This window comes from Deltaproteobacteria bacterium, from assembly GCA_003194485.1.
Taxonomy (GTDB): domain Bacteria; phylum Desulfobacterota; class Dissulfuribacteria; order Dissulfuribacterales; family UBA3076; genus UBA3076.
Window position 1 is genome coordinate 235,252 of sequence record PQXD01000001.1, and the last position, 54,985, is coordinate 290,236.

Here is a 54,985-nt window from a genome sequence, read left to right on the forward strand (position 1 = left end):
CCTGGCTATGGTGGTATTTTTACCCATAGCTTGAGAAAAGACGATCACAGCTTGCCTCTGAAGGCTCAAAAGAGCCTCCTGTGCTGCGTCACAAAATTCGCCTGCGCTTATATGAAATATCCAGATCTATAAGTAACGTTGTATGGCTACGAGATGGGCCAAGACAGACTGTTTGGATCTACGGTCGTTGGTGCGTATATTGATCCGCTATTGTGGAGGAGAACGCACTTGATTATATTCCTGATGAAAAGATCGTAAAAGCTATGGAGAAGAAGATAAAGACGTGGTTCGATTATACCTTTCAATTTAAGTTAATTATGGCTGGATTAGAAAAATTCACCTTACGCATTGCTCCTTCATCAGTATATTTTTTTCGTTTCATCCTTGAAGGATATGATAACATGTTCATGCTCAGCACTCTTGACCAACGTGCAGGACTGGTCGAGGTGCAGGCAGCAAGGGGCTCTGTAAAGGATCTTTTGCTTATCCTCAGATCTCTGAGATCTGTCATAGGCCTTGATCGTATGGACTCAAGATGTAATGCCTGGATAATGGATCAATTGAGGGATTGAACGTGTCTTATTGCCTTTAATTCCTAAATTTATAGAAAAATGAAGCTATTAGGTTTCAACAATGTACATGCCGCCAGTTCCTGGAACAGGGGGCGCAAAAAGCTCTACCTCGCCACCTTTGGCTGTCAGATGAACGAGTATGATTCCCAAAGGATGGCGCAGATCCTCCATGAGAAATACGCACTGACATCAGAGCCTGATAATGCGGACCTGATCCTTGTAAACACTTGCTCAATCAGGGAAAAGGCCGAAAACAAGCTCTACAGTCTTATTGGCCGTTTAAAAAAGTTCAAGAAACGAAAGCCTGATTTGATTATTGGTATAGCAGGTTGTGTTGCCCAACAGGAAGGTGATCGTCTTTTAAAACGTCTGCCATTTATTGATCTGGTATTTGGACCACAGTGCATTTACGGTCTGCCCGAAATGTTGAGGGACTTGGAAAAAAGCAAGAAGACTGTATTGAATACTGAAATCAACAATGATTTTTTAATACCCAGGGTCACCGCCCCTCTGCCTGAGCCTAACCCTGTTCGGGCATTTGTAACCATAATGCAGGGTTGTGACAATTTCTGCACCTTTTGTGTGGTTCCCTATGTACGTGGTCGCGAGGTCAGCCGTCCACCTGAGGACATCCTGGCTGAAATAAATCAAATAGTAGGTGAAGGGGTCAAGGAAGTTACGCTCCTGGGTCAGAATGTAAACTCATACGGCAAGAAAGCAGGCACTAGCCTTAATTTTCCCGGCCTTCTCCACAGGGTAGCCGAAATTTCTGGTCTGGAACGCCTGAGGTTTACAACGAGTCACCCGAAAGATCTTTCCCTCGATTTAATAAAATGCTTCCGGGATATTGATAAACTGTGCGAACACCTGCATCTGCCAGTGCAATCAGGTTCCACCGCGGTCCTGAAACGCATGAACCGCCATTATACCAGGGATCGATATCTGTCAACAGTGGATAATCTCAAGTCCTTCTGCCCGGACATCACCCTCACTACCGACTTGATCGTGGGTTTTCCAGGTGAGACTGATAGAGATTTCGAGGATACTATATCTCTGCTCAAGACCGTGAAGTTCGATCAGGTTTTTGCCTTTAAATATTCACCCAGACCCCTTACACGGGCGGCCCGGTTCGATAACCATGTTCCGGAAGAAATCAAGAAGGAACGCCTTGAAGCAGTAATTGAACTCCAGAAAAAAATCGGGTTCGCGCGCTACAAGTCCCTGGAAGACCGGGAAGAGGAAGTCCTTGTGGAAGGCGTCAGCAAAAAAAATCCAGAGGAACTCAGAGGTAGAACCAGAGGCAATCATGTGGTAAACTTTCCCGGATCTCAAGAGCTTATCGGGAAGTTTGTTACTGTAAAAATAAACAGGGCATGTTATCATTCTTTAAAGGGACAAATTTTGATTACTTGAAAGATACTAAAGATATTATAAAATTGTTTTTTACAGCTGATGACTATTTTTAAAAATTTTAGCACCTTTTGGAGAAGTTATGGCGAATATTTCCATGTATGTACACGCAATAACCTTGGACACTGAGTCCAACTCACCTATACTTATTCTGAAAGAAGAGAAAGGAGAAAGGACTTTGCCAATCTGGATCGGTCTGCTGGAGGCTACTGCCATTGCCACAGAGATGGAAAAGATCGAGTTTGCGAGGCCAATGACCCATGATCTCTCAGTAAATCTCTTAAAAACAATGGAAATAAAGATACCCAGGATCGAGATATCCGATCTCAGGGATAACACTTACTATGCTCTCATAACCCTCAAGCAGGGAGACCGCGAGATAACTGTAGACGCAAGGCCAAGTGATGCGGTAGCCATCGCCTTGAGGGCTGAGGCCCGGATATTTGTCAACGAGTCCGTTCTCAAAAAGACTCAGCCTGCTAAAGAGACAATAATAAGCGGGGAAAGAACTCCTGAGGAAAAAGATAAGTGGGCAAAAATCCTGGAAGAGATGGATCCCAATGCATTTAAGTATAAGATATGAGTTGCTGAAATGCTGATGTTTGACCTCCACTGTCACAGTCTTTTCAGTGATGGGGAGCTCTTACCATCTGAACTGGTAAGGCGTGTGGAAATCCTGGGTTATAAGGCCATAGCAATTACCGATCATGTCGACTCATCCAACTTTGATTTTGTAATTCCCCGTTTGATTAAGGTAGCAAAAGATATCAACCGTTACAGCTCCACAAAACTCATACCTGGTGTGGAGCTGACCCATGTTCACCCCAGTCTGATTGCCCCTTTGGCAAAAGAGGCCAGGCACCTGGGAGCCGATGTATTGATATGCCATGGAGAGACCATCGCAGAGCCTGTCTGCCCCGGGACTAATCGGGCCGCCATTGAGGCTGACATTGATATACTCGCTCACCCGGGGCTGATCTCTGAAGAAGAGGTGGAGATGGCAGTCCAAAGCGGCACTTTTCTTGAGATTTCCGGCCGGAAGGGTCACGGCCTCACAAATGGCCATGTAGCCAGGCTTTCCAAAGCTCACGGAGCAAAACTAATCATAAACTCGGATGCCCATGCCCCGGAAGATTTCATGAGCGCAGAAATGGCACGGAAAGTGGGTCTGGGCGCTGGGCTTAACTCAAAGGAAGTCGAGTCGATCTACGAAGTGGCCTGGAACTGGGTCCGCTCCTTGTAAGCGTTCACAGGGCACCGCATCTGCTTTGTTGCCTACCTGCCGGCAGCCAGGTCGGGCACCTGAAGTACAGGGAGTACGTCTGCGTACCCGTACGCCTCGCATCTGCAGCACCCTGTAAACGCTCACAGTTCGGCGGGTTGCGGTAAAACGAACGGGCGTTGTAACCCGTGAACGGTTACCTTATTTGTAAATATCCGGTGAACCCGTGGTCCACTGTGGAAGTTGCCATCCGTGCCCTGCCGCAGGAGCGGTTTGCCTTTTGCAGGGTTTCGACCGCGGGCCGGATTGCACTGCCTCTCCGGTCCGCAATGAGTGAGCTTTGAAACCCGGAAAAAGGTAACCGCTTCAAGGCAGGATATAACGGGTTCACCGAATATTTACCTTTTCCCTCGCTGAATTCGATCCTGATACGGATCTTGATGATTTGTTATATATGCAAGGACAGGGTAAGCTGTACACTCGGCCCAACAAACCAAGTGCAGGTCCAGGAGAATAAGGAGGATAGCTGCTATGAAGAGACGGGAATTCTTAAAGGGCGCCGTGCTTAGCACGGCTTTGCTGGCCTCGGGTGATGCCCTGGCAACAGGAGGGTATTTCCGGCACTGGTAAAAAAATCTCCTGAGGCCAGAGAACAGGGAGAACCCCTGAGGCAATTGAAAACTGCAATCTCCACGGCAGATGGATCAGTGATCCTGTAACAGTAGCCATTATTTGAGAACCCGCAGGGGGTTGGGGAGTGGAGAGCGCCGTTGATGCAGCAAAAGAAAAGCACATACCTGTGTAGTAGAGAAGGTGAACTTAAGAATAGCCAGCCGATGGAATCCTCCATAAATAAATTCAGAACCGATAGGGTTGAGACGGAAAAAATCGGCATCATGGCTGGAGTGATAAATATCGCCCATTTTGTAATAATGGGTTGATTTTGGTAAATCGAGTGCTCACACGAGAACTTGAAGATGAAATCAGTTGACCGCAGCATTTAACAAGAGGAGGTATTGCCATGAAGAAAACGCAGTTCATTGCATTGGGGTGCCTGATTGCCATTTTCTGTTTCACCGGCCTGGCAATCAGTGCTGAAGAGGCCTGTATCACCTGTCACAAGAAGATCTCTCCAGGGCAGGTAGCTGACTGGGAATCCAGCAGGCACAGCAAAGAAGACGTGACATGTTCGGTCTGTCATGGCGGGGAACACACAAACGCCAAGGATTTCAAGGAGGTCACCTTACCTGATGAACACGTCTGCGCCCAGTGCCACGAAGAACAGTTCGATCAGTTCGCAAAGGGCAAGCACAACTTTGGCTGGACATCCCTGAACGCCCTTCCCGTCACTCATGTCGAGCCTGATGAGTTGATGGAAGGCGGCAGGGGTTGCGGCGGCTGTCACAACATGGGGATCAAGTCCGAGGCACAGAAAAAGGATCAGAAGGACAAAGGCTACCATTACCAGAACAACTCGTGTGATGAATGCCATACCAGGCACAGCTTCTCAAAAAAGGAGGCTCAGGACCCCAGAGCATGCCAGCAGTGCCATATGGGTTACGATCATCCGCAGTGGGAGATGTGGAGCAGTGCCAAGCACGGCACCCGTCACTTTGTAAAGGAAAAGGGCAAGCTGCCTGAGAATGCCCAGGCGCCTACATGCCAGTTCTGTCATCTGCCGAACGGCACTCATACGAACAAGACCGCCTGGGGCTTCCTCGGAGTGAGACTGCCTCTTCCTGAAGACAGGCAGTGGGCCGCTGACAGGGTGACCATCCTCAAGGCCCTTGGTGTCTTGAACCCTGAGACAGGAGAGCCGACCGCGCGTCTGGATGCAGTGAAGTCCGTGGACATGGTCCGCTTGACCGAAGAGGCATGGCTCACTGAACGGGAGAAGATGATCAGGACCTGCAGCAAGTGCCACTCTGAGAAGTACGCAAGAGAGCAACTGGCTTACGGTGATTCCATGCTGCAGAAAGCGGATAGATTGTTGGCAGAGGGCATAGAAATTGTTGCAGGTCTTTATAAGGACGGCATCATCAAAAAGCCTGACAATTACGCCTTTGCCTATCCGGACTTTCTGTATTTTTTGAGGACCGGCGGCGGGAATATGGACCAGATGTCTCATATAGACCAGGTCTTGTTCCGGATGTACATGAAGCACCGCATGCGGACCTACCAGGGCAATTTCCACCTCAATCCTGACTATGCTTACTGGTACGGCTGGGCCATGATGACCAAGGACCTCGGTGAGATCAAGGAACTTGCCATGACCATGAGAGCCGCGGCCAAGATGGAGAAATAATCAATGCGAACGGGGCGCCGAAAGGCGCCCCCTGTATCAGACACTACTTTTTATGGCCACCCTTGATCTCTATTCTCATCTTTGCCACCTGGGGGAAGGGAGCAGGATTCTGGGGGCAGGTGCATGAAATAAAATGGTACGGCCTGGCTTTCCCTGGTCCTGTTTATCACAGGCGGTGAAGCAAGGGAGTGGTTCGAGTCATCCTACATCCTGGCAAGGCAGCTTCTTCCAATCCTTCTCCTGGGGGGTCTTTTTTGCCGGTTTTTTCCTTGGAAGTCCTGGAGGGGCAGTCAGGGATGGGCATGGGGCCTGCCCTTGCCCTGCTTCTTGCAGGCCCGGCAATTTCCCTTCCCAACATGCTGGTCATAAGGAGCGTTATGGGCACAAGGAAGACTGTTGCATATGTGAGCCTTGTGGTGATCGTGGCAACCATCACCGTAATGATTTTCGGCAGTTTGGAGAGTTAAAAAGGATAGAACATGAAAACAGGGATGGCGATCTTCCTGTCAATTTTATCTCTTATCACAGCCTGTCCATCCTATGCAGGGGCCCATACGGGAGAGATAGTAACCCTTGAAGAAGCCATAAAGATAGCACTTAAGGAGAGCCCGGTCATACTCTCAAAGGCTAATGAATTAGGTGCTTCAAAGCAGGGAATAAAGGCCGCCAAGGGCTTACTTCTTCCAAGAATAGACGCCTATTCTTCTTATTCGAGGCTCAGCGATCCCCAGGTAGTGGTCCCGATAAAGAGCTTTGGCGGCACTCCCCCCACATTCAGCAGAGACCAGTACAGGACAGGGCTGAGCTTGAAGATTCCCATATATGAAGGCGGAAGGCTCAGAACGCAGATCGGCATGGCCGAGCTCTCAAAGAGGATTTCTGAAGAATCCCTGAAGATTACAAGGCAGGAGCTCATATATGCCATAACCAACGTATTCAACCAGGTACTTTTCCTTGAAGGCTTGGAAAATGCCCAAAAAGAGACCTTGAATGCCTTGAAAAAGGTCCGGGCGGATGCGAGAACCAGGCTCGATGTAGGCAGGCTCGCTCCGGTGGAACTCATGAGAATAGACACCCAGGTCTCGGAACAGGAGCAGGCCCTTGTCCGGACCAGGGAAGAAAAGGCCAGGGCCCTTTATACCCTTTCCCAGCTCATGGGAAGGTCTCCAAGCATGATTAATGGTGTGGAAGGAAGGCTCAAGGAGCCATGGACTGCAGATAAAATAGATAGGCTGGAACCGTCGCCTTCCGAGATTGAAAAGATGATTGAAGCCCGCCCCGACATTAAAAAGGCAACAGAGGCTGTAACACTTGCGGAAAGGGCTGTCAGGCTTGAGAAGGGACTTCATCTTCCAAGCATAGACCTTGTTGGCGACTATGGGAGAAGGGCAGGCTCCGGCTTTGACAGGGATGAAGAGGTCTGGTCCGGCGGTGTGACCATAGGGCTGAACATCTTCAGCGGCGGTGTCATATCTGCCAGGGTCAAGGGGGCACAAGAGCGTCTTCTTGCAGCCAGGAACGATCTTAACAACCTCAGACTGGTGGCCTCCAGGGAGATAAAAGATGCCCTGTCCCGGATTAAAGAGGCAAGGCACAGGTTTGAGACCTCAAGGATTGCCCTGAACACCTCAAAGGAGTCATTTCGAATAGAGGAACTCAAATACGAGACCGGCGCCGGCACCATAACAGACAGCCTTCTTGCCCAGGCTGCATGGCTGAGGACCAGGGCAAACATGCTGCAGGCCCTTTTTGATTTTCATGATGCTGTGGCCGATTACAGGCTGGCACTGGGAACGATAGACAGAGAATTCAGGAGGATTAATTGAAATGATCCGGAAGATAGCAATCTTTTTCCTCTTGATAGTGCTGATTGCTGGCGGGGTCATGGTTGTAAAGAAGAAAAAAATGGCCCTTGAGAAGGTACCGCCTCCTGAAAAGAATCCCATCGTAGTAAATGCGTCCCGGATTGAATACGGGGAATTCCCTGAAATTAGACGCTACCTCGGCACAATCAGGGCAAAGGTGGCCTCTGATATCTCGCCCAGGATCTCAGGGCACATCATCCAGGTCAGGGTAAGAGAAGGGGACATCGTAAAAAAGGGAGATCTCCTTACACTCATAGACGACCGTGAGCAAAGGGACAGGATAAATGAGTTCGAGGCAAGGCTTTCTGCTGCCAAAACGGCCTTTGCTGCCCAGGGCAGGATCTATTCAAGGGATAAGAAATTATTTGATGCAAAGGCCATAAGCCAGGAGGCCCTGGACAAATCAAAGGCAGCCAGGGATGCGGCATGGGCAGAGGTCAAGACCCTTGAGGCTGCATTGGATACCGCCGAGACAGAGCTTTCTTATACCAGGCTTAAAGCACCCTTTGACGGGGTCATTACAGAAAGACTCCAGGACCCTGGGGATCTTTCCCTGCCGGGAAAGGCTGTGCTTTCTATGGAGGCCACAAAATCAGGTTATTATATAGAGGTAAAGGTGCCCCAGGATGAATTCCCATTGTTGAAAAAGGGCTTAACCGTCTGGCTTTCCATGGAGAAAAGGAACGGCGCAACGGGAAATGAGGCAGGCAGGCTGAAACTTGCCTTAAGCAGGCTCCATCCATCAGTAAAGACAGGGACCCTTGCAACGTTAGAGGCAGATATAGACACCCGGCCCTTCGGCCTTCCTGCAGGCGCAACCGTTGAGACCGGAATAGAGGCCGGCTTTCATAAGGGCTTCAAGGTCCCTGTAAGGGCCATTCTTGAAAATGTGGATGCGTCCTACTGCTTCTTGGTGGATCAGGAATCAAGAATCCATGTAAAAGAGGTTTCCGTCCTTTATCAAGGTCCGGAATTTGCCGTAATTTCCGGAAAGGGGCTCAGGGCAGGAGCAAGGGTAGTTGTTGCCCAGGAAAGCGCCCTTTTGAGGCTGCATGAAGGGCAGCAGGTTAAGGTGCTGGAGGCTGTCAATGCAGACCGAGCTTGATCCTGGGAAAAGCTTTGTAGAACGCTTCCTTGACCACCCCCATCTTATCATCTCGCTCATACTTCTTGCCGTGGCCCTGGGATTCATCGGTTTTAAATCAATGCCACTGAATCTCTTTCCGGATGCCAATTATCCTGTGGTCTCAGTCATCATTCCAATGCCAGGGGCGTCTGCCGAGGATGTTGAGGATAAGGTCACAAGGATAGTGGAAAAGGAACTTTCTACAGTTGATCTGGTAAGGAAAGTTCGCTCTGTAAGCCAGGATGAGATGGCAGCGGTATCAGTGGAATTTGAATACGAAAAGGGACTGGACGCCGCCTCTACAAATGTTGCAAACGCCATAAAGAGGATTGAGGCCAGGCTCCCCGGTGATATAAAGCCCCCTGAGATCTTCCGGGTAAGCGATGCAACAACCCCCGTCTTCACCCTGGCCCTTATTCCAAAACCAGGTAGTCACCTTGATCTGGAGAAGGTTCGCCAACTTGCAGACAACGAGATCAAAGAGGACTTTCTCCGTATCCCGGATGTTGCGAATGTTGAGGTGTTTGGAGGATATTCCCCTGAAGTCACAGTTGAAATAGACCCCAGAAAACTTCATGCCCACAATCTCTCCCTGGAGCAGGTTGTCCTCGCCATAAGAAACCAGAATATCAACATGCCTGACGGGCTTATAATAAGGAGTGAAGGCCAGTACCTCATAAAGACCAGTGGCGAGCGTCTTGAAAAATCAAAATTGAAGGACATCGTGGTTGCCCATGAGGAAAGGGGCGATGTCCACCTTGGAGACGTTGCAGACATCAAAACCGCTTACCAGGAACGCCAGTCCTTTTACAGGGGGAATGGAAGGGCTGCCATAGGGATAAATCTCCTTCGTCCTGAAAAAGGGCATGTAACGACTACAATAGAGGCAGTGGAAAAGGCACTTCCATTAATACGGGGCAAATATCCTGAAATAAGCTTCGAGATAGCCGACACCCAGAAAAATATCATAGAGACCAGCGTATCTAACATGGTGGACGCCTTGAGAGATGCCATCATCATGACGGTTGGAGTAATTTTCCTCATCCTTGCAAATACAAGGATATCCCTTCTGGCTGCAATCTCCATCCCCTTTACCTATTTCCTGACCTTTGCCGCAATGTATCTATTCGGCTATGAGCTGAATATTGTCACTCTTACCGGGGTTATCGTGGCCGTTGGTCTTCTGCTGGATGATGCCATCGTGGTCATAGAGAATATAGAGCGACACTATCACCAGCTAAAAAAGCCCATATTCAAGGCAGCGGTGGATGGCCTTAATGAGATACTGCTTGCAGACTGGTCAGGGACCTATACAACGGTGATAGTCCTTGTGCCCATCATGTTCATCGGGGGATATGTAGAAAAGATACTCCGCCAGTTCACCGTGGTCCTTTCCCTTGCTCTTTTGGCAAGCTATATCGTTTCTGTTACTGTAATTCCACTCCTTGCCCTGTATCTTGTAAGGTCAAATTCAACAAAGAACGGGTTTGAACGGGTAATCGGGCTGTTTGGTCAATACGTCATCGATCCCGTAAGGGACTTTTTTGCAAACCTTATTCATTTTGCCCTCAGGCATAAGGCGTTTTTTATAATCCTGGGAATAGCAGTTTTTATCGTAAGCATGAGGCTTGTAATGCCCATTGCGGGCAGAGATCTCATGCCGCCCATGGATACAGGCATTGTAAAAATCGCCTTTGAGGCGGAATCCGACACCTCTATCTCAAAAACGGAAGAGATAGCAAAAAGGATAGAAGCCGTCTTACAGAAGATGCCTGGAATTGAGAGGATCTCTACCATGGTCGGGTCTGAACCGGGTATTATAAGTTTTGGCACAGGGCGCATCCCGCAGCAGGGTCTCATAACAGCCCATTTCATAGACAGATTTCACCGAAAAGAGACCCTCTGGGATATAGAAGAAGATATAAGGAAACAGTGCGGAGACATACCAGGGCTTAAGAGCCTGGATGCCTATGACTTCGGGGCAACGCCCCTTTCAACCATCTCTGCCCCTGTGGATATAATGATATCAGGGCCGGATCCAAAGGTCCTCGACCAAATTGCATATGATGTAGCCAGCCGCCTCATGAAGGTCGGAGGACTTACCACCGTGACCCGTTCCTGGACCATGGACAAGATAGAAATTCTTCTCGACGTTGACCTTGAAAAGGCCAGGCGTTATGGCCTTGGGCCAGTTGAGATGAGCCGTGAACTTACTTCTGCGGTAAGGGGAACCCCTGCATCAGTATTGAGGGTCCCGGGTGAGGACGGTTACACCATAAGGGTGAGATACCCTGAGTGGGCGCGGGATTCCGTACCTGATATCGGAGCGATCTATATCCCGTCAAGGCTTGGCCCTGTCCCCTTAAAAGAGCTTGCAGGCTTCAAGAGGGTCCGGACAAGGACAAAGTTCACCCGCCAGAACCTTGAACCCACTGTGGATGTTTACGGCTACAGGGCCACCACCTCTATAACCCATCTCCAGGCAAGGATAGAAAAGGCGCTTTCAGGTCTCTCGCTGCCGGCTGGCTACAAGATAAGCCATGAAGGTGAGGTCAAGAACATACACGAAGCAGGCGGGAGGCTCAAAAAGGCCCTTGGCCTTGCAATAATACTTCTTTTCTTTTCCCTTGTCCCCACCTTCCGCTCCTGGATTAACCCTGTGACTATCATGATGGCCATACCGCTTGCAATGATAGGGGCTGCCTGGGGCCTTGTATTGGTAGGCCGCCACGCATGCATGCCCGCCAACATGGGCATGATTCTCCTTGCAGGGATTGTGGTGAACAACTCTATCCTTCTCATCGACTTTATAGAAAAGGCCAGGGCAAAGGGAGCCGAACTGAAAGACGCGATTGAGCAGGCAGTGAGGGTCAGGACAAGACCGATCCTCATGACCGCCTCAGGAACCATTGTGGGTATACTCCCCATAGCGGCCCAGAGGGCCCTTGGGCTTGAGAGGCTTTCCCCCCTGGCGGTTGTAGCCATATACGGGCTTTTTGTTGCCACCTTCTTGACCCTTGTTTATATCCCCATCTTTTATGACCTCTTTGATGGGGTGAGGCAAAAGGGCAAACAATGGATAGAAAGGCGCAGGGCCTTGGCAGAAGGAAGACATGCCGGGATTCTCCGTTCACTTCCGGCAGGGAAGAGGTGAGCCTGTCTCTGACTGGCACCAGCATGCCTCATGATACGGTTATGTATCAAGACTAAATATGAGACATTCTACGTTTCCTCAAGGACTTTATTTGCTTCCACATACACCAACCCGGCATTTTGCGGCAGGTATTTCACCTCACAGGGTGAAACAGGGACCAAGGGCAGATGCAAAGTCTCCTGCCCACGGGGTGAGATACTCGGAGTTTACCAGGAGTCCGGAACTCTGTGCCACATGCCATGACGAGCAGAGCCCTTACGGGGCCTGGGTCAAGACCACCTACAGGGAGTGGAAGGCCGGACCCTATGCCAAGAAAGGGACACGGTGTCAGGATTGCCATATGTATCGTGCATCAGGGAAATCAGCCATAGGAGGAAAATTAAGGGTTGATGTGGCCCATCATGCCTTCCATGGTTCCCACTTCGCAAGCAAGCTGGCAGGTAGCCTTGACCTGGCCCTTTACACGAAAAAGACAGAGATTTCTCCTGGCTCCACGCTGAAATTGCGTGCAGCGCTTTTTAATGGTAAGGCAGGTCATTACATCTCCCGGTAGATCTCATGACAACACTGTGGTTGACTACTGGATAGATGAAATAACGATACTGGTGGATGGGGTTGAGATTGCCAGAACGGATTTCAAAGTTGGAGGTGTGTCTGCTCCGAAGGCATCATTTAAGATCAGATTAAACAAGACCTCTACTATTGAGGCAATCGAGAACTGTAATCTTCGTGGTAGATGGATCAGTGATCCTGTAACAGTAGCCATTATTTGAGAACTCATAGGAGGATTATGAAATGACAAAAAGATTAGAGGTTTACAAATGTGAGGTCTGCGGCAATATGGTCGAGATGGTTCATACAGGTGTAGGAGAGTTGGTATGCTGCGGCCAGCCTATGAAACTCATGGTGGAAAACACCGTTGATGCGGCAAAAGAGAAGCACATACCTGTAGTAGAGAAGGTGGACAGTGGCTTCAGGGTGAAGGTGGGAAGTGTGGCTCACCCAATGGAGGAGAAACACTATATCGAGTGGATAGAATTGATTGCCGATGGCAGGGCCTGCAGGCAGTTTTTGAATCCCGGAGATGCCCCGGACGCTGTTTTCTGCATTGAGGCCGACAAGGTCACTGCCAGGGCATACTGTAACATTCATGCCCTGTGGAAGGGGTAAAGAGAAACTCTGATCTTCGTATTTTTCGTGGTGAAAAGACATGATCAGGAAATACGATATTGCCGGAGACAGGAAAAAGGAGAGTCCCCGGATACTTCTTCGCCGCAGGGTCCGCGAGCTCCTGGGGTCAGGTGATCTGGAACAGGTCATAAGGGAGATTGGAAAGATCCCTCCACGCAAGGCCATCAGCCCGCTTATTTCAGTTTTTTATGATAGTGATCCCGAACTCAGATCGAAGGCAATCAGTGTCTTCGGAAGGATAGCGGCAGATCTGGCCAATGAAGACATGGAGGCGGCAAGGGTTGTTATGCGCCGTCTCATGTGGATGCTGAATGATGAATCCGGGGGAATCGGCTGGGGAGCCCCTGAGGCAATGGCAGAGGCAATGGCCTGCCATCCGCGTCTTGCCGAAGAATATGTCCGCATTCTGCTTTCTTACATCAGGGAAGATGGGAACTTCCTGGAATACGAGCCCCTCAGGAGAGGGGCATTGTGGGGCATAGGGCGTCTGGCCCGGGTATATCCCGAGATGTTGATTGAACTGGATGCAGCCAGGTACATCCGGCCTTATCTGGAGTCTGACGATCCGTTATCAAGGTCATTGTCTGCCCGGGCGTTGAGAATGCTCGGAGATAAAGCTGACTATTGAAGGTATTCCTCATCATGAGGCGGAAATCGTGCTCAAGGCCCACCGTTTCCCCCGGTTCGCAGAAGATACCGCCAGGGAGGTTGCAAAGGAGTCGGGGAAAAGATTCGGCAGGAAACCTCAGACTCCATTTCTACCAATTCCTGTGACACAAACGTGTATCGCGCCTGGAATCGGGCTGTCGGATGAACCTAAATAGGCCTTGAATAACCACCTCCTGAAATAGAAAACAGAATCGCAAAGATTATTGCCTGAATGACCCAGCCAATGACGCAGACACCTATAGCACGTAATGTGCTCTGATAATCAAGGGCTTGCCTAACAGCAACCACCATAGCTATTAACATCCAAATTGAAGCGATCAAAAAAATGATTCCTGATATTCCAGGTATGATAGCCAATACTCGAATTAACCCCGGAGAGCTTGAAAATCCGATTGTTCGCAATAGTTCACCATGGTCGGCTTTGGTTTGCGGCTCGGGAAGGATTTTGACGCCGATAAAATAAGTAATATAGGCCCAGACATACCAGGCAATAAGAGCTGTAATAGCCCCGATGAAGATCCCCTTTATTCCTACTTGTCCTATAATTCCTAATCCTGCTGCTATGCTGGAAAGCACAACAACTCCCATGGCCTGACCCAGAGCTCCTTTATCAGCCTCAACTTCTTCATATAAGTTAACATCGAGCTTGGCAGCACGAACAATGCGATCTATATAACTTTGCATTTAAACCTCCTGTCCCGGCGGGACAAATACTTCCGGCTTCTCACCGGCCAACGTCTCCATATAGATCGACCGGCTTGGGAAAGCAAAGGCCGCCCCGGCACCTTCCACTATTTCCTTTATTCCATATGCCAGTGTCTCCTTAATCTGAAGCCATTCTCCCCATTCCGTAGTTTTGGTGAAGCAATAAACCATGATATCAATAGAAGAATCGCTAAATTTATCAATCCGGACAAAGGTGGGAACTTTTGGCGGCTTGGCAAAGTCATCCGATTCCAATATATAATTTTCAATACCATCACGAATAATCCGTAATTGATCCACAGTGGTACGATATTCCACACCGATCACCCAGTAAATCCGCCGAAAAGTCATAGAGCTGAAATTAATGACGGCATTATCTGATAGTTTGGAATTGGGTACGAAAACCGGGGCTTTGTCGAATCGCCTGACCAGCGTGGACCGGAAATTGATAGTCTCCACAGTACCCTCCACTTCCCCATCTACCCTGATCCAGTCCCCCGGATTAAAACGTTTTTCGGCAATTACCAGAATTCCGGAGATCAGATTCTTGAATAAATCCTGCGCTCCCAAGGCCACCGCCACACCAAATAATCCCAGTCCTGCAAGGATAGGCCCGACCTTGATGCCCCAGACCTCCAGAATGGTTGCAGCACCGATGAAAATAAACGAAAGACGGATCGCCTTGACCAACCATTCCACCATTGGTTTGGTAAATACCGTTTCCAGTTTCTTAAATAAAAATGCAAAAGGTTCGATGGTGTTTACCAAACCCCAGAAGATGGTAAATACCACAAGGGACCGCACCAAATTATCTGCAAAAATTGCCAGATAACCACTCAATTGCAGATATTCGATGACAATAAACATACCCAGAACGATTGGAATAAATCGAAGGGGATTCTCCAGTGCTTTCATGATATTATCATCCAGTTCCGTCTTTGTTCGCCGCGTGAGCCGGTAAATGCTGCCAATGACGATTTTGGAGAACAAGCGTCTGAACAGGAAAAACACCATCAGGATGAGTATGGCTGCAACCAGCTGACCGATGTTAATCCCTAAAAATCCGTGCTGCCACACATCCTTAACCAGTATCCAAAATTCTTTCAATTGATTCATTTGACTCTCGGATGACAGGAAATATAAGTCGGGTAAACCGGTTTCTTCCAATGCTACAGGTGTCGAGGTTTGTTTTCTCTGTTTCCGCCGAAATAAAGTAACTTCTCAATAAATTGAGGCAGCATAGTCCCCTTACCCAAACTAGCCCTGGATTATTGAGAAGTTATGAAATAAACTGTCAATATCCCGTTTTTGTAGCTTTTTTCAGTTCCTCAATGAATTCTCCCACCTTTTTGACCAGGTCGGGGCCGGCCTTAAGATCATCGCCCTGTTTGATCGTGTGTGCCTCAATCAGTTTTATAATGGCGCTTCCAACAATAATCCCGTCTGCTACGGCAGAGAGCATGGATACCTGGTCGGGTGTGGAGATCCCGAAGCCCACTGCCACCGGCTTGCTGGTGAGCTGTCTGATTCCGTTAAGGCCCTGAGACAGTTCCGCAGGAAGCCGAGCCCTTGCCCCGGTAATACCGGTTACGGAGACATAGTACATGAAACCCTGAGTGGCCTTGGCAATTTTCCTGGCTCGATCTGCCGGGGTGTTCGGGGCCACGAGCAGGATATTGGCAAGCCCCTGGGGTTTTGCAACTGCCATCCAGGCTCCGGCCTCCTCCAGGGGCAGGTCGGGGATTATGGTACCGTCGAGACCGGAGTTAGCCGCGTCTTTTGCGAAAGCAGAAAGGCCGTACTGGAGTACGGGGTTATAGTAACCCATAAGGACCAGTGGGATACCGGTCCTTTTTCGGACCTTCTCAACCAGCCTGAATAAATCCTTTGCGTTTATTTTGCGGCGGAGTGCCCTCTGGCTTGAGGCCTGGATAGTCGGGCCGTCTGCCAGGGGATCCGAGAAAGGAAGGCCAAGCTCTATAAGGTCTGCACCCTGGCGGTCCATCTCCAGTATCAAGGCCTCTGTAGTGGCAATGTCCGGATCTCCGGTGGTTATGAACGGGATGAGCGCTGCTTCTCTCCTTTTCCTGAGCCGTGAGAACATACTATCTATTCGGTTCATTTGTGAGTCCTCCCCTTGAGCAATTCCGCTACCGTGGCAACGTCTTTGTCTCCCCTTCCGGAGAGGTTGATCACCACAATGCTACCTCTGGGAAGAGAAGGGGCGAGCTCCTTCAGGTAGGCGACGGCATGGGCGCTTTCCAGGGCAGGTATGATCCCATCGGTCTCTGAAAGCAGCCTGAATGCCTGAAGGGCCTGTTCATCGTCAACCGCTGCGTACTCGACTCTGCCTGAGTCCTTAAAAACGCTGTGCTCCGGTCCCACACCCGGATAGTCAAGACCCGGGGCGAGTGAGTGGGCGCCTTTTATCTGGCCCCAGCGGTCCTGCAGCAGATAGCTCATAGCGCCGTGGAGCACGCCGGGGCTGCCAACGCTCAGGGTGGCGGAGTGATAGTCTGTTTCAAGACCTTTTCCTGCCGCCTCAACTCCTATCAGGCGTATTCCCCGTTCCTTCAGGAATGGATAGAAGATCCCCATGGCGTTGCTCCCGCCGCCGACGCAGGCCATCACCACATCCGGCAGGCATCCGGCAAGCTGCCTGATCTGCCTTCGCGCCTCCTTCCCGATCACGCTCTGAAAATTCCGGACCATCATTGGATATGGATGGGGACCCACCACGGAGCCTATGACATAGTATGTGTCTCCGACATTTGTAACCCAGTCCCGTATCGTCTCATTTATTGCATCCTTGAGGGTCTGTGTCCCGGAGAGTACAGGAATGACCCTTGCCCCGGTCAGTTCCATGCGAAAGACGTTCATGGACTGGCGTACCATGTCCTTGCGGCCCATGTAGACTTCGCACTTCAGGCCCATCAGGGCGGCTGCAGTCGCAGTAGCCACACCGTGTTGCCCTGCGCCGGTCTCGGCTATGATCCTTGTTTTTCCCATGCGTTTTGCCAGGAGTACCTGGCCGATAGTGTTGTTGATCTTATGCGCCCCGGTGTGGGCGAGGTCTTCACGCTTGAGAAATACCCTTATTCCGCCGCCTACGGCCTCTCCAAGGCCTTTCGCCTCGAAGAGCGGGGTAGGGCGCCCCACGTAATTCTTGAGGATCTGATTGAGTTCCTTCTTAAATCCGGCATCCCGCTTGGCCTTCCGGTATGCTGAATCCAGCTCCGTAATGGCGGGCATAAGGGTCTCCGGCACAAAACGGCCTCCATAGACACCAAAGTGACCCAGATTATCCGGTGACTGGTTGATCGGTTGATCGGTTGACTTGTTCACTATTCTTTCCTTATGTATAAATTCTAATCCAACGTGGCCCTGCGTATAAATTCGGCTACCAGGCCAATATTCTTTTTCCCTGGAGCATTCTCTACACCCGAGCTTACATCCACTCCCCAGGGCCGGACCTGTTTTACTGCCCCGGCAACGTTTTCCGGTCTCAGGCCGCCTGCAAGAATAATAGGCCTTGAGAGGACCTTTTTCGCCTCAATCGCTATGGACCAGTCAAAGGTCTCGCCCGTTCCGCCATGAGCTCCCGGGGACCAGGCATCAAGCAGGAATGCTTTCACAACCTCCTGATACGGCAAAAGGGCCTGAATATCGGCCTCTGTCCTTATCCGCCATGCCTTTATGGCCCTTGGAGCAAGCTCTCTGCAAATTTCCGGGGTTTCCTCGCCATGCAATTGCACCAGGTCCAGGCCGCAATAATCTGTTATCTGCCTTATTTTTTCAGGAGACTCATTTACAAAGACCCCAACTGTCTGGACCATTGGCGGCAGATTTTGAACAATCTCCCTGGCCCTGTCCGGATATATCTGCCTGGGGCTCTTGGCAAAGACCAGTCCTATGGCGTTGGCTCCGGCCTCTGCCACTGCTTTCGCCTCTGACGGATCAGTAAGCCCGCAGACTTTTATTTTTACCATAAATCCCTACATTCTTCCTGCATTAACCAGGGCGGATAGATATTTAATGCGATCTTCGGCCTTCATCAGGGCTTCTCCTATGAGTGCCGCGGTAATCCCTGCATCAAGGAGCCTCTTTATATCATCAGGTGTTGAGATACCGCTTTCACTTACCAGCGGTATTTCAGAGGGCAGGGCCTTTCTTATCCTGAAAGTAGCTTCAAGAGATATACTGAAGTCCTTAAGGTTACGGTTATTCACACCGATGAAATCAGCATCTGCGGCAAGCGCCCTTTCCATCTCGTTCTCGTCATGGACTTCCACCAGAGGATCCAGCCCCCTTTCTCTTGCGTGGGCCATGAGCTCTGAAAGCATGCTGCCATCAAGCGCAGCCACAATGAGGAGGACTGCATCCGCCCCCCAGAGCCCGGACTCTTCAACCTGAAAGTGGTCTATGATAAAGTCTTTTCTCAGGATTGGAAGGTCAATTTCATTTCGTATTTCAGGAATAAACTCCAGTTTTCCCTGAAAGAACCTTTCGTCGGTCAGGACTGATACCGCTTTTGCCCCTCCTGACTGGTAATCTTTCGCAATGCTTACAGGGTCGAAATCTGGACACAGGAGCCCTTTTGAAGGAGATGCCTTCTTGATCTCTGCAATTATGGAGACCCCGGAATCAGAAGCCAGGGCCTTCCTGAATCCCCTCGGAGGGGCAACTTCATGTTCCGGAGGTATAAATCCCCTGCGACGCCTTTTTTTCAATTCCGCCTTTTTGTTGGCAATTATTGTGTTCAGGATGCTCATTTGGGCGCACCAAAGGCCTTCAAGGCCTCAAGCCTCTTCATGGCCTCCATTGAATCTATGCTCTCGGCAGCTACGAGTACCCCTTCCCTCAGGGATTTTGCCCTGTCTGCAAGATATATGGCCGCCCCGGCGTTAAAGAGTACCATATCCCTCTTGGGTCCCCTTACACCTGAGATTATGTCTTTCAGTATCCGGGCGTTTTCTTCTACATCTCCGCCTTTCAGGTCTTCGGCCCTGCACGGCTTAAGCCCTGCATCTTCCGGTCTGATCACGAACTCCTTTACTTCACTTCTGTCCCACTGGGCCACAATACTTTTACCCAAAAGGCTGAGTTCGTCCAGCCCTCCTTCTCCATGCACCACCCAGGCCCTTTTGCTGCCGAGTCGCCCCAGGACCTCTGCAAGAGGCCTTGTAAGCATGGGGTCGTAGACCCCGAGCACCTGCACATTTGCCCGGGCAGGGTTTGTAAGGGGTCCCAGGACATTGAATATCGTGCGGATGCCTATCTCCCGTCTCGGCCCTACGGCGTATTTCATGGCTGGATGAAGGGCGGGGGCGAACATAAAACCTATACCTATGGCCTCCACTGCCCTTGCCACATCCTCCGGCGACAGAACCAGGTTTACACCCAGGGCCTCAAGTACATCGGCACTCCCTGACCTGCTGGACACGGAACGGTTGCCGTGCTTTGCGACCTTGACGCCGGCCCCTGCAACCACAAAGGCGGCTGTTGTAGATACATTGAAGGTCCGGGTCCCGTCGCCTCCGGTCCCGCAGGTGTCAACAAGCGGCTCTTCCGGTGATATGTTTACATGGATACGCAGGGCCTTTCCCCTCATGACCTCGGCTGCGCCGGTTATTTCATCTACAGTCTCACCCTTCATCCTCAGGCCTGTAAGGAGGGCTCCGATCTGGGCAGGTGTTGCCTCTCCATCCATAATTATTTCCATAACCGACGAAATCTCAGCCTGGCTGAGGTCTTTTCCGCTTACTATATCAGAGATGGCCTTTTTTAATGTATCCATATCCTTTTAATCCCCATAAGCGCTTTGAAAGATGAACATCGAACATCGAACATCCAACATCCAACATCGAATGAAAAAACAACCACCCAATCTTCAAGTAAATATCCGGTGAACCCGCGGTCCACTGTGGAAGGTTGCCGTCCGTGCCCTGCCGCAGGAGCGGTTTGCCTTTTGCAGGGTTTCGATCGCGGGCCGGATTGCACCGCCTCTCCGGTCTGCGATGAGTGAGCTTTGAAACCCGGAAAAAGGTAACCGCTTCAAGGCAGGATATAACGGGTTCAAACGAAAAACTTAATTAAGCCTGTTTCTTTATCTTTTCCCATTCAACATTCGATGTTCATTTTTTTGGGCGCTTATACCTCAAATTCTGCACTTCTATACCCTGGTTTCCAGAAAATTTCTCATGAGATCGATTCCCTCGGGAGTCATGATGGATTCCGGGTGGAACTGTACTCCCTCCACTGGGAACTCCCTGTGCCTGAAGCCCATAAGCTCGTCCTGCTCCGACAAGGCCGTGACCATGAGACATTCCGGAAGAGTCGCCTTATCCACAAGGAGAGAATGATACCTCATGGCCTCGAAGGGATTCGGCAGGCCGCGATATACGCCCCTTCCATCGTGTCTGATCATTGAGGTCTTGCCGTGCATAAGCCTTTCCGCCCTGATTATTTTGCCTCCAAAGGCAACACCTATGGACTGGTGGCCGAGGCATACGCCCAGGACCGGGATCTTCCCCGCAAAGTAACGTATGGCAGCTACTGATACGCCTGCCTCGCTGGGTGTGCAGGGACCGGGAGAGACAAGGAGTTGCCCTGGTTTCCAGGAGGCCATCTCTTCCACAGTGGCCTTGTCATTTCTTACGACCTTGATATCCGCCCCCAGCATCCCCAGGGCCTGGACGAGATTGTAAGTAAAAGAATCGTAGTTGTCGATAATTAGAAGCATGGTTAAGGTCCTTCAGTGCAAGGTACTCATTGTGACAGTTCCTTATGGGCGACGTGGATGGCCCGCATGAGGGCCTGTCCCTTGCTGATGGTCTCCTCCCACTCAAAAGCGGGATCTGAGTCAGCAACTATACCGGCTCCGGCCTGCAGGTAAAGCATATCCTTTTTTTGGCAGAGGGTACGAATAGTAATAGCAAGATCCATGTTGCCTGAAAAACCGAGGTATCCCACTGCACCTGCATAGGGTCCCCGCCTGGCGTGTTCGAGTTCCTCTATTATCTCCATGGCCCTGATTTTTGGTGCGCCCGACACGGTACCAGCAGGGAAACAGGCCTGCAGTACGTCAAACATATCCTTTCCGGGCATCAGTTCTCCTGTAACACCTGTAACAATGTGCATGACATGGGAATAACGTTCCACAGTCATAAGATCTTCAACCTTTACGCTCCCCATCCTGGCGACCCTGCCGGCATCATTTCTGCCGAGGTCGAGCAGCATCAGGTGTTCCGCCCTTTCCTTAGGGTCAGCAAGAAGCTCCTTTTCAAGGCGCATGTCCTCCTTTTTATTCTTACCCCTTGGCCTGGTGCCTGCAATAGGCCTCAATTCAATCTTATCGCCTGTCAGCCTGACCAAGATCTCGGGTGAAGAACCAATGAGCACCTCGTCATCCAGATGCAGGTAATAGAGATAAGGCGATGGATTTATCCTTCTAAGGGCACGGTACAGGTCAAAGGTGGGGATAAGATTCTTGCCTGAGAAGCGTTGAGAAAGCACTACCTGGATTATATCTCCTGCCCGGATGTATTCCTTTGCCCTGCGTACAATGTCCTCAAACCGCTCTTGGGGGACCTCCGGGTTCAGGCTGGTGGCAGGAACGGGATTTTCATGCGGCGCGGGGTAATCCAATCCGTGTCGTATGCGACGGATTACGTCTTTTATAGCGCCTTTCCCTTTCAGATATACAGATTCCGCTTTGTCATCCTGTTCCACCCTGAGGCATGCAATGATCTTGAGCGTCTGCTTGATATTGTCATAAACAAGCAGGAGCTCGGGAAACATGAATACTGCATCATTGAACCCTGCAGTATCTGGAAGATTTTCCGGCAGACGTTCCATGAAACGAACCATGTCATATCCCATGTATCCAACAGCCCCTCCATAGAATCGGGGGAGACCCCGGACCTCTGCCGGTGAGAATCGTGCCATTATTTCTCTCATGGCAGTGAGCGGATTGGCGGCGGATATGATTTTGCGCTTGCCTTCAATCTCCGTGAAGATATCATTCCCCTTGCAACCGAAGATCATAAAGGGTCTGAATCCGATAAAGCTGTACCTTCCCCACTTCTCCCCGCCTTCAAGACTCTCCAGCAGGAACGAGTAACTATTCTCCCCGAGCTTTGCGAAGAGAGATACCGGAGTGTCAAAATCGACTGCTATCTCTTTCCATACCGGTATGATATTAGCGCCTTCAGCCACCAGCGATTTGAACAGGGTCAGATCCGGAGTGATCATGATATCTTGTCCTTGTATAGGTTCAAAAGTTCAAAGTTCACCGTTCAGGGTTTGATCCCAGGGGCCAAAATAAAAAGGCCGTGAACATCTTTGCGTGTCCACGGCCTTTTGCCCTTGCCCTTAAGGTATAAGCCTAAAAGGAGCAGACGCGCACTCTCCCTATGTGCCACTGCCACCACCACAGGACTAAATCGGCAATCTGTTTTCCGGCAAAAGGGTGATACATCTGTCGTTTTTCCTTCAGGTAAATACGTTTAAAAAAGTTCGATTAAGGTTATGTAAACTATAGATATATATCTTTATGACCTGCTTCTTGGTGATTGTCAAGATCCGTTTATCTGCTGCTCGGAAACTTTGAACTTCCGGCTGCTGAGGTACGGCTCGTTCCAGTACAGGATCCAGGCCCGGTCACTTCTCCGGGGAATCAGACCCTTGTTCCTCTTCATCGGCGGATTTCTCCAGACTATCAGCCGGGAAAGACCTGTCTTCCCCGGTCGCCCCTTCTGCACTACTGGTAACGGTATTCATCCCTTCAGACAGGTCATCCGGAATCTCCTGAACGGCTCTCATTTCAGATGATGCAAGGTTTATTGCCTGATCGATCTCCTCGGGTGGCAGGGCCTCTTCGTCTATAATCCTCAGATAGCTCTCGAGAACAGAGCGTATTTTATACGTGGCTTCCCTCTGGATTCGCCTGAGCCCTAATATTCGTTCCTCCAATTGAACTGCCTCCTGATGGGCATCAGCGACTATGCGCTCTGCCTCCAGTTTTGCCTTCTCAAGCACCAGCTCAGCGTCTTTTTCGGCCTGCGACTTCATTTTCTCTGATAACTTATGGGCCGAGGTCAGGGCCTCTCTGAATTCTTCTTCTCTCTTTTTCAGGTCCGCTAACTGGGCCTCATAGCCGACCAACTGGTCCTTCATGGCATTTTTCTCCCTGATCAGGGAGGTCATGATCTCACTTATTTCCTCAAGAAAAGAGTCTACTTCATCAGGGTCGTAACCCCGGAACCTGGCACGGAATTCCTTTTCAAGTATTTCGTTCGGAGAGATACTCATATAACACCTCTAAGAAATCTGATAGGCCAACTGATGGAGCGTTGATACAAGAAAACTGCGCAAAAAGATTATTGCGATAATGATCGCCATAGGGGTTAAATCTATACCCCCAAACTGTAAAGGCAGTATACGCTGGACACGGTACATTAAGGGTTCGGTTATACTATACAGAAATCTTACTATGGGATTATAGGGATCAGGGTTGACCCAGGACAAGATGGCTCTGGCAATCAATATCCACATATAAAGATTAAGAACGATATCAATAACAGTAGCAAGGGAATGCATAAAATTGCTTAGTATAATCATGATTCAGATCCTCAATTTTTCAGCCTTTGCCAAAGGGGCACAGCGGATAACTACACCTCTTACAGTTAAGACACAGTCCGCCGTGGCCCAAAGCCGCAATCTTTCCCCGGTCTATGCGTTCTCCGGCCAATACCCTGGGAAGCACCAGATCCAATACGGTGGTGCGGAAATACATGGCACAGGCCGGAATCCCCAGGACGGGCACATCCCCGATACGGCTCACCAGAAACATGGCCCCGGGTAAAACCGGACTTCCATACACTATGTCCGTTGCGCCGGCCTTCTCGATTGCCTTACGGGTCACGTCATCCGGGTCAACTGACATCCCGCCTGTGCATAAAATCAATTCGGTCCCCATGCCAAGGACCTTTTTTATCTCTTCCAGGATCATTCCGGCATCGTCCGGGACCAGAGAATATGATAACACATCGACGCCGTAGTCCTTGAGTTTTTCCTTCATTATTGGGCCGAAGGCGTCTTTTATTCGACCTTCAAATACCTCTTGACCGGTAACTAAAACGGCACCCCTCCTGATCTTCCAGGGAAGGACCCGGATGAGCCCGCCGGCATTTGATGCGATTGATACCGCCTCATCCACTACCTGCCTCGGCACCACAAGCGGTATCGCCCTTCCTGCGGCCACAAGATCTCCCTTTTTGACCACCGTGTTGTCATGCCAGGTGGTAAGCATTACCTCTCCAAGGAGGTTAAGGGCCAGCAAGCGCCGGCGGTCTACCCGCAACAGGCCTTCTGCCTCTGCGCGGAAACCCACCTTGCCTTCAGACGGCTGGCTGTCATATTCAATGCCAGGGCCGGCTATGGCCTGTGCCATGGCGAGCGCTGCTTCATCTTCATGCAGTTCATCCCCTGAAAGCTCCAGCACGTAAATGTGATTTTTCCCCATGCGCTGCAAATGGGGTATGTCGCTGTCCTTGATCACATGACCTTTCTTGAAGGTGGGACCCTTTTTCTCCCCAGGGATTATCTCGGTCATGTCATGGGGAAGGACCATCCCCGCTGCCTCTGTCACAGGAACCGTTTTTAGGGCCATGAACTACCTTTAAACTGCCTGCAAAACTTTATAGTAGGCACCGTGCGCGCAGGCTCGACATAATATTTTGCCGTCTTTCTCTACTTCCCTGCAGTCCTGCACGTAGTCACCACAGGACTCACAGCGCACCCTTCTGATAGGTCTTCCCGGCAGGTCAGAGGCAGGCACTTCTACTTCGACCTCCTGAACCTTGAAGAGCTCATCATCATTCATCAGCTTATAGGCCTGTAATTGACGCCTGTACTTGTCTTCTATTTCCGGGCAGTACTTCCGCGAAAGCTCTCTTGACTCTTCTCTCGCAATTATCCTGTAGGCCTTACCGGTCTTCAGGTGCACAAAAGTCGCTGCCATTATCCCATAGTCCACCCATCTCAAAGAGCGTTTGCCAAGGGAGCATCCGGTAACAGATTGTATGGCATCGCTGGCACACCGGTCAATTTCCACATAGACCATGAAAGATCTGCGGTCCTGCCCCCTTGGATCATCTATACCCAGGAGGCGCAATCCAAGGACGGCGAGGCGCACGCCAAGGACCTGGCCGGCGCACAAATGCCCATGCAGCCGGACCGATTCATCCAGGAGATCCTCAAAGGACCTTTCAGAAATTCTGGTCGTCGATTTCATCTTCATCTTTTATGCCTTGTTTGTGTCTGCATGTGATACAGAGGTTAGCTTTTAAAAAGCGGTTGTGTCAATAATGTTTTGGCCCGATATTGCCGTATTCCTCTATTTTTTATATACAGGGGAGGCTTCGGCGTATCAAGTATTACCGATCTACATGAGGTGATTATCCGCAAATATATTCAACTCTTCTTGACATAGCTATCCCTGACCATTAAAAATCCGCTTCATGGCAAATGCAAAAGATCTCTGCTTTGACAAGGGAAATGGCCTGCTCCCGGTGATAGCCCAGGACCATGAGACGGGTGAAGTGCTCATGCTGGCCTATATGAACAGGCAGGCATGGGAAAAGACTCTGGAGACAGGCAAGGTCCATTACTGGAGCCGTACAAGGGACAAATTGTGGCTCAAGGGCGAGTCCTCCGGCCATGTTCAGTTACTGAAGGCCGCCTATGCGGACTGTGATCTGGATACAATACTTGTAAAGGTGGAACAATTGGGTGGTGCGGCCTGCCATAAAGGTTACAGGAGCTGCTTTTACCGGGAAGTCCGCGGAGAATCCCTGGTCATTATCGGAGAACCTGTTTTTGATCCCAAGGAGATTTACAAAAAGTGAACCAACTTAAGCTGGGTATCCCGAAAGGAAGTCTTGAAAAGGCAACAATTGAGCTCTTTGCAAAATCAGGGTGGCGTATAGATGTCCACCACAGGAGCTATTTTCCCAGTATAGATGATCCCGGTATCGCCTGCAGCATCTGCAGGGCCCAGGAGATGTCCCGTTATGTTGAGCAGGAAATCCTGGATGTCGGCATTACAGGCCGCGATTGGATCCTGGAGAATGACTCGGATGTAATAGTTGTAGCAGACCTGATATACTCCAAGGTAAGCAGACGCCGTGCCCGATGGGTCCTGGCAGTACCGGCGGATTCTCCTTATCGTTCTGTCAAGGACCTTGAGGGCAAGAAGATAGCCACAGAGCTTGTCAACTTCTCGAAGCGTTATTTTTCAGAACGGGGAGTAGACGTAAGTGTTGAGTTCTCATGGGGGGCCACAGAGGGCAAGATTGCCTCCGGGCTTGCAGATGCCATTGTTGAGGTAACAGAGACCGGGAGCACCATCAAGGCCCACGGCCTGGTGATTATAGAAGAGCTGATGCAGTCGAATCCCCAGTTGATAGCCAACAAGCCGGCCTGGGAAGATCCCTGGAAAAGGAAGAAGATCGAACAGATATCCATGCTCCTGCAGAGTGCGTTGCGGGCGGATCGTCTCGTGGTGCTCAAGATGAATGTTCCCAAGGAAAAGCTGCAGCCGGTAGTGGATATACTGCCCAGCCTCAATGCCCCAACGGTTTCTACGCTGTATAAGCAGGAGTGGTGCTCCGTGGAGACTGTAATAAACGAAGCCGAGGTCAGGGAGCTTATTCCACGGCTTATGGCTGCAGGTGCCCAGGGAATCATAGAACATTCCCTCAACAAAGTCCTTTAGATCCGGTGACGGCCAGAATTACCAAGGCTGCTTTTGTTACGAGCGTTTTCAAGCCTTCACAATTTCCATTAACCGGTTTGCCGGAAGTGGCCTTTGCAGGCCGATCCAATGCAGGGAAGTCATCTCTCCTGAATCGTATCCTGGGGAGGCACAATCTTGTAAAGGTCAGCTCGAGGCCCGGTTTCACCCGGTCCCTGAACTTCTTTCTTGTCAATGATTCCGTCTACTTCGTCGACCTGCCGGGCTACGGGTACGCAAAGGCCCCGAAACACGTACAGAGTAAGTGGCACAGGCTGGTAGAGGGCTATATCGAGACCAGAAAGCCTCTCAGCGGAGTGGTGTGCATATTTGACATGAGGCGGGTACCGGATCAGCTGGACCTGGACCTCTTGGACTATCTGCATGCCCTGGGAAGGCATGTCTGGTTAGTCCTGAACAAGGCGGATAAGATCTCTCAACCCAAAAGACAGGGGCAGATACAGGCTATCCGCCGCCGGCTTCCCGGATTTATTGACAAACCCCTGATTATTTCCGCCCGCACAGGAGAGGGTGTTCAACTCCTGCTTGAAGCAATCTGGCTGTGGCTTGGTCTGGCGTAATTTGAAATTTGAAATTGGAAATTAGAAATTTGGGAAAGATGAAACAAAAGCATGAAGGCCGGATTTCCAATTTCTAATTTCAACGTTCCGTGAACGCTTACACTAATTTAAGCAGTAAGTATCACCACCGCAGTGGCATATTCTCCTTCATGCGAAAGGCTGACATGCCATGCGCCGGCTCCCATGTCCGTTGCCTTTTTTAATGTCGGGCCGGAAAGGCGCAGTACGGGCCTCCCGGAAGGCTCATGGGTAACAGCTATCTGACGCCAGGTCACCCCGGATCTCATACCTGTGCCCAGGGCCTTGGAGCAGGCCTCTTTTGCGGCAAAACGGAGTGCGAGGTTCTGGGCCGGTTTTTTGTGCCTCAGACAGTAGGAGCATTCTTCACTGGTAAATACCCTGGATAGAAATCTCTCGCCCCAACGGTTAACAGCCCTTTCGACCCTTGGGATATGAACCAGGTCTATTCCTAAGCCTATGATCATTAAATCACTCTAAATAACCTTTTTTGACCAGAGAAAGCATCTCCCTTACAGCCCTTTCCATTCCCACAAAAACGGCACGTGATATTACGGCGTGCCCTATACTGAACTCCTGTATCTCACTCACTGCCGCAAGCCTTGCGGTATTGCGATAGTTAAGCCCGTGACCTGCGTGGACACGAAGACCCAGGTCGCCGGCTGCTCTTGCCATAGTTACTATTTGTCCGAATTCCCTGTCTTCAGTCTCCGAGGAAGGGGCATCCGCGTATCGTCCGGTATGGATTTCTATGCAATCCGCTCCTGTCTGTTTTGCCGCCTCAATCTGCTTTTGCTCCGGATCAACAAAAAGGCTAACCGGTATGCCTGCATCGTGCAGCCGGGTTACAGCTTTGTCCAGGTGTTTTTCAAGATTTACTACATCCAGTCCTCCCTCTGTCGTGATCTCTTCACGATTTTCCGGCACGAGGGTGACTATGTCGGGCTTAATATCAACGGCTATTCCTATCATTTCATCTGTCGCGGCCATTTCCAAAGTAAGCCTTGTCTTTACGGTCTGCCTGAGTAACCTGACATCCCTGTCCTGGATATGACGGCGATCTTCCCGCAGGTGGACGACGATACCGTCGGCGCCTGCGATCTCAACTATTCCGGCGGCAGTAACCGGGTCCGGTTCCGTGATTCCTCTTGCCTGCCTGATTGTAGCTACGTGGTCAACATTGATACAGAGATCCGCCATTGTTTTCTCCTTATACAAAGTGTCTGATAATGCCTGCTCCATACGTGTCATGCGTTCTGCCTCAGCCTGGCCCAATTCGTGATCTTCTCCCAGGAGATGAAGAAGGCCGTGTATCAATAACGCCTCAAGTCTCTGCTCCAGGTTAATGCCCGCATTCGCGGCCTCGCGCCTTGCAGTATCTATTGATATTACTATATCGCCAAGCAGGTCATTCCCGGGCTGCGGGAGATCTGCTCCCTGCTGCCCGAATGAAATGACATTGGTAGGGCAGGGCCTTTTCAACCATAGCTTATTGAGGCGCGCCATCTCGGCATCATCTACAAGAAGGATGCTGAGCTCTGCGTCAGGTCGTTCGATGGACCTCAAGAGTATTTCAGCCGCACGCCTGAAGCGGATCAGGGGCAGTAATTTTGAATATGTTTGCCTGATCAGGACTGTCACTCAACTCTTTGCCCTTCTTCTTCATAGGCCTGGATAATCCGTCGCACAAGCCTATGTCTTACTACGTCCTGTTTGGAGAAATTAATAAAAGCTATGCCATCTATGCCTTGCAGGATATCCCTTGCCTCCAGGAGACCGGATCCGCGCTTTTCCGGGAGGTCAATCTGCGTGATATCCCCGGTAATTACAGCCTTTGAGTCGTAACCCAACCTGGTGAGAAACATCTTCATCTGTTCAGACGTGGTGTTTTGGGCCTCATCCAGGATAGTAAAGGCATCGTTCAATGTCCTGCCCCGCATGAAGGCAAGCGGAGCGATCTCGATGACCCCGCGGTCCAGAAGCCGCGAGACCTTTTCAAAGGAGAGCATATCGTACAGGGCATCATAAAGCGGCCTCAGGTAAGGATTCACCTTTTCCGCAAGGTCGCCTGGCAGAAAGCCGAGCTTCTCTCCGGCTTCAACGGCCGGCCTTGCCAGTATAATTCTGGCCACCTTTTCCTTGATAAGGGCCGAGACGGCCATGGCCATGGCCAGATAAGTCTTGCCGGTCCCGGCGGGGCCGATTCCAAAGACTATGTCGTTTGTCCGCATGGCCTCAACGTAAAGCTTTTGTGCCAGGCTCTTCGGCGTGACGAGTCTCTTTCCGGAATTTACGCACAGGTTGTCCAGAAAAATATCTCTGAGGTGAGCCCTTGGATCTGAGCTGAGGATTCGGATAGCAAACTCCACGTCATTTGAATGGAGCGGGTAGCCCTGTTTGATGAGTTCATAAAGCTGGGAGCAGGTACGGTTCGCAAGGTCCGCTCCTATAGGATCACCCGTGATGGTGATCTGGTTTCCTTTGACATGTATGGTGACCTTTAAGAGATCTTCGATGATCTTGAGATTTCTCCCCTGTTCTCCATAAAGGCTTAAAGCCAGTGAATTATCATCAAAGTATAGCTGCCGTGGGTGATGGGAAACCTTTTTCATATATCTCCGAGGGCCCTGTCATATAATTTTCCTACACCATATTCCTTTCTCCTCAGGAACTTCTCCCATGGCGGGCCGATAATCTGCATCTCAGGGTGTTCCTTTTGGACCTCAAGGGCTATCTTCATCTCCATCGTACAGCCGGTGCTGTAAGTAGCGTCTTTCCCTATCCACTCGGGCGGTATCTTTTCATCCATGAGCTCAAAGGCCTTTTCAATGTCGTCTACGGTCTGGAACCTCCATGTGTCTATCAGCCCGCTCCTCTGCACAATCTCCCACATATACATAATATCATCGGCGTCCATGCCTGGCTCAAAGTGTTCAGCCGGGTTTATCACTACCACCCCTTCCTGCCTCTCGCGAAGGTAATCCACAAACACTTTAAGTATCTTTTTTGCAGTCTCCAGCTGGTGCGGTATGCTTCCAACAATAGCGCTGTAGAATACTATGGTCTTGCCCAGGCGCTTTTTTGTCCTCAGATCGTTGATCATGGCTGCGGCCTTGGTCCTCAGATCCGCCTCTGAAAAACGTATGATCTTTGGATGACGCAGTTTTTCCCTGAGCACGAGTTTGCCGGGTTTTTTACAAACCATGGACAGTGCGTCTCTGGTGAACCGGAAGCGTGACCTGACAAAGCACTCGGCATCTTCCGCACTGCGGCTGATTACTATATCAGCTTCTTTGAATGCCCTGGCAAATGTTACCGATGTAAGAAGTGGATTAAAGTGTTCTTGCGTCCCATCTGAGATAACGTATAATGTTTTATCGCTTTTAAGTTTTTCCAGCAGTTCCTTCTTTGATATGTTTGGATCAGCAATAATCTCCGCCCCTGACAGCATCTCTTGAAGATAGGGATCTTCCGCTACGTCATTTAATGTGATCAGGTCGTAGCAGAAGGCCTTTTTGACAGACAGTATCACATTGATTCCCATACGTATCAGGATTTGTATCATGGCAAGATCAAGCAGTATCTCTCCTGCAGAGACTCCCATCCATAGCATATACCGTCTTTCTCCGGAACGGCCCCATTCTTTGAATATGTTTTTCAGCCATATCCAGCCCGAACCTTCTATTGGAGCCTTCATCATGGAGCGGAGTGCATCTGATGTTACCCGTTTTTCACTGGTCCAGAGTTCCGGATAGCCGGACAGGGCCATGAGACGGCGAAATTGCAGGAGGTGTATTCCAAAGCTTACCTCATCCAGCGGGGTATCTTCCTGCAGTTCCAGTCCACTGGGATCATTGAAGGCCTCCTTAAAGCTCTTTGACTTCAGGAGCTGGCATATTCTGCGATTTTTGGTCTCCTTGATTTTGGCCAGCGGGCGGTCAATCTCGCTGACCCTGATGAATATCTGGAGCAGCCTTTTTTCGAGTCTTGACGGGAGCATCACCAGCGAGGCGGTCTCGCGCCTGAACTTCATTCCCAGAAGGCTGAGCAGAAACTTTTGCTTGTAGGTGTCTTTCACCACCGAACGTACCAGGGGCTCAAGTCGTTCCCACACCTTTATATAGGCAAAGGTAAGCGGATCTCCTCCTTTTTTTTCAATAATAGTCTTGAAGATTTTGTCGGAACACGGGTAATAGTAGGGCTCTTCATCCAGCAGCACCATAAATCTCAACTGTTCCGGTGAAGCGACCTCTCTGGGGAATGCCTCATAGGCAAGATGGTTTTCAGTATAGAAGTTCGCAATCCAGGCATCTTTTTCAGGATCTAAACCAGAGAAGGACGCTGATGTCCGGTCCATGGGTCAGTCTGAAGCGCCTCCTTAAAACATCCTTTTCTTGATAAAGATATATACTGTTGTCCCGGATAACAGGAAGGACAGCCCCATTGTCAGGGCAAAGGCAAAAGGTGAGTCTTGAAAAGGAAGGGCGATGTTCATGCCGTAGATACTTGCAACCAGTGTGGGTAACATGAGAACGATGGTAACAGCGGTCAAGAATTTCATTACTATATTGAGATTGTTAGAGATTATGGAGGCAAATGCATCCATCATCCCGCTCAGGATGTCACTGAAGATCTTGGCCATTTCTATGGCCTGCCGGTTTTCGATCTGGGCATCTTCCAGTATGTCTTCGTTTTCCTCGTCTACACGTAAGTAACGACCGCTCTGAAGCCGGGCCATTACTAAGTCATTGGCCCTAAGACTCGTGTTGAAGTAAACCAAACTCTTTTCAAGGTTTAAGAGTTTTAGGAGTTCTTTGTTACGGACTGACCGGTGAAGCTCTTCCTCGTATTCATTGGTCAGTCTGTCTATGAGCCTGAGATGTCTTAAATAGGCATTTGCCACCCTGAGAAATATATTAAATACAAACCGGACGTGATCTTCGAGCAGACGTTTGGCCCATCTGGATTCCATGAGCCCTTCAAAAATCGGGGTCTCCTTGAGACAGATCGTTATTATGATCCGGCCTGTAACAATGATGCCCAATGGAATGGTCTCGTAGCGGACCATGTCCCCTTCGTGGCGCGGGTCCGGGATCTTTATGATGATCAAGAAATGATCTTCCTCCCGCTCTATCCGGGATGTCTCTTCCTCATCGAGCGGATATCTCAGGAACTCCGGGAGTATGCCCAGTTCATTCTGGATCCTGTCCAGTTCCTCAGGGGTAGGAGCCACCAGATTTATCCAGCTGCCCTGTTTGATATCAGAGCAACGCTCTACACCTTCATTATTTGGCCGAAAAACAGTAATCACCTGAAAAAGCTCTTTCTCAAAAGCGAATAAAAGAAGACCCTGATTCCGCTGAAAATACCCCGTCTGCCGCGTTGCTTCGATTTCTTCGTCCGCTTCTGCATTGCGCGCAGAACAGATTATTGCAAGGAAAATAACCATCTGGTTATCGGTTATCTTTGAAATGAGAGCCGGTCGCTTTTTACCAATAGATGCAGAGACAGTCAAGAGTCATCGACTTTGCGCACAACATTTTATTGAGCCACCTGTTGCGGTGCAATCAACGGCTGTACCGGAAAAATTGACGATATTGCAACAAATAAATTATAAAGATGGATCAGCAGAACAGTCGGCCAGGGAACTCGACAGGTTATTCCTGGCCGGAAGGAGTCGGACCGCCATCGTGTCTATTAATGGATTATCCGGATGTTTAATATGATCGTTTTCTGATATGGCAATGTTCTCGTATTTACTCAAAAAAATCATTATCCTTGTGCCCACCTTTCTGGGCATAACCCTCATATCTTTTATGGTGATGCACCTGGCCCCTGGAGAGCCCATGAGCCTGCAGGCCGACTTTAATCCCAAGATGACCCCTGAGATGAGGGAGCGTCTGAGGGCCCAGTACGGCCTGGACCGGCCTTTGCACATACAGTACTGGCAATGGCTTAAGGGACTTGCCGTGCTGGATCTGGGGCGGTCCTTTGCCCCGGACAGGAGACCCGTTTGGGACAAAATCAAGGAACGGCTACCGGTTACGCTGCTCATAAACGTCCTGGCAATAGGCTTGATACTTGTAGTTGCTGTCCCCCTGGGTGTGGCTGCTGCCGTGCGCCATAACAGCATGTTTGACCAGGTCAGCGCGGTCTTTGTCTTTATTGCCTATGCCGCCCCGGCTTTCTGGGTGGCCCTGCTCCTTATGCTCTACTTTGGAGTGCATCTGGGGTGGCTGCCCATCTCAGGTCTTCACAGCCTTATGGGGTATGAACAGATGCCGGTTTGGGAAAAGCTGCTGGACTGGTGCCGTCACCTAATACTGCCGGTGCTGGTATCTGCTCTGGGTGGACTTGCAGGACTGTCACGCTATACCAGATCCTCAATGCTTGAGGTCTTAAGGCAGGACTATATCACTACTGCAAGGGCAAAGGGTCTGCCGGAGAGAAAGGTGATCTACCGGCATGCCCTGAGAAACGCCCTCCTGCCCTTAATAACCATCCTGGGTCTTTCTATCCCGGGCCTCATCGGTGGCAGCGTGATCTTTGAATCCATCTTTGCAATACCGGGAGTAGGTCAGCTCATGTGGACCAGCGTTATGGCCAGGGACTATCCCCTGCTCATGGGGAACCTGGTCATAGTATCCATACTGACATTACTCGGAAACCAGTTGGCCGATATCGGCTATGCCCTGGCAGACCCGAGAATCCGTACAGGCATTCATATGGAGGATTGAGGGATTGATGGGCCGGCTGGCAAAAAATCCTTTGGCAGTGGCAGGACTTCTAATAGTCGGGCTTCTCTGTCTCGTTGCCCTTTCCGCCCCCTGGCTTGCCCCCTATGACCCGCAGGCAATAGATACCTGGCACATTCTTGAGTCACCTTCAAAGTCCCATCCATTTGGTACGGACTCACTCGGCAGGGACTGTCTTTCAAGGCTTATCTATGGAGCGAGAATATCGCTGCTGGTTGGGATTGTAGCTGTCGGGATTTCAACAGTCATTGGCACTATCCTCGGGTCCTTGGCCGGATTTTACGGCAAGTGGATAGACGGGCTGATAATGCGTTTTGTGGACATAGTACTCTGCTTTCCCACTATTTTTCTCATAATGGCCGTTATCGCCTTTCTTGAGCCATCAATTTTGAACATCATGGTGGTGATAGGTCTCACAAGCTGGATGGGGGTGGCCCGGCTCGTAAGGGCGGAATTCCTGAGCCTCAGGCAGCGCGATTTCGTGTTGGCAGCCAGGATATCAGGTGCCTCCAATACAAGGATAGTTTTTTCACATATCTTACCGAATGCAGTGGCTCCGATCCTTGTGGCAGCCACGCTTGGAGTCGGCGGGGCAATTCTCACCGAGAGCGCCCTTAGTTTTCTCGGAATCGGAGTGCAGCCTCCTACACCAAGCTGGGGCAATATGCTTACTGAAGGCAAGGACAACCTGGAGATAGCCTGGTGGCTTTCGATGTTCCCGGGCCTGGCAATCCTCGTGACCGTACTCGGGTACAATCTGTTGGGAGAAGGGCTGAGAGATGCCCTGGATCCAAGGATGAGGGACTGAAGTTGATTTATGTCAAAAAACCTGATTTTTTCAGCGGGCCTGAATGCATAACAACTGATTTTACCTCCCTGCGGAATGCGCTGAACCTGCTATATTTTTCATTATGGTATTCATGGAGTATTTCTATTTAAGATATATATGAAGAAAAAGGAGCCTTTTAATCCGGAATTACAAAAGATAAAAAATAGAGCTATTCGGCGAGAGAGCCCGAGCAACTATGTTGAGGCCGCTCAAGGACCTCGTGGGGGAGAATCATGGGCCTCTCACTGAATTCTGGAATCCGGATAAGGCCTGTCTGCGTGCGTTCACGCACAGGCAGGGATGATAGGCGGCTTGAAACAAAGCACGCCGGATACTGATAACGGTTAGGTCCAGGATTCGCTATAGGTGAGAGTTCCGCCGGACCTTTTGCAGGGGCTGTTACAGGCCCAACAGGAAACTTGCGCTTGTTAGACATCCAAATGTTTAACTAGCTGTTTTTAAAAAAGAAATATTTTAGCTTGACTTAGCTAATGAGGATTCGCCTTTTCATCTTAGATCTGCGGAAAATTTTAAGGAGGTGGCAGGTAAAAGTGAATTATGGATTTCAAGGCAGGTATTGAGGGAATATGCGGTTGTTATGACAAGAACCGGAATTGTAGAAAAACCGCTCTCTCCAGATGAAGTGGCCGCAGGCATAGAACAATGGGAAAGTATCTTTAAGATTGCAGATGAAACAGAGGAGGTTACAGCAATTCTTGTGGAAATGATTAAAGAATATGCTATAGAAGGTAAAAGTATCCATTCATTTACAGGCACCAAAGCTTGAGCTGAAAAAAGGGAATCCGTATGTTCATTCCGAAACAGCGTTCTATAGATCACATGTACCGAGTACGCTCTTCTGGGACAGAAAAAGGAGTGTCAGGTGGACGGCTAATTTCTATTTTCGAGGGCTGACCCCTTTGCTTTTGCTTTCCTTTTATGGAATTAGTGTGAAGCCTGCTGTCACAAAATGTTTGTCAAAGGAGAAGGCCTCTGTAATTCCATATTGTTTCATGACAACAAAGCTCACCGCATCTGTATAACTGAAATCTTGATCTTGATATTGCCGTAATATTGATTCCGCTTTTTCTTCAAGCATATTGTCAGAATAGATTTTGACAACCCGTGGACTCGATGCGATGTTTTCCAGAAAGGCGATGGCCGCCTGATATCCAATACAGCGACGTATCAAGATATGTGTTTCAGCGACGATAAGGTTTGTTGTTTTTAGAGGGTGATAGTTGCCAAGCAGCTCGGGATAGATCTTGACAGCCTTATCGTGGTGTTGATCAGAACTGTCTGCCAAAGCATACCAGGCGCCTGTATCAACAAATAACGTATTATGGTCCATGTAATACTCTATTTTTCCAATGAAACCAAATAGTCATCATGCTTTTCAGCGATGTCTTTTTTCCCAGAGGCTCCAAGATTTATGATGTTGAGGGCCGGATCTTTTTCCAGCGGAAGTCCGGCGATAAAATTAGAGATACATGAGCGGATAATGGCAGCCTTGGACTTTCCGCTGGTCTTGGACAAAAAACCAATAATTTTTTGCTGTTCCGGATCCAAATAGACCTGAACAGGTATTTTTTTGAGTTTTTTCATTGTACAAACTCCAGGTGTTATATATTATAATATATATAATAATGATATATAAAAAAGTGATTGTCAAACAGAAAAAATAAGCGAAAAAAGGAGAGTTGGCCGCAGACTCACGCATACCGACACAGATAGCAGATTCTCGTGGGCCTGGATGACTCAAGTTCGAGGGAATATGGCAAAAGGGCTTTAGTTACTTCTGCCACCTCCAGATCCAGTACGACCCCCATTAGCCCCCGAACAGGAAGATAGGGAGTCAGGTGGACGGCTAATTTCTATTTTCGAGGGCCGACCCCTTTGTTTTATTGAAAAGTACCGGCAAGCCACTGCGATAATCCGCACGGTGTTATGAAACGTACGTCCATACCTGCAAGCTCAACTGTCTGTTCCAGAGCCATATTCAACACGCTGAATTCCTTCGGCACATATGCTTCGATAAAGCTTCGGGCAGACCTATTAAGCTTGGCCTGCTTAAGTGAGGAATATTTGACTTCCAGACCATAGATTTCTCCGGCGTGTTCTATTACGAAGTCAACCTCAGCTCCGGCCTTACTCCGCCAGAACTTTAACGAACTTTGTAGCGGGAGCGCCTTGTAGATTTCCGTAAGGGCCCAGTTTTCAAGCAGTTGACCTCTGTCTGTTCTCAACTCTAATTCGCGTGAGAAATTATTCAGTAATTGGTTTCGAATACCATTGTCTATAAAAAACAGCTTTGGCGCTCCGGTAATTTCACGGCGCTTCCCGCCGGCAAACGGGTAGGCTTTTTTTACTATGTGGCTCTCCTCCAAAATCTCGATGTAGGCATTGATGGTACCCACGTCCACGTTGCAGATGGAAGCCAACTCTGAGAAATTTACCAGGTTGCCGATTTGTCCGGCTAACAGAGCTAACAATTTCCGGAAGGCGTCCACTCGCTTAATTTTGAACAAATCAGAGGCGTCCCGGAGTATGAGCGCTTCTACAAGATCGTTCAGCAGCATCACTTTTTCAGCATAGTCTGCCGCGAGATAAACGGCAGGATAACTTCCCAATACAAGTTGATGGGCAACAATTTGTTCACAAATATGCCTTGCGGCCACAGGATTTGGCGGATTGGTATGGGTCACTAACTCTCGCATGCTGAACGGCAATAGTTGTCGCCGGGTGGCTCTTCCGGCCAGTGATTCTCTGGTTCTGCTTGTCAGATGAAACGAGGATGATCCAGTGACCAGGATGGGAATATTCAGTTTACTGTCTACGAGGCCTTTGATAAAAAGTCCCGCCTCTTCCATGTGCTGGATTTCATCCACAAAGATCACTCTGATAAATGGATAGTCTTCCCGCAGATGTTCTGCAAAATCAACATGAGAAGTACACCCCATCCGCAGTAGTGGATCTTCCATGTTGAGAAACAGAATATCCGGGGCGAACTGGCGGAGGAGATGCCAAGCCAGTGTCGATTTTCCCGACTGCCGAGGGCCGACAACCAACAATGTCCGATTACTCCGGACAACAGTATGTTCCATATCCCGCTGTACATATTCAAGCGGAAGAAATCTATCAATGATTTCCGCGGCCTTCTTGGGATTGGTTACCCAAGGATTCATTTGTCTTATCCTGTTCTTTACCTCGATACTGAGCATGTCTTCTCTCGTCTCCTAAAAAACGGTGGTCTTATAATCAATATAAGCAGGGCTAAACAAGATTGTCAATCGAAATTAGCCTGTATTTGACGTGGGGGGCGTTGGCAATTTAAATTAGCCACAGACAAGGCGGGGCTGTGGCCTTATTGAGATTCCCCGTCAAGAATATCGTGAGTTCCGATTGCTCGAAAAATCAATCCGTTTTCAAGAAATTGAAAAGTGAAACGATATTTCATGGCAATTGATCCCTCCCGCCGATTCTTTGTTCCCTGGATTCGCTTAACTCTGAGCGAGGGGTGTGACGTTTCGGAACTTGTCGGAAAGGGGGACGTCGTGCAGAGCGTGCCTGACAGGTTATCTGAACCGGGCAGAATCTTTCAAATCTTCATATAAGATAAAGGATTGAATAATTCTCGCTCAAAGACGCCAAGGCGCAAAGGGAAAGAGGAATAATCTTGGCGTTTTTGCGTCTTTGCGCGAGAAATTATGCGGAATTTAGGGGACCGAGTTAGTTTAATGAGCTGGGGACCTATTGGTTTGGAGAAGACACGGAGGGCATTCTTACGGTTCATTCTTACCAGACAGCTTGTACATGTGGATATTCTATAATTTTTCTATCCTTTGTCAAAAGCGTTAAATTATGAGTTCTTGCAGTGGCTACAATGATTCGATCTGCCGGGTCTTTATGGAAACTGCCAGGAAGATTGCATGACTCCATCGCTATTTCAGGCGTTAACTCAATTACCCGTAAACCGCTGTTCCCAATAGCATCGTTTAGCCAGCGCTTCGGATCAATTTTTACATTTATGTGCCCTTTGGTCACCATCATTGCAAATTCCCATATGGAAATCGAGGCAATGGCGCGTTGATCGGTTTGCGTCTTTTTAATCAATCTTTTGACATTATCGGACAGCAGCTTCGTTGCGCTATGCGCCCATATCCAGGTGTGCGTATCCAGTAGAATCATAACTTAATCAAGTTCCCATGCGTCAGGATCAATGACCGGTTCGGTTAAATCTCCAATAGTTTCAACAAGACCTTCCATGCTTCCGAGGAGAGGATCTTTTTCGTTCTGCCGCGCAAAGTGCACCAGCTTCGCAATCGGCTTGCCTCGTTTGGTAATAACCACCTCTTTATGTGTTACCTTGACCTGGTCAAGGATCTTAAAACAATTTGTCCGGAATTTTGCGGCATTGATTTCCATTTATTGATCACCCCCCTATATGATTGTGTACATTTTAATATGTACTAATAGTAAAGTCAATCTTTGGACATCGTTCGTGGTTTCCTGATGGTGGCCGAATCGGACAGATCATTAGGTGAAGTCATAAATATAGGAAGCAACTTCGAAATATCCATCGGGGATACGGTGAATTTGATCGCTGAAATCATGAATACCCAAATAGAGATCCAAACTGATGATCAACGTATTCGCCCGGACAAAAGTGAGGTGGAAAGACTCTGGGCGGATAACACCAAAGCCAGGGAACTTACGGACTGGGAACCTCTCTATGCCATGCGGGAAGGATTCAAAAAGGGCCTTGCAGAGTCAGTTGAGTGGTTCACCAATCCTGATAATCTGAGATTATATAAGGCAGATATCTATAACCTGTAATTCCTCCAGATTGAGGAGATATCCCAGCTTGTGGCCTGTCCCCCATTTCACCTCCACCCTTCTAAGGCTACAGCAACTTCGGGTCTAAGGAGTCTTGATTTAGCCGGTTTGAGGCCCTTTACTTTCACATAAACGACCCTTTGATCTGGCTCTCTTTGCCTCTCGGCTAATTGCATGCTCCACTCGTTATATTGTTCATCTCCTTCAACCTGAAGGACAATCTGGGCATTTCGCGGTATGTTGACCGCAAATTCAGGATGCTCCACCACATAACGGTCAAACTCTGTGACTAATATGGCATGCTTTCTCTCTAAGATAGAGATCATCTATTTACCCTCCAGAAAAGTTTTTGGGTCCTCGACGTTTTCTGTGATTTGATATATGGCTATATCAAATCACAGAAAACGTCGAGGACCCTTTATGATGTGGGGCGTGACAGTCAAGTTATTCTGGTCTATAGTCTTTGACTTTGCTATCTGAAGAAGGGAAATCTCAATTTCCCGAGCAGTGGTTAACGCATCTCCAGTAACTTATGTGGAGCTAACTCAACAGTCATACAGGCTGTTGGCTGAAGACTGTCAGGTCAGATTGTGCTTTTCGGCCTATTGCCGATAGGGATATTATGGAGATATTGAGAGACAAAAAAAGGCGGAGCCGCCTGAAATCCATCTGGATAGTGACCCGTGAATACAGAGGGATAGCCGGTGCAGGCGGAGTCAAGGATGTGAGCCGGGAGCTTGCTGAATCACTGGTGCGTGCCGGTTATGAGGTTTCGCTTATCATGCCTCGTTACGGCTTTGTAAAGCCGGAAGAGACGGGTTTCAGGACTCTCGGCCCTCAATTCGAGGTGGACGCAAACTATGCCCATGAGGAACGCAGGGAACGTGTAGGCTTTTGGCACCGGAAAACGAAGGGTGTTGACATAATACTTGTGGAGGCAGGCCGCTTTAGTGAAAAGCTGGGTGTTTACACATACACCGAGGCAGAAGAGTCTCTTGATCCAACTCGTAAAAAAGGGGAGGGGCACTTCGACTATTTTGCCATGAATATCCTGCTTCAGAAGGCGGCACTGGATTTTGCAATTTTCACAGGTGCCAGGCCGGACGTGTTCCATTGCCAGGATGGTCATACGAGTGTGCTTCCGGCCATGATGAGAGAAATCGAGGGCTTCCGGCACTATTTCAAGGGCAGCAGCGCCTTGATTACCATCCATAACGCAGGCTTAGGCTATCATCAGGGTGTGGCCGATCTGATATTCGCCGCGGCTATTACCGGGCTTCCCAGGAGGGTGATCTACAGATCTCTTCTCAACGGATATTTTAATCCGTTTCTTGCCGGTGCTGCTTATGTGCCTATAAATACGGTAAGTGAAAACTACGCGAGAGAGCTTCAGGAAACGGAGCTCGATGCCCTTACAGGCTGGCTGGGTCATGCCCTTAAAGACAGGGGCGTATTTATCGAAGGAATTACTAACGGCATAAATCCTGATGAGTTCAGCCCCAACCATCCGGAGAAATTAGGGCTTCCCGCGGCCTTTGATCCGGTCAGGGGTGATCTGGCCGGGAAGGCAATCTGCAAAAAGGAACTTATTATCAGACTGTTGTTTGGCGAGACTGACAAAGTCCAAATATATGGCTCTATTGAATACAATCCAAGCCAGCCGCTCTTGACTGCCGTGAGCCGGTTCACCGAGCAAAAAGGCCTGGATATTCTTGGTCAGGCCCTGGAAGGCCTGCTGACACTGGACAAGGAGGTTCAGGCAGTAATTCTTGGCAGTGGCAGCAGGGACATAGAGAATAATCTCACATCTTTGGCAGGGCACCCTGCCTATAAGGAACGGCTTGCGATAATCATCGGATATGATCCAGGGCTTGCAGACCTGATTTATGCTGCAGGTGATTTTTTTATAATTCCATCCCGATATGAGCCCTGCGGACTCACCGACTTTATGGCCCAGCTCATGGGAAATCTGCCCATTGTCCATGCCACCGGCGGCCTGGTCAAGGTAAGGGATGGTTTCAATGGTTTCTCTTATAAGGATCACACGCCTGATGCCCTCGTTCAGGCTGTGAGGAGGGCCTTAAAGACCTACAGGGATTCACCTGACACAATCAAGGAGATGCAGGTAAACGCGGTGCGTAACATTTATGAAAATTACACCTGGGATAAGGCAAGGAAGAAGTATATAAGACTCTATCGAAAGGCTGTGGAGTCGATAAGGTAACCTTGAACGGTGAGTTCTGAGACATCTCTTGATCAATAAACAATCAGAGCCTTCTGTCTCTTCCACACATTGCCGGTGCCTGTATCCCGTGACTGGTTATTTGGTCATTTATAATTATAATAGCAATGGCAAGGGCAGAAATAAAAATAACGTTGTTGCAAATACTTCCTAAGACGATAACCGGCAGCTATATAAGGTAAGGTAATATTTTGAAAACCTTGGTTTGCTATTCAAGAGAGAATATTAAAATAAAGGATACAGATATACCTGTTGTCGGAAGAGATGAAGTTTTAATCAGGACAATATTATGCGGGCTTTGTGGTTCTGATATTGTAAAAATAATAAGTCCTGATGTTAAGAAACCAGTTAGGCTTGGTCATGAAGTGGCAGGGGTAGTAGAAAAGATAGGTCCGGAAGTGAATAAAACAGGAAATGTTATAAAGAAAAATGATATAGTAGTAGTATCTCATCATATTCCATGCTACAGTTGTATTTATTGTGATCATGGAAATTATTCCATGTGTAGACATTTTAAGGAAACAAATTTAGATCCTCAAGGTTTTTCTGAGTATATAAGGCTTTCAGGAGAGCATATAAGATATAATACTTTTGTAGTTGAGGATAATAAGAATATAAAAAATGTTATTTTTACAGAACCTACTGCTTGCTGCCTCAGGGCAGTAAACAGAATAGATATAAAAGAGAATGATAATATTATGGTGGTTGGATGTGGAACAATTGGAATTATATTTATTTCTCTATTTAAGCTATTATATAATACAAAAGTCATAGCAATAGATATTAATTCAAATAAGTTAAAATATGCTAAAAAATTTGGAGCAGATCTAACCATTAATTCTAAAAGAGAAAATATAAAGGAAAAAATTTCTGAGTTCAGCAGCTCTGGGGCAGATGTAGTAGAACTTACAGTAACAACTCCACAAACTATTGGAATCGCTATGGATAGCGTAAGGCCTGGCGGGTATATACAGATTTTTGCTGGTCCTTCGACTCAGCAGGAGATTTCTATTAATTTCGAACATTTGTATAAAAAAGAATTAACTATTTTTTCATCGTATTCTGCAACACCTGAAGCCTTAAAAGAAAGCTTTTATTTTTTAAAAGATTACAGTCTGGATTTTAGTTCTTTAATATCTGAAATACTTCCAATTGAGCAGTTTAAAAAGGGATTGGATCTGGCTCTGTCTCAAAAGGCTTTCAAGATTTTATATTATTTTGATAAAAGCTTGATTAAATATATTTAAAAATAAAGAAAATTTAGACTAACAGAGTAAATATTCTTATGAACCCGTTATATCCTGCCTTGAACCGGTTACCTTTTTCCGGGTTTCAAAGCTCACTCATTGCGGACCGGAGAGCCAGTGCAATCCGGCCCGCGATCGAAACCCTGCAAAAGGCAAACCGCTCCTGCGGCAGGGGGCACGGATGGCAACCGTTCACTGGCAGGGGATATTTCTTTGAACAGTTTAACGGAAGCCCCCGTAGTTTTCTTGGCTTTTGCTGTGGGGGAAACCCCGGCTCCTGAGCGCAGCGAAGGAGAACGGGGAGGGGGCAAGACTCCCCCATGTCAAAAGCCTTAAGAAAACAAGGGGCTGAAGTGTTAAGTGAAAAGAAATATCCCCTGCCAGTGAACGTTTTGCGAATTAAGGATAGCTAATATGTCTAAAATGAAATGCGCTATTTTTTACGGGCCCATGGATGTAAGAATAGAGAAAGTGGAAATACCTGTTCCAACTGATGATGAGATATTAGTAAAAGTAAAAGCAGCTCTTACATGTGGAAGTGATTTAAAAACTTACAGACGCGGTCATCCAACCATGATTAAGCCTCCTTCACCATTTGGACATGAATTTTCCGGAGAGGTGGTGAAAATCGGCAGGAATATTAAAAGTAAAATTAAGGTCGGGGATAGAATAGTATGTGCCAATACTGCTCCCTGTGGTTATTGCTTTTATTGTAGATTGGGTAGGGAATCTATGTGTGAGGATTTGATTTATTTAAATGGAGCATATAGCCAGTATATAACTGTTCAAAAGAGAATTGTAGAGAAGAATACATTTATAATACCCGATGATATTTCTTTTGAGGAAGCTGCCCTGATGGAACCACTTGCATGTGTTGTTCATGGCATAGAGGAATCCGGAATTATGATGGGGGATAAAGTAGCAATAAATGGGGCAGGTCCTATCGGTCTTATGTTTGTAAAATTAGCATGTCTTAAGGGTGCTCATGTTATTGTTTCTGATTTAAGCAAAGATAGACTTAAAGCTGCGAAGAAAATGGGTGCCGGAGAGACCATTCAAATAAAAAAAGGTATTAATCAGGTGGAAGAAGTTAAATGTAGAACCGAAGGCGGCAGAGGTGTCGATGTAGCTATAGAGGCTACAGGAATTCCTGATGTTTGGGAAAAAACGTTGAAGATGGTAAGAAAAGGCGGTACAGCTAATTTGTTTGGGGGTTGCAGTCCGGGGACAACTGTTTCCATTGATACTGCACTTATTCATTATAATGAAATAACTATAAAAGGGATTTATCACCATACACCTCTTTATGTAAAGAAAGCTTTTGAACTTATTACAAATCGTACAGTAGATGCAAGGCACTTTATAACCGATACCGTACCTTTGGATGAACTTATTCCAACACTTGAGAAGGTGGGAAGGCAGGAAGGAATAAAATACAAAATAGATCTTGATTACACTTCAAAAAATCTGAGTTAGTGCGGTTTCCCCCACAGCAAAAGCCGGGAAAACTGCGGGGGCTTCCGTTAAACTGTTCAAAGAAATATCCCCTTCCAGTGAACGGTTGCCGTCCGTGCCCTGCCGCAGGAGCGGTTTGCCTTTTGCAGGGTTTTGGGTAGCGGGCCGGATTGCACTGCCTCTTTCGGTCTTGCGATGAGCGAGCTTTGAAACCCGGAAAAAGGTAACCGCTCCAAGGCAGATAACGGGTTCACCGGATATTTACCCGGAAGGAAGAGATAAACAGACCGAATGGGTTTGGCTGAAGCAAGAAAAAACGAGCAAACAAGTAGTAAGGTCGCCCCGCAATCTGTATGGATGCAAACATCAAGAAATAGGTATTGTATCTCCTAATGCCTCTTTGAAGCCCGCTTTGCCGCCCTGAGGGGATTGATCTTCCTGCCGGCAGCGTCTTTTAGGACTTCCTTCTTCACATGGGTCGCAAAGTTGCAGATTCCCTTTTGCCATTTCATTGCCGGATGCGGGTAAACTGAACAAAAATTGCCAGAGTCATAGTTTACGACCCTTGCACATCCCTCACACTGCTCAACTATTTCAAGGCAGGCCCCGCCCAAATACCTGCAACCATTTTTACTCATGAACTTGCACTGGGTTCCCGGCTTATTTGTAGTACATTCCATAACTCACTTCCCCTAATACACCAATATCTTGATTATTCCGCTATTCAAAAAAGGCTGTTTACTCCAAATTCAGCAAGTTGGCAAGATACAGAAAGAGGAGAGCCGCGGATGGCAAACGTTAACGGGCAGGGGATATTTCTTTTCACTTAACACTTCAGCCCCTTGTTTTCTAAGGCTTTTGACATGGGGGATGTCCTGCCCCCTCCGCATTCGCCTTACGCTGCGCTTGCGGCGATGCGGTTTCCCCCACAGCAAAAGCCAAGAAAACTACGGGAGCTTTCCGTTAAACTGTTCAACCCAAATTATGCACTTCAAACACCGAACAATAAGGAACAAATAGAAAAATTAGTAAGTTATGGTGTATTGTCCAGTTTGGAATGTTCACCCAAAAGGTGCATTCCACCGGAGTTAAAAATTGTTCGGTATTTGAAGCCACAAGGGGCAGCCAATTTTACCAAATCTGCTTTGTTGTCAGGCACTTGAAGTACAAAAGTACGTCTGCGTGCCTTCCGCCTCGCATCTTTGGCAAACTTGGCTGTTGCATAATTCGGGTTCAAAGAAATATCCCCTGCCCGTGGACGGTTTGTGCAGTGGACTTAAACTGATCACAGGATGCTTCTTCTGGAAACGATTTGCGTTAGCCCTGTAGTTTTCTTGGCCTTTGCCGCAAGGGAAACCCCGGCTCCGGAGCGCAGCGAAGGAGAACGGGGAGGGTCCCATACTGCAAAGGCTTCAGAAAACAAGGGGCGAGAGCATGTTGGAAGAAGAAGCACCCTGTGATCAGTTACCAGTGGACCACGGACGGGTTCACCGAATATTTACGAGAATCCTTGCCATGTCCTTGGCAAAATAGGTAATTATGACATCGGCCCCTGCACGGCGTATGCTGAGAACAGACTCCTCCATGACACTGGCCTCATCCAGCCATCCTCTGGAAGATGCGGCCTTTATCATTGAGTACTCACCGCTCACCTGATATGCGGCAATCGGAAGGGTGAACTCCTGCCGCAGCAGATGGATTATATCGAGATACGGCATGGCCGGCTTCACCATGAGGATATCGGCCCCTTCCTCAAGGTCCAGCATGGCCTCCCGCATGGCCTCCCTGGCATTTGCAGGATCCATCTGGTATGAGCGGCGATCTCCGGATTTGGGGGCGCACTCCGCTGCTTCACGGAAGGGCCCGTAGAATGATGAGGCATACTTTACGGCATAGGAAAGAATGGGGATCTGATCAAAGCCGTGTTCGTCAAGGGTCTCCCTTATCGCCCCCACACGGCCGTCCATCATATCGGAAGGTGCCACAATGTCCGCCCCCGCCCTGGCGTGGGAGAGTGCGACCTTTGCCAGCAGCTCCAGGGTTGCGTCATTGTCTATCCGGCCGTTTGAGAGTACTCCGCAGTGCCCGTGAGAGGTATACTCGCAAAGGCATACATCTGTCACAACAAGGAGATCGGGTACTGAATTTTTTATGGCGGATACGGCCCTTTGCACCACACCGCTTTTTATCCAGGCATGGGAGCCCCTTGGGTCCTTTTTTTCAGGAAGACCGAATAGAATGACCGCATTGATTCCCAGATCAAAGACCTCTTCGGCCTCTTTTACTACCGCATCCACAGAAAACTGGTAGCATCCGGGCATGGCTTCTATAGGATTTTTAATGCCTTTGCCATGTACAATGAAAAGGGGATAGACAAGGTGTTTCGGGCTTAGGGCAGTCTCACGGATCAGTGCGCGCAGAGATTCCGTGCGGCGCAGTCTCCGGGGACGATATTCAGGGTACATCATGGCAGCCAGTCCTCCAGCTTTCGAAGCAGATCATTTGCAGTAAAAGGCTCCTCGATAAAATCGATGCAGCCCGCATCACGGAAGCGTTCGCGCTCCGAAGGGGAGGCCTCTGCACATATGACTGCTACCGGTATGTCCCGGGTCTCAGGAGATTGCTTGAGAAGCACGCTTATGGACAAGGCATCAAGTATGGGGACATCCTTACGTATAATCACCAGGTCAGGCAACTCGGCCTTTACCAGATCAAGGCCTTCCTGACCGTTTTCCGCAAGGATCAGCCTGAGCCCGGTTTGGTTTACCAGTTTACGGACCGTATCAATCACTGACTGGTCATAATCTACAAGGAGTATGGTCTGGCCTTCTTTCACCTGGCTGCTCTCTGCAAAGAGGATTAATAGCACGTACGAATAAGTCGGTTGATGTACAGCTCCGGATTGTCCACTGCTTCAGCCGAAATATTGAAGACATTCTGTGCGGTCTTTTCCCTTATGAGAGTGAGACCGTATTCAAGAATATTACACAATCTCTCACACTGGGTATATAGATTGGAAGAATCGTCCAGACAACTATACAGCAAGCTGTCCACCGCGTCTTCTTCTAAGTTAATCCTCAGGCCGCAACGTCTAAAGAAAGAGGCCTCATAACTCTTTATCTGTTCTATCCATATTTGTACCTTCTCACTGGCCTCTTTAAAGTCCAAATCTTCTTTCAGGGAGAGATGGGCTACCAGGTCTAACCTCTTAGGTGTGAGCTTAAGCTTGGAGTCTTTCCAATTGGGCAACTCCTCTTGCTCAATACGGGAAATCAGGATCTGTTTTTCCTCGGCAAGCATGGCCTGATACCTTCTCAGCCTTGCCTCGTCATTTAGATTCCCCAAAAGCCTTTGAAGCTCTTCTTCCGGATTATTAACCATACTGCCGGTCACAACCAGGAAAGATATGCTGATTGAGGGCAGCTTCTTTTCAAAGGGCAGCAGTACCCTTTCCACCACGCTTACAAGGGCCCTTGCCCCTGTATGTTCCTGATAGGCCTGACGGGCAAGGAGCCTCAGGGCATCTTCTTCGAATTTGAGGTCTATTCCATAGGCCCTGAAGTCCTGTCTCTTGCTCATGATAACAGGGTTGTTCGGATTACACAGTATTTCAAAGAGATCCTGCTCCGAGAGTTCTTCCAAAATGGCAATAACAGGGAGTCTCCCAACGAACTCGGACTCAAAGCCGTATTCGACAAGGTCCTGTGGCTTTACGTGCCGCAGCCATTCTATCTCATCCTGTGTATCGATCTCTGCTCCAAAGCCTATACCCTTCTTTCTGAGCCTGTTTCTTATTATTTCGCTGAGTCCCTCAAAGGCGCCGCTCACTATGAATAATATACCGCGCGTATTGAGGCTGTGCTTCTCTCTCTTTCCGGTCCTGCGATATCTTTCTATGGCCTCTATCTGGGAAATAGGATCATGAGGGGTACGGATATCCACCTCGGTCTCCTCAAGAGGTTTTAATAAGGCCCTCTGGACCCCGGCCCTGGAGACATCCGGACCGATTATGTGGTGAGAAGACGCAATCTTGTCAATTTCATCTATATAGACAATCCCGTACTGTGCCCTTTCAAGGTCACCATCCGCTTCCTGGACCAGGTCACGGACCAGATCCTCTACGTCTCCCCCCACATAACCTGTCTCACTGAACTTTGTGGCATCGCCCTTTACGAAAGGTATGCCCAGTTTTGCGGCTATCAGCTTGATAAGATATGTCTTTCCAACCCCGGTAGGACCTATGAGGATTATATTATTTTTTATGTTTCCGATCGAATGGGGATCTTTCCCCTTTTCTTGAAGATATGTGATCCTGTTAAAATGAGTACATATCTTTGTTGCCAGGATGGCCTTTGCCATGTCCTGCTTTACTACATATCTGTTCAGGTAGGCCTCGAGCTCCTCCGGCTTGAGATTAAATCTTATTTTCGGGCCCTTCCCGGAATCAGTCCCCTCTTTCCTGTCGGTGCCGTCAGGCTTTGTCTGCCAGGGAAAGACCATCTGTGACACTACCCGTATTCTGCCTCCATACTTTTCGGAAAGATAGTCACTTATCTCCTTTTCCAGGTCCTTTTGTGATGGCAGATCCCCGGTCTTGTCAGACCTCTCGCCGGCGATATAAGGAAGTCCCGTGCCCGGATCATTCAGAGAGCTTTTCTTATTATTTTTCTTTTGCATATCTGTACTTTATACCAGAAACCGGTTATAAGCTCAATCCCGGCCCGTCAAATCCATATTTTTGCATGTAACCGGCCCATGTGATAGCCTTAAAAAATTATGGGATAAGATTAATATATTTTTAATTTAATACAACATTCATCGCTTAACACGTAAATATTCTTATGAACCCTTTATATCCTGCCTTGGAGCGGTTGCCTTTTTCCGGGTTTCAAAGCTCACTCATTGCAGACCGAAAGGGGCAGTGCAATTTGGCCCGCGATCGAAACCCTGCAAAAGGCAAACTGCTCCTGCGGCAGGGGGCACGGATGGCAACCGTTCACGGGAAGGGGATATTTCTTTGAACAGTTTAACGGAAGCCCCCGTAGTTTTCCTGGCTTTTGCTGTGGGGGAAACCCCGGCTCCTGAGCGCAGCGAAGGAGAACGGGGAGGGGGCAAGACTCCCCCATGTCAAAAGCCTTAAGAAAACAAGGGGCTGAAGTGTTAAGTGAAAAGAAATATCCCCTGCCAGTGAACGGTCTGCACAGTGGACTTAAACTGATCACAGGGTGCTTCTTCTGGAAACGATTTGCGTCAGCCCTGTAGTTTTGCCTTTGCCGCAAGGGAAACCCCGGCTCCGGAGCGCAGCGAAGGAGAACGGGGAGGGTCCCATGCTGCAAAGGCCTTAAGAAAACAAGGGGCGGGAGCATGTTGAAAGAAGAAGTACCCTGTGATCAGTTACCAGTGGACCACGGGTTCATAAGAATATTTACCTTAACACCATTTCATAATCCTGTTTAATCAAATAACATAATCATTGCTTTCATGATTGAACAACAACCGGTGACCTTATTTATCAATTTTAAACATTAGTAAGGAGAACTAAAAATGTCCATTCTCAACCATCTCATTTTGTTATTTACGCCCCTCTTTTTTCTGGTCCAGGTCCAGGGATGCCTTGCAGCTGACTGTCCATCCGGGGAGATCATACAACAGGAGTTGAAAGATATCTTCAAGAAAGACATCAGGGTCATAAAGATCCAGCCCAGCCCTGTCTCGGGACTTTGCGAGGTCCAACTGATGTTTAGGGGCCAGAACAGCATCTTATACACTGACTCAAAAGGGGAATTCCTGATAACCGGCCAGATCTTTAAGGCCTCAGACAGGACCAATATCACCAAAGAGGCGATTGCCGGCCTCAATCGTTTTACCGGTTCCGACCTCAGGCGTCTCGAAGACCTGACTGCCTTTAGCGTGGGTTCAAAAGGTGAAGTCGTTTACTTCGTCACTGATCCCCAATGCCCGTACTGTAAAAAAGCGGAAAAAATTGTCACTCATATGGCAGAAGCAGAGGAGTTGCAGTTAAAGGTCCTGCTGTTTCCGCTCAGCTTTCATAAGGGTGCAAAAGAGCAATGCATATCCATTGTTTGCGACAAAAAGGGACTGGAAGGGCTTGAAAGCGGATACCAATCGAAAAATCAGTGCCAGGAGGGAAAAAACAGGATTGAAGATACCCTTCGCTTCCTGAAACAAAAGGGCATAACAGGCGTTCCGACCTATATTTTTAGAGACGGGCGGTATCATTCAGGAGTGCTTGCAGAGCAGGCCATAAAAAAGAGATTAGGGCTTTCAAGGGATGAAGCTGTTCAGAAAGAGGCAAAATAGTCAGGACCTGCCCCCAAGGCTATGTCATGGTGGCACCTGCGGCCCTGTCCGTCATCGAGGCCTTTCATTAACATGCTGTCCATTTGTTCCATTGACGTATTATGGACCCGGGCTATATTGTCCTTCTATGAATTGTGTCCGTTCACAGGTTCAATGGTTCAACCCAAATTATGCACTTCAAACACCGAACAATAAGGAACAAATAGAAAAATTAGTAAGTTATGGTGTATTGTCCAGTTTGGAATGTTCACCCAAAAGGTGCATTCCACCGGAGTTAAAAATTGTTCGGTATTTGAAGCCACAAGGGGCAGCCAATTTTACCAAATCTGCTTTGTTGTCAGGCACTTGAAGTACAAAAGTACGTCTGCGTGCCTTCCGCCTCGCATCTTTGGCAAACTTGGCTGCTGCATAATTCGGGTTCAAAGGTTCAGATACTGCCGGAGAGTGCCCGGACAGCGAACGATCCCCTGAAAGGTGAACCCAGAACCTCGAATCTCGAACCCGTGAATGCCTACTGTTAATTAATGTCCAGTGCCTAATAACAAGGGGAGGAAACCACTGATGAAAGACCTGAAACAGATGTATAAGACAATACTTGGGGACCAGTTTCCTCTGGAACTCCGCATATCCTTCGGGGATCAAACATTGGTCTATCGCAAGCGGACCTGGAAGATAAGGAACGATAAGACCGGAGAGATGGAAGAAAGAGGTATCCGCTACGGGGAAAACCCTGACCAGGAGGCAGCACTTTACGAACTCGTAAATGGAAACCTTGTTCTGGGTGGCTGCTCTTATATTGAGCCTGGAAACGGGCTGGTAAGCTCAATAGACGAAGCGGATATGATTCAGGCAGGCAAGCACCCCGGTAAGATCAATCTCACCGACGTGGATAACTCTCTTAATGTGCTGAAATTCCTTGCCAAAAGCCCTGCCGCCGTCATAGTAAAGCACAACAACCCCTGCGGAGTGGCCTGCAGCAACACCCTTGAGGATGCCTTTTTGAAGGCATTAAGGGCGGACCGGGTGGCTGCATTTGGTGGCTGTGTTTCTCTCAACAGGCCTATAGACAAGTCAACAGCCGAGGCCCTCAGCAACCAGTATCTTGAGGTCGTGTGCGCGCCTGATTATGAAGAGGGCGCAGTAGATATACTGTCCCGGAAGAAAAACCTGAGAATCATCCGGATCAAACGGATTGACCAATTGGAGACCTATTGGGACAGGCGTTTTATAGACTTCAAGAGCCTGATAGACGGAGGAATCATAGTTCAGCAATCCCCCGTGAACAAAATCCGTACCAGGGAGGACTTGAGACCTGCTGAATGTGAATACCAGGGTAAGACATACAAGGTTAAGCGCCTGCCGGATGATAGGGAATACGAAGATATACTGTTCGGCTGGGCAGTTGAGCAAGGAGTTACTTCCAACTCCGTAATCTATGTCAAAAATGGAGTTACCACCGGGATAGGCACAGGGGAACAGGACAGGGTAGGGGTGGCGGAAATCGCTGTCCACAAGGCCTATACAAAGTATGCGGACATTCTCTGCTATGACAGGCTCGGAATACCGTATAAGGAACTTGAGCTGCTGGTAAGCAAAGGAGAGCGTGACGTTGCAGAAAAAGACGAAATCGATCAACAGGTGAAGGCGGACCGGGGCGGGCTCCCAGGCAGTGTTATGGTCTCTGACGCCTTCTTCCCGTTCAGGGACGGGGTGGATGTAGGTATCAGGCAGGGTATTTCGGCCGTTGTACACCCGGGTGGCTCCCTGAGAGATTGGGAATCCATCGAGGCATGTAATGAGGCCGATCCCCCTGTAACCATGGTATTTACAGGTCAGAGGGCCTTTAAACATTAGGTAATTGTTCAAGGGTTCAAAGGTTCAGGGTTCAAGGGTTCAAAGGTTCAGGGTTCAAGGGTTCAAGGGTTCAAGGTTTACCGAAAATCTAACCAGTTGATTTTCGGGTTCTGAAAAGAAAAGCAACCCAGAACGGTGAACTCTGAACCCGTGAACGTAAATATCCTTATGAACCCGTGGTCCGCTGTGGAAGTTGCCATCCGCGCCATGCCGCAGGAGCGGTTTGCCTTTTGCAGGGTTTCGATCGCGGGCCGGATTGCACTGCCTCTCCGGTCCGCGATGAGTGAGCTTTGAAACCCGGAAAAAGGTAACCGCTCCAAGGCGGAATATAACGGGTTCATAAGAATATTTACCCGTGGACGGTCACAATACTGAACAGTAAAGAGTATGGTACCTTGAAGATACCCTTTCTCAAGCTTGTTGAAAAAATAGATCTTCCGAATAATCTCGTTCTGGAGTTCTATGACTACTCCCGTGTTGTAGCCGGAGACAGGTGGTTTGTGGGACTACTTGCCAGGATTCCGATAGAAATCAGTGAAGAAGATTTTGCCGGCAGACCCCGGGAACTTTGCGAAGACTTCTTAAAAGAACACGGAACTGTAATATATTTCGAGCTGAAAAAGGAGAGGAACTTCATAGACGAAAGGGAGAAAGACCGGATACTGAACCAGCTGTTGAATGATCTGAAAGAATATGCATTATCTTACATGGGGCACAAATCCTTTGCTAAGGGATTCATAAGGCGGCAGATTCAAGACTTCGAGGAAAGATGGAAATGGCAAAAAGCGATCACCTGAGTCAGTTGGACCTTCCCGAGATAATCGACTTCCTGTTCAAAAACAGAAAGGATTCGTACAGGACGGCAAAAGAATCTGACTCAACCATCAGGCCAGAGATACTGACAGCAAGATCCCGGGACGGCACTGAGATCCATTGCGGGGTCTTTTCTGGATTACCGGAAGAGCCTCACATCCTGTTTTTCCCGGCCGAGTATGACAGTGAAGCAGATATCATTGATCTGGCAACCGGGTTTGTGCATTTAGGCATTACCCTGATAGCAATGGATTATCGCGAATGCCGGGCGGGTGCCGGAAGACCATCCATCAGCGCCCTGCTCCAGGATGCCGGGGCATTTTATCAGGTTGTTAAAGACTGGTATGCCACAGAACAAAGGACCGGTCCGGTGGTATTCATGGGCCGCTCTCTCGGGTCTGCCATTGCGCTGGACCTTGCCTGCCACTACTGCGATGATTCCCTGGCCCTTATTATGGAAAGCGCCTTTGATTCGACAGAGGACTTTCTTTCAGGCAAAGGGATTCGAATAAATGAATCATGGCCTTCCGGAGAGGATCCTTTTTCAAACCGCTCCAAGATGAGCAATTACAGCAAAGCAGTCCTGTTTCTGCACAGCCACCGAGACGAGGTCGTATCCCTGAACCAGATTGAGTGGCTGGTGGCCGAGAGCCGCTCAAAGGCAACCCAGCTCCAGATCGTCCCCAGCGAAAGCAGAGAGGACATCGCAGAAAAGGCAGGGGATCTCTATTTTATTGTCATAAAAGACTTCCTCAACAGGCGTATGGGTCGAAGGCCGCGCAGAAGGCGGAGAAGTAAAAAAGCTGAGGGCGTATAGCCGCGTCAGCGGATGATCTTCTACACTGGATATTTCATATAAGCGCAGGCGAATTTTGTGACGCAGCACAGGAGGCTCTTTTGAGCCTTCAGAGGCAAGCTGTGATCGTCTTTTCTCAAGCTATGGGTAAAAATACCACCATAGCCAGGATTGAGACGGCAACAGCGCAGATTATTTATGGGGTATAAAATTCGAACAACGA

The 54,985-nt window shown here is 48.8% G+C and carries 59 protein-coding genes and 2 pseudogenes; 29 read left to right on the plus strand and 32 right to left on the minus strand.

Annotated elements, in window-relative coordinates:
* The first annotated feature begins 212 nt into the window (after window positions 1–212).
* The 4 genes from C4B57_01150 (at window position 213) to C4B57_01165 (ending at window position 3,225) form a co-directional block, all read left to right on the plus strand.
* A complete protein-coding gene (locus C4B57_01150) occupies window positions 213–572 on the plus strand; it encodes a hypothetical protein (GenBank protein ID PXF56084.1) in 360 nt (119 codons plus the stop codon).
* Between the two features lie 39 nt (window positions 573–611).
* Entirely contained in the window at window positions 612–1,985 is a 1,374-nt protein-coding gene (locus tag C4B57_01155; protein PXF56085.1) for a tRNA (N6-isopentenyl adenosine(37)-C2)-methylthiotransferase MiaB, read from the plus strand.
* Between the two features lie 94 nt (window positions 1,986–2,079).
* On the plus strand, window positions 2,080–2,565 hold the full coding sequence (locus C4B57_01160; protein ID PXF56086.1) for a hypothetical protein: 486 nt from the start codon (window positions 2,080–2,082) through the stop codon (window positions 2,563–2,565).
* 15 nt (window positions 2,566–2,580) lie between these two features.
* Entirely contained in the window at window positions 2,581–3,225 is a 645-nt protein-coding gene (locus tag C4B57_01165) for a PHP domain-containing protein (GenBank protein ID PXF56154.1), read from the plus strand.
* A 175-nt stretch (window positions 3,226–3,400) separates the two neighbouring features.
* On the opposite strand, the gene C4B57_01170 is transcribed toward C4B57_01165, so the two are convergent.
* Together C4B57_01170 and C4B57_01175 are read right to left on the minus strand one after the other, a co-directional pair.
* Window positions 3,401–3,595, minus strand: coding sequence for a hypothetical protein (locus C4B57_01170; protein ID PXF56087.1), 195 nt, complete (start codon window positions 3,593–3,595; stop codon window positions 3,401–3,403).
* A gap of 7 nt (window positions 3,596–3,602) precedes the next feature.
* Window positions 3,603–3,878, minus strand: a complete 276-nt coding sequence (locus C4B57_01175; GenBank protein PXF56088.1) for a hypothetical protein — start codon at window positions 3,876–3,878, stop codon at window positions 3,603–3,605.
* Window positions 3,879–4,225: 347 nt separating this feature from the next.
* Here C4B57_01175 and C4B57_01180 point away from each other — a divergent pair, with 347 nt between their 5' ends.
* The 9 genes and pseudogenes from C4B57_01180 (at window position 4,226) to C4B57_01220 (ending at window position 13,473) form a co-directional block, all read left to right on the plus strand.
* Window positions 4,226–5,509, plus strand: coding sequence for a cytochrome C (locus C4B57_01180; protein ID PXF56089.1), 1,284 nt, complete (start codon window positions 4,226–4,228; stop codon window positions 5,507–5,509).
* A 153-nt stretch (window positions 5,510–5,662) separates the two neighbouring features.
* Window positions 5,663–5,976, plus strand: a pseudogene (locus C4B57_01185) (hypothetical protein).
* A gap of 12 nt (window positions 5,977–5,988) precedes the next feature.
* Window positions 5,989–7,335, plus strand: a complete 1,347-nt coding sequence (locus tag C4B57_01190; protein PXF56090.1) for a hypothetical protein — start codon at window positions 5,989–5,991, stop codon at window positions 7,333–7,335.
* Window position 7,336: 1 nt separating this feature from the next.
* On the plus strand, window positions 7,337–8,479 hold the full coding sequence (locus tag C4B57_01195; protein PXF56091.1) for a hypothetical protein: 1,143 nt from the start codon (window positions 7,337–7,339) through the stop codon (window positions 8,477–8,479).
* Complete coding sequence (locus tag C4B57_01200; protein ID PXF56092.1) at window positions 8,427–11,654, plus strand: AcrB/AcrD/AcrF family protein; 3,228 nt, start codon at window positions 8,427–8,429, stop codon at window positions 11,652–11,654. Before C4B57_01195 ends, C4B57_01200 begins: the two co-directional genes overlap by 53 nt.
* 91 nt (window positions 11,655–11,745) lie before the next feature.
* Window positions 11,746–12,207 (plus strand): hypothetical protein, encoded by a 462-nt coding sequence (locus tag C4B57_01205; GenBank protein PXF56093.1) that lies wholly within the window; start codon window positions 11,746–11,748, stop codon window positions 12,205–12,207.
* Entirely contained in the window at window positions 12,176–12,427 is a 252-nt protein-coding gene (locus tag C4B57_01210) for a hypothetical protein (GenBank protein ID PXF56094.1), read from the plus strand. The genes C4B57_01205 and C4B57_01210 overlap by 32 nt, the downstream gene beginning before the upstream one ends.
* A gap of 22 nt (window positions 12,428–12,449) precedes the next feature.
* Entirely contained in the window at window positions 12,450–12,824 is a 375-nt protein-coding gene (locus tag C4B57_01215) for a desulfoferrodoxin (GenBank protein ID PXF56095.1), read from the plus strand.
* A 40-nt stretch (window positions 12,825–12,864) separates the two neighbouring features.
* Window positions 12,865–13,473, plus strand: a complete 609-nt coding sequence (locus C4B57_01220) for a hypothetical protein (protein PXF56096.1) — start codon at window positions 12,865–12,867, stop codon at window positions 13,471–13,473.
* A gap of 188 nt (window positions 13,474–13,661) precedes the next feature.
* On the opposite strand, the gene C4B57_01225 is transcribed toward C4B57_01220, so the two are convergent.
* From C4B57_01225 to C4B57_01285, 13 genes are all read right to left on the minus strand, one after another.
* A complete protein-coding gene (locus tag C4B57_01225) occupies window positions 13,662–14,198 on the minus strand; it encodes a hypothetical protein (protein ID PXF56097.1) in 537 nt (178 codons plus the stop codon).
* Window positions 14,199–15,335, minus strand: a complete 1,137-nt coding sequence (locus C4B57_01230) for a mechanosensitive ion channel protein MscS (GenBank protein ID PXF56155.1) — start codon at window positions 15,333–15,335, stop codon at window positions 14,199–14,201.
* Window positions 15,336–15,513: 178 nt separating this feature from the next.
* A complete protein-coding gene (locus C4B57_01235) occupies window positions 15,514–16,341 on the minus strand; it encodes a tryptophan synthase subunit alpha (protein PXF56098.1) in 828 nt (275 codons plus the stop codon).
* Entirely contained in the window at window positions 16,338–17,471 is a 1,134-nt protein-coding gene (gene trpB, locus C4B57_01240) for a tryptophan synthase subunit beta (protein ID PXF56156.1), read from the minus strand. The genes C4B57_01235 and trpB overlap by 4 nt, the downstream gene beginning before the upstream one ends.
* Before the next feature lie 116 nt (window positions 17,472–17,587).
* Window positions 17,588–18,208: a phosphoribosylanthranilate isomerase gene (locus C4B57_01245; GenBank protein ID PXF56099.1), complete on the minus strand. Its 621-nt coding sequence runs from the start codon at window positions 18,206–18,208 to the stop codon at window positions 17,588–17,590.
* A 6-nt stretch (window positions 18,209–18,214) separates the two neighbouring features.
* Window positions 18,215–18,991 carry an indole-3-glycerol phosphate synthase TrpC gene (locus C4B57_01250; GenBank protein PXF56100.1) on the minus strand — a complete coding sequence of 259 codons (777 nt, stop codon included), beginning with the start codon at window positions 18,989–18,991 and terminating at the stop codon, window positions 18,215–18,217.
* Entirely contained in the window at window positions 18,988–20,016 is a 1,029-nt protein-coding gene (gene trpD, locus C4B57_01255; protein ID PXF56101.1) for an anthranilate phosphoribosyltransferase, read from the minus strand. Before trpD ends, C4B57_01250 begins: the two co-directional genes overlap by 4 nt.
* 375 nt (window positions 20,017–20,391) lie before the next feature.
* Entirely contained in the window at window positions 20,392–20,961 is a 570-nt protein-coding gene (locus C4B57_01260) for an anthranilate/aminodeoxychorismate synthase component II (protein ID PXF56102.1), read from the minus strand.
* A gap of 26 nt (window positions 20,962–20,987) precedes the next feature.
* Window positions 20,988–22,472: an anthranilate synthase component I gene (gene trpE, locus C4B57_01265; protein ID PXF56103.1), complete on the minus strand. Its 1,485-nt coding sequence runs from the start codon at window positions 22,470–22,472 to the stop codon at window positions 20,988–20,990.
* Window positions 22,473–22,880: 408 nt separating this feature from the next.
* On the minus strand, window positions 22,881–23,531 hold the full coding sequence (locus C4B57_01270; protein PXF56104.1) for a hypothetical protein: 651 nt from the start codon (window positions 23,529–23,531) through the stop codon (window positions 22,881–22,883).
* A gap of 9 nt (window positions 23,532–23,540) precedes the next feature.
* The gene (locus C4B57_01275) at window positions 23,541–23,840 is read right to left on the minus strand and encodes a hypothetical protein (GenBank protein PXF56105.1); all 300 of its coding nucleotides are present in this window, start codon (window positions 23,838–23,840) and stop codon (window positions 23,541–23,543) included.
* 19 nt (window positions 23,841–23,859) lie between these two features.
* Window positions 23,860–24,891, minus strand: coding sequence for a molybdopterin-binding protein (locus C4B57_01280; protein ID PXF56106.1), 1,032 nt, complete (start codon window positions 24,889–24,891; stop codon window positions 23,860–23,862).
* Window positions 24,892–24,900: 9 nt separating this feature from the next.
* Window positions 24,901–25,515: a formylmethanofuran dehydrogenase gene (locus C4B57_01285; protein PXF56157.1), complete on the minus strand. Its 615-nt coding sequence runs from the start codon at window positions 25,513–25,515 to the stop codon at window positions 24,901–24,903.
* A gap of 226 nt (window positions 25,516–25,741) precedes the next feature.
* Between C4B57_01285 and C4B57_01290 the strand changes: the two genes are divergently transcribed.
* Genes C4B57_01290 through C4B57_01300 form a run of 3 tightly spaced genes read left to right on the plus strand, consistent with a single transcriptional unit; the run spans window position 25,742 to window position 27,596 of the window.
* Window positions 25,742–26,128 carry a phosphoribosyl-AMP cyclohydrolase gene (locus C4B57_01290; protein ID PXF56107.1) on the plus strand — a complete coding sequence of 129 codons (387 nt, stop codon included), beginning with the start codon at window positions 25,742–25,744 and terminating at the stop codon, window positions 26,126–26,128.
* Complete coding sequence (locus C4B57_01295) at window positions 26,125–26,997, plus strand: ATP phosphoribosyltransferase (protein ID PXF56108.1); 873 nt, start codon at window positions 26,125–26,127, stop codon at window positions 26,995–26,997. Before C4B57_01290 ends, C4B57_01295 begins: the two co-directional genes overlap by 4 nt.
* On the plus strand, window positions 26,883–27,596 hold the full coding sequence (locus C4B57_01300) for a hypothetical protein (protein ID PXF56109.1): 714 nt from the start codon (window positions 26,883–26,885) through the stop codon (window positions 27,594–27,596). The genes C4B57_01295 and C4B57_01300 overlap by 115 nt, the downstream gene beginning before the upstream one ends.
* 107 nt (window positions 27,597–27,703) lie before the next feature.
* Here the strand turns inward: C4B57_01300 and acpS are convergent, their stop codons facing one another.
* From acpS to C4B57_01325, 5 genes are read right to left on the minus strand one after another with little or no spacing between them, the layout of a single operon-like run.
* Window positions 27,704–28,081, minus strand: a complete 378-nt coding sequence (gene acpS / locus C4B57_01305) for a 4'-phosphopantetheinyl transferase (GenBank protein PXF56110.1) — start codon at window positions 28,079–28,081, stop codon at window positions 27,704–27,706.
* Window positions 28,082–28,085: 4 nt separating this feature from the next.
* Window positions 28,086–29,255, minus strand: coding sequence for a pyridoxine 5'-phosphate synthase (locus C4B57_01310; GenBank protein ID PXF56111.1), 1,170 nt, complete (start codon window positions 29,253–29,255; stop codon window positions 28,086–28,088).
* Window positions 29,252–30,226, minus strand: coding sequence for a phosphate starvation-inducible protein PhoH (locus C4B57_01315; protein ID PXF56112.1), 975 nt, complete (start codon window positions 30,224–30,226; stop codon window positions 29,252–29,254). The genes C4B57_01310 and C4B57_01315 overlap by 4 nt, the downstream gene beginning before the upstream one ends.
* Window positions 30,223–31,971 (minus strand): hypothetical protein, encoded by a 1,749-nt coding sequence (locus C4B57_01320; GenBank protein PXF56113.1) that lies wholly within the window; start codon window positions 31,969–31,971, stop codon window positions 30,223–30,225. The genes C4B57_01315 and C4B57_01320 overlap by 4 nt, the downstream gene beginning before the upstream one ends.
* A 21-nt stretch (window positions 31,972–31,992) precedes the next feature.
* The gene (locus tag C4B57_01325; GenBank protein ID PXF56114.1) at window positions 31,993–33,063 is read right to left on the minus strand and encodes a magnesium transporter; all 1,071 of its coding nucleotides are present in this window, start codon (window positions 33,061–33,063) and stop codon (window positions 31,993–31,995) included.
* 22 nt (window positions 33,064–33,085) lie between these two features.
* On the opposite strand from C4B57_01325, the gene C4B57_01330 reads away from it, so the two are divergent.
* From C4B57_01330 to C4B57_01345, 4 genes are all read left to right on the plus strand, one after another.
* Window positions 33,086–33,340 (plus strand): hypothetical protein, encoded by a 255-nt coding sequence (locus tag C4B57_01330; protein PXF56115.1) that lies wholly within the window; start codon window positions 33,086–33,088, stop codon window positions 33,338–33,340.
* A gap of 18 nt (window positions 33,341–33,358) precedes the next feature.
* A complete protein-coding gene (locus tag C4B57_01335; GenBank protein PXF56158.1) occupies window positions 33,359–34,351 on the plus strand; it encodes a diguanylate cyclase in 993 nt (330 codons plus the stop codon).
* 7 nt (window positions 34,352–34,358) lie between these two features.
* Window positions 34,359–35,177 (plus strand): peptide ABC transporter permease, encoded by an 819-nt coding sequence (locus tag C4B57_01340; GenBank protein ID PXF56116.1) that lies wholly within the window; start codon window positions 34,359–34,361, stop codon window positions 35,175–35,177.
* Window positions 35,178–35,736: 559 nt separating this feature from the next.
* Window positions 35,737–35,985, plus strand: a complete 249-nt coding sequence (locus tag C4B57_01345) for a hypothetical protein (GenBank protein ID PXF56117.1) — start codon at window positions 35,737–35,739, stop codon at window positions 35,983–35,985.
* Between the two features lie 150 nt (window positions 35,986–36,135).
* Here C4B57_01345 and C4B57_01350 read toward each other — a convergent pair whose 3' ends face one another.
* The 6 genes from C4B57_01350 to C4B57_01375 all read right to left on the minus strand — a co-directional run bounded on the left by C4B57_01350 (window position 36,136) and on the right by C4B57_01375 (window position 39,623).
* On the minus strand, window positions 36,136–36,549 hold the full coding sequence (locus C4B57_01350; GenBank protein ID PXF56118.1) for a DNA-binding protein: 414 nt from the start codon (window positions 36,547–36,549) through the stop codon (window positions 36,136–36,138).
* Between the two features lie 8 nt (window positions 36,550–36,557).
* Window positions 36,558–36,803 (minus strand): hypothetical protein, encoded by a 246-nt coding sequence (locus tag C4B57_01355; GenBank protein ID PXF56119.1) that lies wholly within the window; start codon window positions 36,801–36,803, stop codon window positions 36,558–36,560.
* Between the two features lie 296 nt (window positions 36,804–37,099).
* Window positions 37,100–38,419, minus strand: a complete 1,320-nt coding sequence (locus tag C4B57_01360) for a hypothetical protein (protein ID PXF56120.1) — start codon at window positions 38,417–38,419, stop codon at window positions 37,100–37,102.
* A gap of 143 nt (window positions 38,420–38,562) precedes the next feature.
* Window positions 38,563–38,772: a hypothetical protein gene (locus tag C4B57_01365; protein PXF56121.1), complete on the minus strand. Its 210-nt coding sequence runs from the start codon at window positions 38,770–38,772 to the stop codon at window positions 38,563–38,565.
* A 221-nt stretch (window positions 38,773–38,993) separates the two neighbouring features.
* Complete coding sequence (locus C4B57_01370) at window positions 38,994–39,386, minus strand: hypothetical protein (GenBank protein ID PXF56122.1); 393 nt, start codon at window positions 39,384–39,386, stop codon at window positions 38,994–38,996.
* 3 nt (window positions 39,387–39,389) lie between these two features.
* Window positions 39,390–39,623: a type II toxin-antitoxin system prevent-host-death family antitoxin gene (locus tag C4B57_01375; protein PXF56123.1), complete on the minus strand. Its 234-nt coding sequence runs from the start codon at window positions 39,621–39,623 to the stop codon at window positions 39,390–39,392.
* A 66-nt stretch (window positions 39,624–39,689) separates the two neighbouring features.
* Between C4B57_01375 and C4B57_01380 the strand changes: the two are divergent.
* A pseudogene (locus C4B57_01380) lies at window positions 39,690–40,034 on the plus strand (NAD-dependent dehydratase).
* A 47-nt stretch (window positions 40,035–40,081) separates the two neighbouring features.
* Here the strand turns inward: C4B57_01380 and C4B57_01385 are convergent.
* Complete coding sequence (locus tag C4B57_01385) at window positions 40,082–40,360, minus strand: hypothetical protein (GenBank protein ID PXF56124.1); 279 nt, start codon at window positions 40,358–40,360, stop codon at window positions 40,082–40,084.
* Window positions 40,361–40,656: 296 nt separating this feature from the next.
* Here C4B57_01385 and C4B57_01390 point away from each other — a divergent pair, with 296 nt between their 5' ends.
* The 3 genes from C4B57_01390 to C4B57_01400 all read left to right on the plus strand — a co-directional run bounded on the left by C4B57_01390 (window position 40,657) and on the right by C4B57_01400 (window position 44,999).
* Entirely contained in the window at window positions 40,657–42,258 is a 1,602-nt protein-coding gene (locus C4B57_01390) for a glycogen synthase (protein ID PXF56125.1), read from the plus strand.
* Window positions 42,259–42,467: 209 nt separating this feature from the next.
* The gene (locus C4B57_01395; protein ID PXF56126.1) at window positions 42,468–43,523 is read left to right on the plus strand and encodes a hypothetical protein; all 1,056 of its coding nucleotides are present in this window, start codon (window positions 42,468–42,470) and stop codon (window positions 43,521–43,523) included.
* A 423-nt stretch (window positions 43,524–43,946) separates the two neighbouring features.
* Window positions 43,947–44,999 (plus strand): alcohol dehydrogenase, encoded by a 1,053-nt coding sequence (locus tag C4B57_01400; protein PXF56159.1) that lies wholly within the window; start codon window positions 43,947–43,949, stop codon window positions 44,997–44,999.
* Window positions 45,000–45,367: 368 nt separating this feature from the next.
* On the opposite strand, the gene C4B57_01405 is transcribed toward C4B57_01400, so the two are convergent.
* From C4B57_01405 to C4B57_01425, 5 genes are all read right to left on the minus strand, one after another.
* A complete protein-coding gene (locus tag C4B57_01405) occupies window positions 45,368–45,658 on the minus strand; it encodes a hypothetical protein (GenBank protein PXF56127.1) in 291 nt (96 codons plus the stop codon).
* A 353-nt stretch (window positions 45,659–46,011) separates the two neighbouring features.
* The gene (locus tag C4B57_01410; protein ID PXF56128.1) at window positions 46,012–46,215 is read right to left on the minus strand and encodes a hypothetical protein; all 204 of its coding nucleotides are present in this window, start codon (window positions 46,213–46,215) and stop codon (window positions 46,012–46,014) included.
* Between the two features lie 250 nt (window positions 46,216–46,465).
* The gene (locus tag C4B57_01415) at window positions 46,466–47,446 is read right to left on the minus strand and encodes a porphobilinogen synthase (protein ID PXF56129.1); all 981 of its coding nucleotides are present in this window, start codon (window positions 47,444–47,446) and stop codon (window positions 46,466–46,468) included.
* A complete protein-coding gene (locus C4B57_01420; protein ID PXF56130.1) occupies window positions 47,443–47,847 on the minus strand; it encodes a hypothetical protein in 405 nt (134 codons plus the stop codon). Before C4B57_01420 ends, C4B57_01415 begins: the two co-directional genes overlap by 4 nt.
* On the minus strand, window positions 47,838–49,655 hold the full coding sequence (locus tag C4B57_01425; GenBank protein PXF56131.1) for an ATPase: 1,818 nt from the start codon (window positions 49,653–49,655) through the stop codon (window positions 47,838–47,840). The genes C4B57_01420 and C4B57_01425 overlap by 10 nt, the downstream gene beginning before the upstream one ends.
* Window positions 49,656–49,819: 164 nt before the next feature.
* Between C4B57_01425 and C4B57_01430 the strand changes: the two genes are divergently transcribed.
* From C4B57_01430 to C4B57_01450, 5 genes are all read left to right on the plus strand, one after another.
* Complete coding sequence (locus C4B57_01430) at window positions 49,820–49,999, plus strand: hypothetical protein (GenBank protein PXF56132.1); 180 nt, start codon at window positions 49,820–49,822, stop codon at window positions 49,997–49,999.
* A gap of 523 nt (window positions 50,000–50,522) precedes the next feature.
* Window positions 50,523–51,299, plus strand: coding sequence for a hypothetical protein (locus C4B57_01435; GenBank protein PXF56133.1), 777 nt, complete (start codon window positions 50,523–50,525; stop codon window positions 51,297–51,299).
* Between the two features lie 561 nt (window positions 51,300–51,860).
* Entirely contained in the window at window positions 51,861–53,153 is a 1,293-nt protein-coding gene (locus C4B57_01440; protein ID PXF56134.1) for an IMP cyclohydrolase, read from the plus strand.
* Window positions 53,154–53,548: 395 nt separating this feature from the next.
* Complete coding sequence (locus tag C4B57_01445; protein ID PXF56135.1) at window positions 53,549–53,950, plus strand: hypothetical protein; 402 nt, start codon at window positions 53,549–53,551, stop codon at window positions 53,948–53,950.
* Entirely contained in the window at window positions 53,929–54,783 is an 855-nt protein-coding gene (locus C4B57_01450; protein PXF56136.1) for a hypothetical protein, read from the plus strand. Before C4B57_01445 ends, C4B57_01450 begins: the two co-directional genes overlap by 22 nt.
* Window positions 54,784–54,985: the final 202 nt, after the last annotated feature.

What these genes read in the sequence shown, in the direction of transcription:
- C4B57_01155 (PXF56085.1), top strand. Translation starts at nt 612, where the DNA reads ATGAAGCTATTAGGTTTCAACAATGTACATGCCGCCAGTTCCTGGAAC.
- C4B57_01160 (PXF56086.1), top strand. Translation starts at nt 2,080, where the DNA reads ATGTATGTACACGCAATAACCTTGGACACTGAGTCCAACTCACCTATA.
- C4B57_01165 (PXF56154.1), top strand. Translation starts at nt 2,581, where the DNA reads ATGTTTGACCTCCACTGTCACAGTCTTTTCAGTGATGGGGAGCTCTTA.
- C4B57_01180 (PXF56089.1), top strand. Translation starts at nt 4,226, where the DNA reads ATGAAGAAAACGCAGTTCATTGCATTGGGGTGCCTGATTGCCATTTTC.
- C4B57_01190 (PXF56090.1), top strand. Translation starts at nt 5,989, where the DNA reads ATGAAAACAGGGATGGCGATCTTCCTGTCAATTTTATCTCTTATCACA.
- C4B57_01195 (PXF56091.1), top strand. Translation starts at nt 7,337, where the DNA reads ATGATCCGGAAGATAGCAATCTTTTTCCTCTTGATAGTGCTGATTGCT.
- C4B57_01200 (PXF56092.1), top strand. Translation starts at nt 8,427, where the DNA reads ATGAAGGGCAGCAGGTTAAGGTGCTGGAGGCTGTCAATGCAGACCGAG.
- C4B57_01210 (PXF56094.1), top strand. Translation starts at nt 12,176, where the DNA reads ATGGTAAGGCAGGTCATTACATCTCCCGGTAGATCTCATGACAACACT.
- C4B57_01215 (PXF56095.1), top strand. Translation starts at nt 12,450, where the DNA reads ATGACAAAAAGATTAGAGGTTTACAAATGTGAGGTCTGCGGCAATATG.
- C4B57_01220 (PXF56096.1), top strand. Translation starts at nt 12,865, where the DNA reads ATGATCAGGAAATACGATATTGCCGGAGACAGGAAAAAGGAGAGTCCC.
- C4B57_01225 (PXF56097.1), bottom strand. Translation starts at nt 14,198, where the DNA reads ATGCAAAGTTATATAGATCGCATTGTTCGTGCTGCCAAGCTCGATGTT.
- C4B57_01230 (PXF56155.1), bottom strand. Translation starts at nt 15,335, where the DNA reads ATGAATCAATTGAAAGAATTTTGGATACTGGTTAAGGATGTGTGGCAG.
- C4B57_01235 (PXF56098.1), bottom strand. Translation starts at nt 16,341, where the DNA reads ATGAACCGAATAGATAGTATGTTCTCACGGCTCAGGAAAAGGAGAGAA.
- trpB (PXF56156.1), bottom strand. Translation starts at nt 17,471, where the DNA reads ATGCCCGCCATTACGGAGCTGGATTCAGCATACCGGAAGGCCAAGCGG.
- C4B57_01245 (PXF56099.1), bottom strand. Translation starts at nt 18,208, where the DNA reads ATGGTAAAAATAAAAGTCTGCGGGCTTACTGATCCGTCAGAGGCGAAA.
- C4B57_01250 (PXF56100.1), bottom strand. Translation starts at nt 18,991, where the DNA reads ATGAGCATCCTGAACACAATAATTGCCAACAAAAAGGCGGAATTGAAA.
- trpD (PXF56101.1), bottom strand. Translation starts at nt 20,016, where the DNA reads ATGGATACATTAAAAAAGGCCATCTCTGATATAGTAAGCGGAAAAGAC.
- C4B57_01260 (PXF56102.1), bottom strand. Translation starts at nt 20,961, where the DNA reads ATGCTTCTAATTATCGACAACTACGATTCTTTTACTTACAATCTCGTC.
- trpE (PXF56103.1), bottom strand. Translation starts at nt 22,472, where the DNA reads ATGATCACTCCGGATCTGACCCTGTTCAAATCGCTGGTGGCTGAAGGC.
- C4B57_01270 (PXF56104.1), bottom strand. Translation starts at nt 23,531, where the DNA reads ATGAGTATCTCTCCGAACGAAATACTTGAAAAGGAATTCCGTGCCAGG.
- C4B57_01275 (PXF56105.1), bottom strand. Translation starts at nt 23,840, where the DNA reads ATGATTATACTAAGCAATTTTATGCATTCCCTTGCTACTGTTATTGAT.
- C4B57_01280 (PXF56106.1), bottom strand. Translation starts at nt 24,891, where the DNA reads ATGGCCCTAAAAACGGTTCCTGTGACAGAGGCAGCGGGGATGGTCCTT.
- C4B57_01285 (PXF56157.1), bottom strand. Translation starts at nt 25,515, where the DNA reads ATGAAATCGACGACCAGAATTTCTGAAAGGTCCTTTGAGGATCTCCTG.
- C4B57_01290 (PXF56107.1), top strand. Translation starts at nt 25,742, where the DNA reads ATGGCAAATGCAAAAGATCTCTGCTTTGACAAGGGAAATGGCCTGCTC.
- acpS (PXF56110.1), bottom strand. Translation starts at nt 28,081, where the DNA reads ATGATCATAGGCTTAGGAATAGACCTGGTTCATATCCCAAGGGTCGAA.
- C4B57_01315 (PXF56112.1), bottom strand. Translation starts at nt 30,226, where the DNA reads ATGAAAAAGGTTTCCCATCACCCACGGCAGCTATACTTTGATGATAAT.
- C4B57_01320 (PXF56113.1), bottom strand. Translation starts at nt 31,971, where the DNA reads ATGGACCGGACATCAGCGTCCTTCTCTGGTTTAGATCCTGAAAAAGAT.
- C4B57_01325 (PXF56114.1), bottom strand. Translation starts at nt 33,063, where the DNA reads ATGGTTATTTTCCTTGCAATAATCTGTTCTGCGCGCAATGCAGAAGCG.
- C4B57_01330 (PXF56115.1), top strand. Translation starts at nt 33,086, where the DNA reads ATGAGAGCCGGTCGCTTTTTACCAATAGATGCAGAGACAGTCAAGAGT.
- C4B57_01335 (PXF56158.1), top strand. Translation starts at nt 33,359, where the DNA reads ATGTTCTCGTATTTACTCAAAAAAATCATTATCCTTGTGCCCACCTTT.
- C4B57_01340 (PXF56116.1), top strand. Translation starts at nt 34,359, where the DNA reads ATGGGCCGGCTGGCAAAAAATCCTTTGGCAGTGGCAGGACTTCTAATA.
- C4B57_01350 (PXF56118.1), bottom strand. Translation starts at nt 36,549, where the DNA reads ATGGACCATAATACGTTATTTGTTGATACAGGCGCCTGGTATGCTTTG.
- C4B57_01355 (PXF56119.1), bottom strand. Translation starts at nt 36,803, where the DNA reads ATGAAAAAACTCAAAAAAATACCTGTTCAGGTCTATTTGGATCCGGAA.
- C4B57_01360 (PXF56120.1), bottom strand. Translation starts at nt 38,419, where the DNA reads ATGCTCAGTATCGAGGTAAAGAACAGGATAAGACAAATGAATCCTTGG.
- C4B57_01370 (PXF56122.1), bottom strand. Translation starts at nt 39,386, where the DNA reads ATGATTCTACTGGATACGCACACCTGGATATGGGCGCATAGCGCAACG.
- C4B57_01375 (PXF56123.1), bottom strand. Translation starts at nt 39,623, where the DNA reads ATGGAAATCAATGCCGCAAAATTCCGGACAAATTGTTTTAAGATCCTT.
- C4B57_01385 (PXF56124.1), bottom strand. Translation starts at nt 40,360, where the DNA reads ATGATCTCTATCTTAGAGAGAAAGCATGCCATATTAGTCACAGAGTTT.
- C4B57_01390 (PXF56125.1), top strand. Translation starts at nt 40,657, where the DNA reads ATGGAGATATTGAGAGACAAAAAAAGGCGGAGCCGCCTGAAATCCATC.
- C4B57_01400 (PXF56159.1), top strand. Translation starts at nt 43,947, where the DNA reads ATGAAATGCGCTATTTTTTACGGGCCCATGGATGTAAGAATAGAGAAA.
- C4B57_01405 (PXF56127.1), bottom strand. Translation starts at nt 45,658, where the DNA reads ATGGAATGTACTACAAATAAGCCGGGAACCCAGTGCAAGTTCATGAGT.
- C4B57_01415 (PXF56129.1), bottom strand. Translation starts at nt 47,446, where the DNA reads ATGATGTACCCTGAATATCGTCCCCGGAGACTGCGCCGCACGGAATCT.
- C4B57_01425 (PXF56131.1), bottom strand. Translation starts at nt 49,655, where the DNA reads ATGCAAAAGAAAAATAATAAGAAAAGCTCTCTGAATGATCCGGGCACG.
- C4B57_01430 (PXF56132.1), top strand. Translation starts at nt 49,820, where the DNA reads ATGAACCCTTTATATCCTGCCTTGGAGCGGTTGCCTTTTTCCGGGTTT.
- C4B57_01435 (PXF56133.1), top strand. Translation starts at nt 50,523, where the DNA reads ATGTCCATTCTCAACCATCTCATTTTGTTATTTACGCCCCTCTTTTTT.
- C4B57_01440 (PXF56134.1), top strand. Translation starts at nt 51,861, where the DNA reads ATGAAAGACCTGAAACAGATGTATAAGACAATACTTGGGGACCAGTTT.
- C4B57_01450 (PXF56136.1), top strand. Translation starts at nt 53,929, where the DNA reads ATGGCAAAAAGCGATCACCTGAGTCAGTTGGACCTTCCCGAGATAATC.